Annotated in this window: 38 protein-coding genes and 14 pseudogenes; 7 read left to right on the plus strand and 45 right to left on the minus strand. The window is 61.5% G+C overall.

The window, feature by feature from the left end:
- From tnpC to NKJ72_RS28355, 4 genes are all read right to left on the minus strand, one after another.
- Positions 1-1,393: IS66 family transposase (gene tnpC / locus NKJ72_RS28340; protein WP_352480390.1), on the minus strand; the 1,393-nt coding region annotated here is incomplete at its 3' end.
- Between the two features lie 69 nt (positions 1,394-1,462).
- Entirely contained in the window at positions 1,463-1,819 is a 357-nt protein-coding gene (gene tnpB / locus NKJ72_RS28345) for an IS66 family insertion sequence element accessory protein TnpB (protein WP_023800865.1), read from the minus strand.
- A complete protein-coding gene (gene tnpA, locus NKJ72_RS28350) occupies positions 1,816-2,250 on the minus strand; it encodes an IS66-like element accessory protein TnpA (RefSeq protein ID WP_352480391.1) in 435 nt (144 codons plus the stop codon). Before tnpA ends, tnpB begins: the two co-directional genes overlap by 4 nt.
- 804 nt (positions 2,251-3,054) lie before the next feature.
- Positions 3,055-3,792: a methyltransferase domain-containing protein gene (locus NKJ72_RS28355; protein WP_352480392.1), complete on the minus strand. Its 738-nt coding sequence runs from the start codon at positions 3,790-3,792 to the stop codon at positions 3,055-3,057.
- Between the two features lie 1,626 nt (positions 3,793-5,418).
- Between NKJ72_RS28355 and NKJ72_RS28360 the strand changes: the two are divergent.
- The 3 genes and pseudogenes from NKJ72_RS28360 to NKJ72_RS28370 all read left to right on the plus strand — a co-directional run.
- A pseudogene (locus tag NKJ72_RS28360) lies at positions 5,419-5,724 on the plus strand (malate synthase G); the annotation flags it as partial.
- Between the two features lie 194 nt (positions 5,725-5,918).
- A pseudogene (locus tag NKJ72_RS28365) lies at positions 5,919-6,011 on the plus strand (transposase); the annotation flags it as partial.
- A gap of 379 nt (positions 6,012-6,390) precedes the next feature.
- Positions 6,391-7,629: an ATP-grasp domain-containing protein gene (locus NKJ72_RS28370; RefSeq protein WP_352480393.1), complete on the plus strand. Its 1,239-nt coding sequence runs from the start codon at positions 6,391-6,393 to the stop codon at positions 7,627-7,629.
- A gap of 298 nt (positions 7,630-7,927) precedes the next feature.
- Here NKJ72_RS28370 and NKJ72_RS28375 read toward each other — a convergent pair.
- From NKJ72_RS28375 to NKJ72_RS28565, 39 genes and pseudogenes are all read right to left on the minus strand, one after another.
- Positions 7,928-8,361, minus strand: a pseudogene (locus NKJ72_RS28375) (transposase); the annotation flags it as partial.
- A 449-nt stretch (positions 8,362-8,810) separates the two neighbouring features.
- A complete protein-coding gene (locus tag NKJ72_RS28380) occupies positions 8,811-11,513 on the minus strand; it encodes a lyase family protein (RefSeq protein ID WP_352480394.1) in 2,703 nt (900 codons plus the stop codon).
- Positions 11,510-12,568 (minus strand): cysteine synthase family protein, encoded by a 1,059-nt coding sequence (locus NKJ72_RS28385; RefSeq protein WP_352480395.1) that lies wholly within the window; start codon positions 12,566-12,568, stop codon positions 11,510-11,512. The genes NKJ72_RS28380 and NKJ72_RS28385 overlap by 4 nt, the downstream gene beginning before the upstream one ends.
- Before the next feature lie 9 nt (positions 12,569-12,577).
- Positions 12,578-13,579, minus strand: coding sequence for a GHMP family kinase ATP-binding protein (locus NKJ72_RS28390; protein ID WP_352480396.1), 1,002 nt, complete (start codon positions 13,577-13,579; stop codon positions 12,578-12,580).
- Between the two features lie 747 nt (positions 13,580-14,326).
- Positions 14,327-14,565, minus strand: a pseudogene (locus NKJ72_RS28395) (nitrogen fixation protein FixI); the annotation flags it as partial.
- Positions 14,538-15,304 (minus strand): annotated as a pseudogene (gene queC / locus NKJ72_RS28400) (7-cyano-7-deazaguanine synthase QueC). The pseudogenes NKJ72_RS28395 and queC, both read right to left, overlap by 28 nt.
- A 4-nt stretch (positions 15,305-15,308) precedes the next feature.
- Positions 15,309-15,657, minus strand: a pseudogene (queD, locus tag NKJ72_RS28405) (6-carboxytetrahydropterin synthase QueD).
- Positions 15,654-16,300, minus strand: a pseudogene (gene queE, locus NKJ72_RS28410) (7-carboxy-7-deazaguanine synthase). The pseudogenes queD and queE overlap by 4 nt, the downstream one beginning before the upstream one ends.
- Before the next feature lie 178 nt (positions 16,301-16,478).
- Positions 16,479-17,513: pseudogene (locus tag NKJ72_RS28415) on the minus strand (1-aminocyclopropane-1-carboxylate deaminase).
- Positions 17,514-17,812: 299 nt separating this feature from the next.
- Positions 17,813-18,136: an exopolysaccharide production repressor protein gene (locus tag NKJ72_RS28420; RefSeq protein ID WP_352480397.1), complete on the minus strand. Its 324-nt coding sequence runs from the start codon at positions 18,134-18,136 to the stop codon at positions 17,813-17,815.
- A 29-nt stretch (positions 18,137-18,165) separates the two neighbouring features.
- Positions 18,166-18,483, minus strand: coding sequence for a ferredoxin III, nif-specific (gene fdxB / locus NKJ72_RS28425; RefSeq protein WP_352480398.1), 318 nt, complete (start codon positions 18,481-18,483; stop codon positions 18,166-18,168).
- Positions 18,480-18,683, minus strand: a complete 204-nt coding sequence (locus NKJ72_RS28430) for a CCE_0567 family metalloprotein (RefSeq protein WP_352480399.1) — start codon at positions 18,681-18,683, stop codon at positions 18,480-18,482. The genes fdxB and NKJ72_RS28430 overlap by 4 nt, the downstream gene beginning before the upstream one ends.
- Positions 18,684-18,708: 25 nt before the next feature.
- Positions 18,709-19,165 (minus strand): annotated as a pseudogene (locus NKJ72_RS28435) (NifX-associated nitrogen fixation protein).
- Between the two features lie 345 nt (positions 19,166-19,510).
- Positions 19,511-19,969, minus strand: coding sequence for a hypothetical protein (locus NKJ72_RS31055; RefSeq protein ID WP_502901910.1), 459 nt, complete (start codon positions 19,967-19,969; stop codon positions 19,511-19,513).
- Positions 19,969-20,679 carry a TlpA disulfide reductase family protein gene (locus tag NKJ72_RS31060; protein WP_502901911.1) on the minus strand — a complete coding sequence of 237 codons (711 nt, stop codon included), beginning with the start codon at positions 20,677-20,679 and terminating at the stop codon, positions 19,969-19,971. Before NKJ72_RS31060 ends, NKJ72_RS31055 begins: the two co-directional genes overlap by 1 nt.
- A 324-nt stretch (positions 20,680-21,003) precedes the next feature.
- A complete protein-coding gene (locus NKJ72_RS28450) occupies positions 21,004-21,375 on the minus strand; it encodes a FixH family protein (RefSeq protein WP_502901912.1) in 372 nt (123 codons plus the stop codon).
- A gap of 697 nt (positions 21,376-22,072) precedes the next feature.
- The gene (locus tag NKJ72_RS28455) at positions 22,073-22,897 is read right to left on the minus strand and encodes a universal stress protein (protein WP_352480401.1); all 825 of its coding nucleotides are present in this window, start codon (positions 22,895-22,897) and stop codon (positions 22,073-22,075) included.
- 107 nt (positions 22,898-23,004) lie between these two features.
- Positions 23,005-23,781 (minus strand): response regulator transcription factor, encoded by a 777-nt coding sequence (locus tag NKJ72_RS28460; protein WP_352480402.1) that lies wholly within the window; start codon positions 23,779-23,781, stop codon positions 23,005-23,007.
- Positions 23,782-23,808: 27 nt separating this feature from the next.
- Positions 23,809-24,288 carry a NifX-associated nitrogen fixation protein gene (locus tag NKJ72_RS28465; RefSeq protein ID WP_352480403.1) on the minus strand — a complete coding sequence of 160 codons (480 nt, stop codon included), beginning with the start codon at positions 24,286-24,288 and terminating at the stop codon, positions 23,809-23,811.
- A 17-nt stretch (positions 24,289-24,305) separates the two neighbouring features.
- Positions 24,306-24,803: a nitrogen fixation protein NifX gene (gene nifX, locus NKJ72_RS28470; RefSeq protein ID WP_352480404.1), complete on the minus strand. Its 498-nt coding sequence runs from the start codon at positions 24,801-24,803 to the stop codon at positions 24,306-24,308.
- Positions 24,769-26,151 carry a nitrogenase iron-molybdenum cofactor biosynthesis protein NifN gene (nifN, locus tag NKJ72_RS28475; protein WP_352480405.1) on the minus strand — a complete coding sequence of 461 codons (1,383 nt, stop codon included), beginning with the start codon at positions 26,149-26,151 and terminating at the stop codon, positions 24,769-24,771. The genes nifX and nifN overlap by 35 nt, the downstream gene beginning before the upstream one ends.
- Before the next feature lie 9 nt (positions 26,152-26,160).
- Positions 26,161-27,651 carry a nitrogenase iron-molybdenum cofactor biosynthesis protein NifE gene (gene nifE / locus NKJ72_RS28480; RefSeq protein WP_352480406.1) on the minus strand — a complete coding sequence of 497 codons (1,491 nt, stop codon included), beginning with the start codon at positions 27,649-27,651 and terminating at the stop codon, positions 26,161-26,163.
- Positions 27,652-27,714: 63 nt separating this feature from the next.
- Positions 27,715-29,256, minus strand: coding sequence for a nitrogenase molybdenum-iron protein subunit beta (nifK, locus tag NKJ72_RS28485; RefSeq protein WP_352480407.1), 1,542 nt, complete (start codon positions 29,254-29,256; stop codon positions 27,715-27,717).
- 127 nt (positions 29,257-29,383) lie between these two features.
- Positions 29,384-30,886 (minus strand): nitrogenase molybdenum-iron protein alpha chain, encoded by a 1,503-nt coding sequence (gene nifD, locus NKJ72_RS28490; protein WP_352480408.1) that lies wholly within the window; start codon positions 30,884-30,886, stop codon positions 29,384-29,386.
- A 98-nt stretch (positions 30,887-30,984) separates the two neighbouring features.
- Entirely contained in the window at positions 30,985-31,878 is an 894-nt protein-coding gene (gene nifH, locus NKJ72_RS28495) for a nitrogenase iron protein (RefSeq protein ID WP_352480409.1), read from the minus strand.
- Positions 31,879-32,365: 487 nt separating this feature from the next.
- Positions 32,366-32,539: pseudogene (locus tag NKJ72_RS28500) on the minus strand (type II toxin-antitoxin system HipA family toxin); the annotation flags it as partial.
- Between the two features lie 2 nt (positions 32,540-32,541).
- Positions 32,542-32,790 (minus strand): annotated as a pseudogene (locus tag NKJ72_RS28505) (transposase); the annotation flags it as partial.
- Between the two features lie 98 nt (positions 32,791-32,888).
- Entirely contained in the window at positions 32,889-34,055 is a 1,167-nt protein-coding gene (locus tag NKJ72_RS28510) for an NAD(P)/FAD-dependent oxidoreductase (protein ID WP_352480411.1), read from the minus strand.
- Positions 34,056-34,108: 53 nt separating this feature from the next.
- A complete protein-coding gene (gene fni, locus NKJ72_RS28515; RefSeq protein ID WP_352480412.1) occupies positions 34,109-35,158 on the minus strand; it encodes a type 2 isopentenyl-diphosphate Delta-isomerase in 1,050 nt (349 codons plus the stop codon).
- A gap of 85 nt (positions 35,159-35,243) precedes the next feature.
- Positions 35,244-36,146: a terpene synthase family protein gene (locus tag NKJ72_RS28520; RefSeq protein ID WP_352480413.1), complete on the minus strand. Its 903-nt coding sequence runs from the start codon at positions 36,144-36,146 to the stop codon at positions 35,244-35,246.
- Positions 36,143-37,693, minus strand: coding sequence for a hypothetical protein (locus NKJ72_RS28525; RefSeq protein WP_352480414.1), 1,551 nt, complete (start codon positions 37,691-37,693; stop codon positions 36,143-36,145). The genes NKJ72_RS28520 and NKJ72_RS28525 overlap by 4 nt, the downstream gene beginning before the upstream one ends.
- Positions 37,694-37,840: 147 nt before the next feature.
- On the minus strand, positions 37,841-38,833 hold the full coding sequence (locus NKJ72_RS28530; RefSeq protein ID WP_352480426.1) for a polyprenyl synthetase family protein: 993 nt from the start codon (positions 38,831-38,833) through the stop codon (positions 37,841-37,843).
- 154 nt (positions 38,834-38,987) lie between these two features.
- Complete coding sequence (locus NKJ72_RS28535; RefSeq protein WP_352480415.1) at positions 38,988-40,331, minus strand: cytochrome P450; 1,344 nt, start codon at positions 40,329-40,331, stop codon at positions 38,988-38,990.
- Positions 40,331-41,176: an SDR family oxidoreductase gene (locus NKJ72_RS28540; RefSeq protein ID WP_352480416.1), complete on the minus strand. Its 846-nt coding sequence runs from the start codon at positions 41,174-41,176 to the stop codon at positions 40,331-40,333. The genes NKJ72_RS28535 and NKJ72_RS28540 overlap by 1 nt, the downstream gene beginning before the upstream one ends.
- Positions 41,163-41,471: pseudogene (locus NKJ72_RS28545) on the minus strand (ferredoxin). The gene NKJ72_RS28540 and the pseudogene NKJ72_RS28545 overlap by 14 nt, the downstream one beginning before the upstream one ends.
- 1 nt (position 41,472) lies before the next feature.
- Entirely contained in the window at positions 41,473-42,762 is a 1,290-nt protein-coding gene (locus NKJ72_RS28550; RefSeq protein ID WP_352480418.1) for a cytochrome P450, read from the minus strand.
- A gap of 92 nt (positions 42,763-42,854) precedes the next feature.
- Positions 42,855-44,057 (minus strand): cytochrome P450, encoded by a 1,203-nt coding sequence (locus NKJ72_RS28555; RefSeq protein ID WP_352480419.1) that lies wholly within the window; start codon positions 44,055-44,057, stop codon positions 42,855-42,857.
- Positions 44,058-44,213: 156 nt separating this feature from the next.
- Positions 44,214-44,401, minus strand: a pseudogene (nifH, locus tag NKJ72_RS28560) (nitrogenase reductase); the annotation flags it as partial.
- A 431-nt stretch (positions 44,402-44,832) separates the two neighbouring features.
- Positions 44,833-44,997 (minus strand): hypothetical protein, encoded by a 165-nt coding sequence (locus NKJ72_RS28565; RefSeq protein ID WP_352480421.1) that lies wholly within the window; start codon positions 44,995-44,997, stop codon positions 44,833-44,835.
- Between the two features lie 733 nt (positions 44,998-45,730).
- On the opposite strand from NKJ72_RS28565, the gene NKJ72_RS28570 reads away from it, so the two are divergent.
- The 3 genes from NKJ72_RS28570 to NKJ72_RS28580 all read left to right on the plus strand — a co-directional run bounded on the left by NKJ72_RS28570 (position 45,731) and on the right by NKJ72_RS28580 (position 49,044).
- Entirely contained in the window at positions 45,731-46,264 is a 534-nt protein-coding gene (locus NKJ72_RS28570; RefSeq protein ID WP_352466644.1) for a peroxiredoxin, read from the plus strand.
- A gap of 69 nt (positions 46,265-46,333) precedes the next feature.
- Complete coding sequence (rpoN, locus tag NKJ72_RS28575) at positions 46,334-47,770, plus strand: RNA polymerase factor sigma-54 (protein ID WP_352480422.1); 1,437 nt, start codon at positions 46,334-46,336, stop codon at positions 47,768-47,770.
- 56 nt (positions 47,771-47,826) lie between these two features.
- Positions 47,827-49,044: an MFS transporter gene (locus tag NKJ72_RS28580; RefSeq protein WP_352480423.1), complete on the plus strand. Its 1,218-nt coding sequence runs from the start codon at positions 47,827-47,829 to the stop codon at positions 49,042-49,044.
- A 124-nt stretch (positions 49,045-49,168) separates the two neighbouring features.
- Here the strand turns inward: NKJ72_RS28580 and NKJ72_RS28585 are convergent.
- Positions 49,169-49,426 (minus strand): annotated as a pseudogene (locus NKJ72_RS28585) (ABC transporter permease subunit); the annotation flags it as partial.
- A 163-nt stretch (positions 49,427-49,589) separates the two neighbouring features.
- Between NKJ72_RS28585 and NKJ72_RS28590 the strand changes: the two are divergent.
- Entirely contained in the window at positions 49,590-49,823 is a 234-nt protein-coding gene (locus tag NKJ72_RS28590; protein ID WP_352480424.1) for a DUF6429 family protein, read from the plus strand.
- Here NKJ72_RS28590 and NKJ72_RS28595 read toward each other — a convergent pair.
- On the minus strand, positions 49,804-50,111 hold a 308-nt coding region (locus tag NKJ72_RS28595), incomplete at its 5' end, for a transposase domain-containing protein (RefSeq protein WP_352480425.1). The two genes, NKJ72_RS28590 and NKJ72_RS28595, sit on opposite strands and share 20 nt — an antisense overlap.

Here is a 50,111-nt window from a genome sequence, read left to right on the forward strand (position 1 = left end):
TACTCCGCGTCGCATCAACGACGACAATCAGGAATCGCTGTTTTCCGCCATTTGAAGAGGGGGTGCATAATGAATCAGTCTTCGCGATCGGGCGGATTGAACGCTCGACGGTATTGCTGTCGATCTCGATGCGGCCGTCTTCGAGGAAGCGCGAGAGGCCTTCCCAGCGCGAGAGCGTGTAGCGGATCGCCTCGGCGAGCTTTGTCTTCTGGCTGATCAGGCCGAGCTTTTCGCGCAGCCAGGGTTCGAGATCGGCGACAATAGCGCGGCTATTTTCCTGACGCATCGCGCAACGCTCGTCGGCCGATCGGCCACGGATGCCGTCCTCGATTTTATAGAGCTCGGCAATCCGTCTCAGCGCCTCGCTGGCGATCGGCGCGGGACCGGCTGCTGCCAGTTCATAGAAGCGTCGGCGCACGTGTGCCCAGCAGAAGGCGAGCGTCACCCCACTCTTTTCGGCCAGCACGCGATAGCCGCCATAGCCGTCGACCTGCAGGATTCCGCCAAATCCTGCGAGATGGGCGATCGGACGCTCGGCCTTTCGGTCCGGCGCGTAGATATAGGCGACGCCCGGCGGGTCGCTCCCCTCCCATGGTCGGTCATCGCGGGCATAGGCCCAGAGCTGCCCAGTCTTGGTCTTGCCGCGGCCAGGATCGAGCACCGGCGCCGTGGTTTCGTCAGCAAAGAGCTTCGGCGAAGCCTTCAGCTTGCCAAGCAGCCGCTCATGCACCGGACGCAGGTGCCAGGCGGCCCGGCCGACCCAGTCGGCGAGCGTGGAGCGATCGAGATTGATGCCCTGTCGGGCGTAGATCTGCGCCTGACGATAGAGCGGCAGATGATCGGCATATTTTGAGACCAGGACCTGGGCGACCGTTGCCTCGGTCGGAAGACCACCCTCGATCAGCCGTGCGGGCGCCGGAGCTTGAACGACCAGGTCCTCACAGGCGCGGCAGGCATATTTGGGCCGGCGCACGACGATCACACGCAGCTGCGCCGGAACGATGTCGAGCCGCTCGCTCACGTCCTCACCGATCCGATGCAAGCCATTGCGGCAGCCCGGACAGGCATGATCCTCGATGTCGACGACCATTTCCACCCGCGGCAGATGGGGTGGCAACGCGCCGCGGTTCGTCCGGCGCTTCCTAGCGCGCTCCAGACGCTCTGCGGGAGATGCTTGTTCATTCTCTTCCTCGTCGGCGGCCTCGATCTGCTCGGCCTCTTCGAGCCCCAGCAGCAACTGATCCTCGGGAAGCGTCTCAGCTCTTCGGCCGAAGCGGTGACGCTGCAATTCCTTGATGATCTGGATTAGGCGGGCGTTCTCGACGTCGCGCGCCAGGACCATCGCCTTCAGCGCGTCCGGATCGTCGGGAAGCTGGTCAGCCGCCATCGCCATGACCGGATCAGACCATATTCGCCGACATCCCGCGACAGCGGAATCCAGGCTGATTCACTTCGTCGCGGGTCAGCCCGCCTGAACCGGAACGCGGGTCCGGCGCGCCTCGTGGACCCGCCGCCAGTCGAGACCTTCCAATAGCGCCGAGAGCTGCGCGGCCGTCAGCCGCATCATGCCGTCATGCACCTTCGGCCAGCGGAACTCCCCATCCTCCAAACGCTTGGCATAGAGGCAGACCCCGGTGCCATCCCAGAAGATCAGCTTGATCCGGTCAGTCCGCTTCGCCCGGAAGACGTAGACGGCCCCGCTGAACGGATCGGCCCCCATCGTCTCTCGCACCAGCGCCGCCAGCCCCTCCGCACCCTTGCGGAAGTCGACTGGCTTTGTCGCCACCATGACCTTGACCGCACCCGTCGGCCCGATCACGTCGTTGCCTTAAGCGCGCGGATTACCGCAGCCACCGTCTTCGCATCCGCACCCCGGCCAACGCGCATGGCGATGCCGTCGATCTCAAGCTCGATCACGCCGGCGTCTCGGGTGGCTTTCCGTTTCCGCTGCTTCGATGGACGCCTAGCTACAGGTTCCGGCGCCGCCACAACCGCCGGCACGAAGGCAGGAGAATCTTGCTGCACCGAAGCAGCCTGTTTGCGCGCTTCCCGGCGCCAGGCGAAGACCTGCTGCGGCCTGAGGCCATAGCGGCGGGCGACCTCGGAAATGATTGCGTTCGGCTCCAGCGTCTCCGCGATGATCCGTGCTTTGTCATCCACCGACCACTGACGCCGGCCGCCAGCACCGTTGATCACCTCGAAACGTCGAGGTTGCCGCTCCGGGTCAAGCGTAAAGTCAAGTCCAGACACAAGTCGATCTCCGATCCCAATGCAGAACCGGCAACCTCACAGATCGCGACCACTCCCGAAAGGTGGTCCCGAAACACCGCTTACGCTTCTGGTGGCTTTCATTGTCGTACAAATCTCACTCCATTACCTTCCAACTTTCCACAAATGCTCGTTCGACCGTCACTTCGCTTTTCGATGCGTCAGTGGTCGGATTATGCGGCCGAGTGGCATGATCCGAGGAGAATTTGGACAGCACGGTTGGTCCGGCATTTCTGTGGCTGGAGTGCGCACATGACAGACCACGACGCGCCCGTCTGCCATCGGCACCAAAGGCGGCACTTCGATATGCCAGCGGGCACGCAGGTGGAATGCACACTCGCTCGGCGGACTGATCGGACTTGGCCCCTCGTCCTCGACTTGGCACCTCGTCCTCGGTGGGCACCTGCGGCCGAGCCCGCGCGCATGGGATCCGGCACAGGTGCCGCCGTGGTCAGCGCGCGTGTGGGCCGGCTTGGCGAACAGCGCCTCACATGTAACCAATCCACGATCCGCCCAGATACATGACCGCTACGAGATGGCCGATAGACGGCGCCCAGAGTACGTGAGATGAAGACGAAGGCGATCTCATCTGCTCCTGGAGATCCATGAGTAGGTTCAGGATCTGTGTCTGCACGGAAACGTCAATGGCCGAGACTGCCCTCGTCGGCGGTGATGCGCGACGGGTTGAGTGCCAGCCACCGCGCGATCCCGAGACGCTGCCGTTGGCCCCAACCTTTCGAAGAAGACCCGCAGCGAGCGCTTGGCGCTATCGCGGGCTAGGCGCGCTCACCGGTCGGTTCGGCGGTAAACCGAGATATGTCGTTTGGACGTTTCGTTGAACGCACTTCTAGCCCAATCTCCCCAACGCTCCGCGAGCTCTAGCCCTACGCATTCGGCCATAGTATCGAGTTCTTGGTGATAAACGTAACGAGTGCGATATGGTAACCGTCTGACCGATGTATCAGAAAACCAGAGGACGGCTGAAACCAAGGTCTGGTTTAGTGGATCGTGGACTTCCGTATCGACTATCGTATTTTCATGATCCATGAGCAGCGTAGTAGTTTTCTGGCCGCTGGCAAAACCATCCAGGGCCGGCACACCAACTTCTATCACCAAAATCCCATCATGGCCTAGCGCCTCCGCGGCAGACCGGAGGCAAGCTATTTGAGCTTCGCGCGTGAAGAGCAGCATGAACGTATTATAAACGCAATACACCAGATTGTAGCGTTGCTCCGCTCTGAAATTGGCAATATCCCCCTTCCACGCCTTGATCAGATCAGTGCGCTTGGCGAGAAGTTTCAACATGCTGTCCGAATTGTCGATACCTTCGACCCTGACGCCGCGCTCGTTCAACGGCACTGCCAATCGTCCGTCGCCAATACCAAGTTCAAGAGCACTGCCTCCGCTAGAATATCGCTCAAGAAAGGCGACTGTCTCGTCTGCCTCAGCGACTTTACCTCGAATTCTGGTAAATTTTTCATAAACCGGAGCCCAATTCTCGCCATATACGAAGCCATCAGGCATTTATGTTCTCCTGGATGTTAATTAGTTCATCTTTTACTTGTTGATACATTCGACTTTCAACAACACCCTGTTACCGACTTCATCAAGGCGGGCGATAGATAATAAGGGCGATTGAGCCGCGGAGATAATGAGCGCAGCGGAAGCTAGCTAATTCCCGTAAGGGCAGTTCCTCTCTCTGCCAGGTGATTGGGCTTGCAATTGCATTGAGTGGAAAGAACTTGGCACCATGACTTCGCTTTCCAGAAACCGCGACATGACTAACCGCCGACGCATCTAGCAACGTGAGCAAGGTTTTGCAGGAGAGCGGGTTGCCATGCCTGAAAGTGCATTTCCAGTGACCCCACACTCGTGCCGGCCAATACAGAAGATTCCAACTAGAGAATGTCTCCCGGATCGACCCGTTCCACCGCCAGCAAGTGATCGAAAGATACCGCGCCGGCCAAACCTTGAGCGAACCATCGTTGCGGACATCGAAGGGCTCCGTCGGTGGGTGAACTTTGCATTTCAAAGCGCAAGGGCTATGCCAACTCAAAAAGCGGTTTGATCTATTGCGCTTAGCTTTTCGCCTCCGATTGCATTTGTTTGCTTCGCTACGTTTTGTCGGGCCTCCGACAATGGTCAAAACGAATTGGCTCGCTAAGGTACGGCATCTCAGATGCGAATACTGAAAAGAATAGCTGAAGGAGGTGTCCGCCGCATTCTAGGACGACTGGCCGGGCCGATCGGCGTAACGGCCGGCTCCCGCAGTTGCTGAATGCGCTCTGCCCGGTTCCACCTTCCCTATCGCGAAAGCCGTTGCGCTGGGCCATCCGCAGCAGATTCTTCTCGCCAGGGCGATGGCGACGCCACTTCCACCTCTCACTCCCCGGCAAACCGATCGTCTCGGGTAAAAGATCGAAGTCGGTAACCTCTCCTTCCCGGTTTCTTGGTCATATGGCTGATGCCGCTATCCCGCGTCCAGCGGACTTGTTGCTGTCTGCATCCAACGCCCTCGAACTCGTTTAGCTTCGGCGTCAGTCCCAGGATCGGCCCACCGCGTTGGAGTTTGAGTATCAATTGTCGACAGCCCAGATACTCGTCATAATGCTGATCGGCTAGCCAACGCGGTGCTCGCAGCTCCCGGCCAGCAGCCGCTTGAAACCTGGACAGTCGACGCCTGAGTCCGAACGGCCCGATCGTTATTGAAGACGGTCACATCCGTTCAGCCAAGGGCGCGGGCGCGGCGGGCGAAGCAACCTTGCGCAGCCCGGCTCTTCTGATTATGGCAAGCTGAGTCGACGATGCTTGCGGATGTAGACGAAGGCGCCGAGCGCCGGATGCTCAGGTGTGATCTCAATCATGGGCCTCCTTCCGGCTCCTCAGTGTTTCGCCATGCCGTTACACTGGCATCAAAACCGTCCTCCATTCGTGCTCGGCGCTAAGCGCCTGCTGTTTTCTACCATCCGAGCGATGCCTCTACGGCGAAGGGGATTCCTTCGGGCCGGTGCATTTTGGGCTTCACCTTGCAAGCGATCTGCATTGACTCGTTATGTGAAAGCGAATCATGGCGGCCTGTGTAGGTGAAGTCGGATAGGCGCTGCGCTTGGGCGCGTTGTTTACGGCTCGCATCCCTTGACGCTATCCGGTACCATCGAGATAGACATCATGGACGAGGAGCGGTGCACCACCGTCACCCTAAAGAGACGATGCGTGTCGCGAGAGAGCGCGTGGTGTTCATCAACAATGGCTTCCTCGAACGGACCGGCGACGAGACTCACACCTCGATGGAAGCCGGCCCAATGGTCCGCAAGGGCCACATCGACCTAAAATAGATCCAGGCCTACGAGAATGGAGCGTCGACATCGGGCTCGCCTGTGACCTGTAAGGCCGCGCGCAATTCGGCACGCGCTGCGTGCAAAGCTCGACCTGGTGGCCGTCAGCTTGGAGCAGAAGCATTGGGCCACTGGATCAGGTCGTACAAGGTCGCAGGGGCGGCCAGCTACTAACGCGAGCTCGCAGCTCATTGAATACATCGGCGTGCCCGCACTTGGCGTGCTCCCGGTGCCCCTGTCCCGGATGATCGCACCATACGCCGGATCTCGCATCTCCAGCGGGGGATCAGACGGCACCGTTATGATCATACCGGTTCCAACATGCTCGAACGGCTCAACGAGGAAATCCGCCGGCGCACCGAGGTCATCGGCATCTTCCCCAGGCCGCAGAGCTGTCTACGGCTGGTTTGAGCACTGGCGGAGATCCACGAGAACTGGCTCAGGCGACACGCTAACTCAATATGGATTATCTGCTCGAAGACAAGAAGGAGAGTCTGAGGGCATTTGGCCGCCTAAGACGCGGCCGCAATGTCCGCCGCTCCGCTAACACCGGGACTGCGCGGCGGACACGTAAGTAAACGTCACCGCTGAATGCCACGTCATTTTTGCAGAGCTTGAAGCACACAACTGGCAACAGATCCTTCAAACAAATTCACAGAAACTTTGCGGCCGCACGCCGCCGACAGTGGTATTTAACCGCAAAGTCTAAGGCCAGGCACAGCTGAAAAGCTGATGCCAAGTTCGCTTGGACCACTGCATTGCACGCAACCCTTGGAGTTACAAGCACATGGCAAGAAGAGCATTTGTCCTGATTGAAGGTCACCCAAGAGGTAACGGTGTGCGATACGTTCAAGCGGCCAAGCGCCTTGGGCTTCATCCAATTACCCTGGCAGCCGATCCAGCTTGCTACGACTATCTTACAGCCGAAAGAAGTGATGCAATTCGTGTCGATACATCCAATCTTGATGCGCTCATCCGCGAATGTTCCCGGTTACATGCGACTTACGACATTGCCGGCATCACTGGTTTTACAGACGTCGACGAATCGGTCTATATTACTGTTGGTAAGCTTTGCCGGCATTTCGATCTACCAGGACCGAGGCCCGCATCGATTGAACGATGTTGCGACAAATTCTCTCAACGTCTCGCCCTTCTGAAGGCCGGCGTTCCAGTACCTGCATATCGCGTGGCATCGAATGCAACGGATGTAGAAAACGCTGCCGCGGAGATCGGCCTGCCAGTGGTTGTTAAGCCAGCGATAGGCAGCGGCAGCATGGGTGTTCGATTGTGCCGCAACGTCGATGAGTTGGCCGAACATACGACCTATCTTTTTGGCGGAAAGCACATATGGCGGTCTTCGCCGAGGATACTGGTCGAGGAATTCGCACAAGGCCCCTTTTATAGCGTAGAGATAATGGGGGATGAGGTTATTGGGATTGTCGCCGTTGACTTCGCCCCCCCGCCGCATTTCGTCTTCCGCGAGAGCATCTTTCCGGCCCCGCTGGGCGATGACGAGCATGAGCGTATCGCTGATGTTTCGCTGAGCTGCCTGCAAGCTCTCGGCCTTGGCTGGGGGCCAACAAACATAGAACTCCGGTGGACGAAGCGTGGCCCAGTCGTCATCGAAGTCAATCCGCGTCTTGCTGGCGCGCTCGAGCCTCAACTTGTCCACCTGGCGTCTGGTATCGACCTCATCACGGAGCATATCAAGCTTGTCATCGGCGAGAAATGTGATTTACGCAGAAGGCATTCGCAAACTGCGGCCGCGCGGTTCCTAGTTTCTGATCGCGATGGCACCCTTGATTGGATTCGTGGCGATAGTCGGGCGGCGGCTGTACCAGGTGTTGCCGAAGTCAAGTTATATCGCGAATCCAAGACCCCGATCATCAGGAAAGGCGATTACAGAGACTGGATCGGACATGTCATTGCCGCTTCACCCAGCCATGCTCGGACCGAGGCGATCATTCAGCGTGCCGTCGACTCGATCGATTGGTTGATCACACCATTTCCGCCCCTTGGCGAATAAGATCAATCTGCAGCCCCCTCACCCTCTCCGTACCAGCGCATGTGACGCTAGGTAAGAGGTTTCGTCGTCGAACATTCTTGCAGTTGAGAGCATGAGAGAGGCGCAGATCGACTTTCCACGCCACTCATATGCGAGCGACAATCGTTTTCCGGTCGACCTGCGTATTCGGTCCGCACTTAGCCCACGATGGGCCGGGGCGCGAATTGAGGAGAAGCAAATGCCTGTCGCGATCGTGTCCCGCGGCGTGGGGTAGGCGGCGCATTGGTCGGCCTGCTCTCCGGCCTATAAGCCGGGCCGATCAGCGCGCCACGGCCGGCAGGCTGATTAGGGGATCATCGCTTGTCTGGCTGATCTTCCAGGGTTATGTATCTGGCCCGCTGCAACTGCCCATTTATCGTTCTGTTCGAGCAGGAATTGCGCCGAAAGGCGCACGGTCGCATCGTCGTTCGGGAAAATTCCGACGAGCTCGGCAGGTAGCACATCGGGCTCGGGGTCGTCATGATTGCCGCCAGCTTCGGCACCTTCGGCCGGATCTGGTCGGCGACGCAAGCCGTTGGGTGCGGGTGTCTTCCGGCGTCTCCTGGGCAAGCGCGGTGGCGATGAAAGCGGAGACGACACGGCGCCCCGCTCTTGCCGGCATGGGCCAACGTGGCGCATGAAGTGAACCCCGCATCTCTGCCGGGCCGCCGACAGAACCTTGGTGACGGTGGCCTTGAGGAGTTCGTGGGCATCGAGACGACAGGCTTGACTGCCGATCTCCTGCGGGAGATGCGCTTTGCCACCGAGCGGCCGATGGAAATGGAGGTGGACGCGGCTACCGGTGCCGCCCATGGCTCCTCCGGAAATGGGTTGGCGCCAACAACCAAACCCTACCGGAAGCGCCGATGACCACCGACACGCCGCTCACTCGCTGCAGCGCTACGAACGGCGTGCTCGCGAGCGGCTTCAACAACCGCCGAGCTACACCACCTGATGGGACACGACCGTTATGCCGTTATGCCCCTCCTGAGCTCGCTGGCAGCCGCTAGATGACTGTCTTACGCATTGCAACCGACGATCCCGCATCTGACGCGATCTTCGTTGGATCGCTGGATCGCTGTCCTTTATGTCATAACATCAGCCGCCCGCCCGACAAATGTTCTGATGCGAACTCGATTGAAAGGAGGTTTGCTATGCAACTTTCAGGTGGCTTGGTGCCGCTCGATGAGTTCTTTCACCCTCTGTTTGCGGTGCATCTCAGCGCGCGCCCGGCGTTCCCGTACTCCCGCGCATTTCAGCTGCATTTCCCGAAACAGAGTCTTCGCTACAGAGAGCTGGTCGGCAGTTGAGCTTTTTCCGGGCCCTCCTCCGAGCTGCAGAGCGTCTCTGCACTCTTCGAGACTCGGCGGTAATACGCCAGCGAGTTGGCTGGCCAGTTCGCTTCGGCGCTCCGCCACGCGGCTCCCCTGAGACACGCTCCCGGCGATCTCGCCAACTAGTGTGTGGGCTTTCCTGAAAGGAACGCCTCGCAACGCCATCCGTTCCGCGGCGACGGCCGTCATCGATGAGCCGTCTTCCAGATTTTCACGCATCGACCTCGCGTTGAAAGACATGAACGTCACGATGAGGGATGTGAGGGTTATGGCCCGCTTCAGGGCATCTTCCGCAAGGCCCAGAGGAGAGCAGCCGTAGTTGCTCGCTTCGATCGAGTTGCTGAAAGGCGATTTGTAGGTAGCTGTTGCCGCCGAAACGTATGCGCCGATCACGATGGTTGCCGATCCCTTGATGTGTTCAAGCAGAAAGGGGTTCTTCTTTTGGGGGAGCATGGAAGAGCCGCCGGCAAGATTGGAAGGAATGTCGACGAGGGCGAACTCCCGCGTTGTCCAAACTTGCAGGTCCTGGGCCACACGACTGAGCAGGATTGAAACGCCAGCGAAAACTGAAAGCCCTTGCAGGTGATGGTCGCGGCTCGCGACCGCATCAAGTGAGTTGAGTGACGGCAGTTCGAACCCCAGAAGACTTGCGGTTTTCAAGGGATCTATGGGAATACTGGTGCCCCCGCCCGCGCCCGCCCCCATCGGGCAATTCTTGATGTCTTCCAGCAGGCAATGGAGGCGCTGGCGCTCGCGCCCCAGAGCGAAGAAGACGCCAAGAAGGTAGTGCCCTGGCGACCCAGGGAGTGCGATCTGGTACTGACTGTACAGCGGAGCCACAAGTTTCGATGCCTCTTCCGTTCGCTGAAGCAGTGCATCCTGTAGAATTCCTATTTCCTGCGAGGTGGAACAGGCGGCGTCCCGAAGGGCCAGCAGAGAATTGGTCGCGTTCAAGTCGTTGCGGGATCTCGCAAGGTGCAGCCAGCCGGCCTTTTCCGGGCCAGCTCTGGCGGCAAGTTCCGCCTCATAGGCCAGATAGAGGCCACGTGGAGCATGGCGGCCCTCCAAACACTGGAAGCCCTCCTCCTGGAGGTCCAGGATATGCTTGAGGAGATCGGCAGCGGCTGCCTGGCTGACCAGGTCCTGATCCGACAGCATCACCAGATGTGCTTCGTCTATGGCCGCTTGGTATTGCAGAAGGCGACCGTCACGCGTGATTTCGATAGGGGGAGCGAGCAACTTCATCGCTTCGGGATGTAGAGTCCACCTGGCATCGGTTGACCCAGCGTGCTGCTTGCCGTCCGATTCACCAAGAGCCGTCTCAATGTCGATCACAAGGGAGGCGATCATCCTTTCAGCTGCCGCGGCAGCTGCATTGAGATCGTCAGCGACGCCTACGGCGTAAGCTACGCGGTCTCTGAAGTCGCCATTTATTTGAACTTCGTCTCCCTCAGACTTCAACAGACCCGCTTCGGGCACTGTCGGTCCTGGATTTCGAGAAAAGCTCAGGCGTTTGAGCTTCCCGGATTTGTGAGCAAGTCGGAAACGGATGGCTCCCGCTCTTCCGCCCGCGCGCGGAGGCGTGAACCCTTCTCCCGCGTAAAGTTTAATGACCATGTCCAGGATTGACGTTCCCAAGGCGTGCGACAGCATGACTGGGATCATTCCTCCAGCCAGTCTGGGATTGACCTCAATAATGACTGGGCCCGACTCCGCTATCACGAACTCTACATGAGCCGGTCCGAACTCCAGGCCGAGCGCAGATACCGCGCTCACGGCAAAAGAGGCCAATTCCTGGAGGGAGCGCTCCGGAAGCGGGGCCGGGAAGTCGTGCCCGACCTCAACGAAGCAGGGAGGTGCGCCCTTGTGCTTGGCAAGAATTCCAAGGCAATGCAGCGTCCCATCGTACGCAATTATCTCTGCAGAGTATTCCTTGCCCTCTATATATTGTTGGATGAGCACGTCAGGGCTGCGCAGACCTACCTGATCGAGCAATGCGCCCGTTGCACTCTCAAACGCCTTGATGGCGGCTGCCTCGCTATCGCATAATCTCACGCCGCTACTACCGCTTCCGGAGACCGGCTTCACGACCACTGGCAGAGTAGCTTGGGCAAGAATGTTCTCCACGTCTCTGACGGAAGTAGCCAGTCGAGTTTCAGGGATCGCGATTGATTGCCGCTGTAGCTCGGCCGCTTGTTTCCATTTGTTTCGGCAGGTAGCTATGGCCTCAGGATTCGCCGTTGGTAGCCCGATCGCCATCGCAGCACTTGAGGCTGCTTGCACGAAAAATTCCGACGACGAATATATTCCTGCCAGCCTTCTCAATTTGGCGGCGACCCCGACGAGTTCATCCGGACTACGCGTTTCAGCTTCGATAACGTGAGCGACGGTGTCTTTAAGAAACGCATAACGCGCAGGATTGCGCGTAGCGAGATACGGTTCAAAGCCCAGAGCTCTGGCCCGTTTCATCAATAGTTCGCCGGTGCCCGTCGTATTGCTTTCCACGAAAAGGAAGCTACCTCGGTTCATCATGATTCGTCCTCAGGCGCGTTTAGAAGAGCTTCCCGGCTTTTCCGATTCCAACGATATCGGTTCCATGGCGGGAGAGCGGTCGAGGGATGCTCTTCGCTGGACGGAGCGTCCGGAAGAACACCTTCATGTAGACATCCGTTCTGCTTGAGCCACTCGTGGTCATAAACAGCTTCGGCGTAGCGGTGGCCTTCATCAGGACATATGACGACCACGATTTCTCTTGGATACTGCCGAGCGTGCCAACGCCCCACGATGTAGCTCGCCCCGGAGGTCGGACCGGCGAAAACGGCGTGCCGCTCGTGGAGGGTATGCGTTGCAGCAAATGCGAGCGGAGCCGAGATGAGATGCACATCGTCGTACAGTTCATGCTTCACGTTCTTGGGCACAAGACTGTTCCCCAGCCCCCGCAGTTTCCGTTCGCCATCCGGTTGGCCGAAAATGACGCTATTGAACGTGTCCACTCCGATCAGGCGAGCGCCTGGGGCTTTTTGGCGGAGGCGCTCTATCGTTCCGCAAGTAGAGCCTCCTGACCCCACAGAACCGACCAAAGTAATGTCGGCGCCCAGCATCCCCGATATTTGATCGGCAAAAACCTTATAGGCTGCAGGGTTGTCGGGTGTTTCGTATTGTCGGGGCCAGAAACAGGAGTGACCCAAATGTCTCATCCTCGCGTGTAGTGCGTCCAGCCGGCTTCTTTGATAGCCACCCTGCCTGGCCTTTTCAGTTACTATGACGACTTCGGCTCCCAGGGAGCTCAACCTGTTTTCCAGACCTTTGTCCATCACTGGGTCTGTGAAGATTTCAAGCTGGAATCCACGTTCCCGGCAAACTACGGCCAAACCCAGTGCGAAGGTTCCGCTTGAGGTCTCGAGAACTTTCATGCCGTGCTTCAAAGTCCCTCGAGCCAGCGCTTGCTCAATGATGTACTTCGCAGGGAGAAGCTTCATGAATGCAAACTGCGCAAGATAAAGGTTTGTCTCACACCTAAGAATCGTTGGCAGAGCATAGGCATCAGAATACCCGGAGAATGGCAGGCGTTTGCGAACAGCGTCCATATTGTTACCTCATCGGCGGCCAGACATGGTCCGGTATATTTTTGGCGAGTTGTCGAACGGCGATACATCGGCGAGCACGGACCGAAGCTGCCGTGGGAATTCAGCCGCCATTCGATCAAGCAGGATTCCGATCATTGTGCCGCTGTGCGCGACTATGACCCCGAGAGAGCCAGCGGCCTCGGATATTTGCAACATCGAGTTCAGATGCTTCTTTGGAGTCTGCTCCTGATGCAGGAGAGCGCTCGCTGTGGCTATTTTCCCAATCGTAGCCGTATCACCTCGCGCAATTGCTATCTGTGCGCGGTCCAGGAGTTCTTGATATTCTGCTCTTCGACTGGCGGAGATTTCACCTCGCCGTTGGTCATAATCGAGGGTTTCGACCGTCCCTCCTTCGTCGATACCAACGATTGCAAGTGGGGGCATTTGGCCAAGGAAAGAGAGAAGGCTACATGATCGCTGTTGGTATGCGACCACACCGGGGTACATCACCCCGTCAGATGGCTCAATGTCCGCCATTAGCTTCTCGATCAACGACGTCCGGATTGTACGCTTGAAGCACCCTGCGATTGACCGTGCAGTCGCGACAAGATCGGCAGACGAACTCGCGAGTCCTTTGCCTTCGGGGAGCTCAGATTCCAAAAGGAGGATTCCTCCTGAGACGCCGAGCGCGATCACTAGATCCTCAGCCAGTCGTTTCGCTTTGACTTTATGTGACGGATAAACGGTTACCAATCGTGAGCCTGCAATTGGCATGAAGTGAGCTCGCGCAAAGAGCGCGATGGGCATCGTGACCAAAAAGTGAGGGTCGCAGGGAACGGAGGCGACCGGCAACTGGCCTTGCAGCAACTCGCCGAATGTGCCGCAACAAAGAGCGTCGCTAGAATGGATTCTTGGCTGGTGCCCATTCTCGGCGAAAATCTGGGCCGCATCTGCGCCATCGAACCTCTGGTGAGATATGTATGGCTTCCAAACTTCATCGGCGGCTGCTTCGAGAAGTTTTCTAGTCGACATGCTCACCCCCTTCCTTGAGGGCCGCTAGGAGGGGTAGAATTTTGGGTCACCATATCAGTTCCTCCTCAGGCTCATTGAAATGTGATTTGCTGCTATGAGGCGAGGCCCGGATTATCGGAACACGGCTCGGGTTTCAGTTGGGAATACTTTCAATGCGTCGCAGTTGCCCGCGACATGAATGCCGGTCGGCAGCTCTCGCCGCCTCGCACAAAAGGTTTCAAAAATCGCGCCAATTTGGCTGATCGAACCGAAGAAGAATTTTGTGATTGCTTTTCAGCTATTTAGCCTGAGGCAAAATACGAGATTGGCCAAACAGGCGCGTGTCGCAGACCCGACAAACCCGACCGGGATGTCCAATTGCGCTGCTCGAGACCGCTACGGCGTTTACATCGGAGGCCCGAAGACGCGGGGCTCATCTGTTCGCTCGGCCGCAACGGCACAGTCGTTGCGCCATCGCGGATCCCGCGGAGGCCGGGGCGACGTGGTGAAGACGAATATCTTGCCTCGTGCCCAGTGAGTGATGGACCGGAGAGAGACGATCAGGCGCGGTATCACTAAAGCGGGCAACGGTCGCATCCGGCACATGCTGGTCGAGAGCGCCTGGCTTCGGATCAGAATGTGCATTTTTTCGAAGTACGATTTTCATGACCGCCCCGCGGGAGCATCCATTTTCAGGTGCAGTCAACGTTTTTCAGGAAATTCGCCTTCCTGAACTGCGACCCCGGCCGGTTACAGCGCGCTGGTCGGCGCGATTGTGATCGCTTGGCACCAATCTCCCGCGACGACCACCCAGCCAAGAATGGCCGTAAGGTGGACGACCGGAGAATAAAGCGCGGCGCACGATCGGCGATCCGCCGACAGCGAGCGCGTCCGCCTTCGGCTGCCCCCTTCAGCCGAACCATTTCGGCCAGCACCGAATCCTTCGCTGCAGCAGTGGCCTCGATCGTCAGCCGTCCAGTCAGATTGAACGTGCCCGCACGCACGGCGGCACCAGCGCCGATAGGTTGCCGCGCGCGCCCGCCGGCGAGGAGCAGAAACGCTCCCATCCCTGAGCACGTAGTTCGCACGCTGGGCAGTTCGCGCAACCGAAACCCCAGGCATGGCGGTGCTTGCGGTCGCCGTTGTAGCAGGTGTGGGTTTCCTCGCAGATCAGGTGAACAAGTGCCTCGTTCCCCAGGCGCTCGGCCATCGCCCAAGTCTGCGCCTTGTCGATCCACATCAACGGAGTATGGAGGACAAAGCGTGTCTCCATCCCAAGATTCAGGGCGAGTTGCATCGCCTTGATGGTGTCGTCTCGGCAATCGGGGTAGCCGGAGTAATCCGTCTCGCAAACGCCAGCGACCAGATGCTTCGCGCTCCGACGATACGCAACGGCGGCCGCGAAGGCTAAGAAGAGAAGGTTGCGGCCAGGTACGAACGTATTGGGGAGTCCGTTCTCCTGCATCGCGATCTCGACGCCGCGGGTAAGCGCAGTTTCGCTCACCTGTCCTAGCACCGCTATGTCGATGAGGTGATCCTCGCCGAGTCGACTGCTCCAACCCGGAAATTCCCTCCGCATTCGAGCGAGCACTCGCGGCCGGACCTCAAGTTCGATCCGATGCCGCTGCCCGTAGTCAAGCCGATCGTCTCGACGCGCTCGAATCTATCGAGAGCCCAAGCCAAGCAGGTGGTTGAATCTTGGCCGCCGGAGAAGAGGACGAGCGCAGTCTCCGAATCCTGTTGCATCGTCTCACCCTTCATATTCAGCCCAGCATTGGGGGGTCTCGTAGACTGTCACCGACGCAATTTGCGGCAGGATCGGCTTGATTCGGTCCCAGACCTTGCAATATTTTCGGCCGTGGGATTTTCGAGGCCCTCGATCTCATTCAGGCAGTGTGGTCGAGGCGCTGCAAAAGGGGGCCGAAACTAGCCTCCACGTCGAAAAAATCGACAACAAAGCCCGTGCCCGGATTCACCGGCCCCTCAAGACGAAGTTCCACACGGTATGAGTGGCCATGCATTCGATGGCAGCGATGGGATTCGGCCACCCGGGGAAGACGGTGCGCTGCCTCGAACGTGAAAGCCTGTGTAATTTTCATGGTATCCCGAGAAACTTGTGGGTTTGAAGAGTGAGCCGCCAACGTGGGTTGGCAAGGCGATAAGCGACCGCGGCCGCCGTATTAGCCTCGCGCTCAGGCCCGTCCATCGGTTGGAGTAAAAGATGCTTAAAGGTGAGGCCTTCAAAAAGCTCGGGCTCCGCACCAAGCTGAGGATAGACAAGCTTAAGTTCGTCACCTGCCGCGACCACCAGCGGTGCGCCGGCCTTCGGACTGACGCATAGCCAATCGATGTCTGTCGGCGGATCAATGGTGCCGTTGGTCTCCACAGCAATTTCGAATGTCAAGTCGTGTAGAGCTTTTATGAGGTCTTCGTCTATCTACAGAAGCGGTTCCCCTCCAGTGAGGACGACAAGACGCTCCCCTGCCCCTGCCCCTGCCCCTGCCCCACGCCAGGCCTGCCCCACGGCAGATGCAAGCTCCCGCGCGTCGCAAACCGTTCACCGCCGGCGCCGTCCATACCAACAAAATCGGTATCGCAAAACTTGCAGATTGCCTTAGCGCGGTCAGCTTCACGCCCCGACCATAGGTTACATCCAGCGAAACGACAGAATACGGCAGCCCGACCAGCATTACGGCCTTCACCTTGAAGCGTGTAGAAGATCTCCTTGACCGCATACGACATGGATAAAATTGCCTCTGATTGAGCAAGTGACCGCTTCACCTCGCCGATCGAATCGAGCGTGAGTTGACGTATATCCGACGGCAGCTTCTGGAGTCCTTTCCATCGATCCACAAAAATCCACTCACCCGAACTTGGAGCGAATCGCCAGCCCGGTAGGGACGTTGCAATCTGTCGAGCGTCAGCCGTTGCGAAAGGTGTAGCTGTAGCCGTTGATCGCCGGCGCCCCGCCGAGATGCGCGTAAAGGACCCTCGATCCCTCTGGAAAGAAGCCTCGCTGGACAAGGTCGACCATCGCTTGCATCGATTTGCCTTCGTAGACGGGATCAGTAATCATACCCTCGAGCCGCGCGCACAGGCGGATGGCCGCCTTCGTTTCCTCGGACGGAATGCCATAACTCGGGTACGCGTACTCCTCCAACAACACCACGTCCTCCTCGACGATTTCCGTGCGAAGATCGACGAGCTTCGCAGTATTTTGGGCAATGGTTAGCACCTGTGCCTTGGTTTGGGCGGGGGTGGCGGAGGCATCGATACCGATCACGGTGCGCTGGCGGCCGTCCTTGGCGAATCCGACGAGCATGCCGGCGTTTTGTCGAGCCTGTAACCGTGCAAACCACGATGTAGTCGAAGGCAAAACCCAAGCTGCTTCTCCTGGGCCCGCACCTCCTCCGCGAAGCCCACATACCCGAGGCCGCCATATTTGTGTGGCTGGTATCGCATAGGGTCTGCCGCCCCTTGACTTGACCTCCTCGAGAGCCTGTTCCCAACTGGGGCGAATGCTGATATCGAAGCCCTCGTCGACCAGGCGCACCTCTGCTCCCATGATGCGGCTCAAGAGAATGTTGCCGACCCGGTCATAGACGGCATCCTCGTGTGGTACCCAGCTCTCCTGGACCAGGAGGCATTTCATACCGATCTTGGCGGCGACCGCGGCGACCATCCGCGTGTGGTTGGACTGCACGCCGCCGATGGAGACAAGCGTATCGGCATTTGACGCGATCGCATCGGGGATGATGTATTCGAGCTTGCGCAGCTTGTTTCCGCCAAATGCGAGACCGGAGTTGCAGTCCTCGCGCTTGGCGTAGATTTCCACCTTTCCCCCGAGATGTTCGCCGAGGCGGTCGACGGGCGTTGGTCCAAAGGTGAGCGGATAGCGTTCGAACTTTTCCAGCGTTTTCTCTCGGGCAACACGCGATGGAGCTGAATTAGCCATTCACGAGTCTTTCTAGAGGTGTCTTGATTTGACGTCATCTGCATTATCCGGCGCCAGAAGAGTCCCATTACTATTTCCATCGCTCGTTCGTCATTGAGAGTTGCAACCGCACGCCGGCGTACTGCGAGGGGCTGCCCATGGGTATGGCATCCAAGAACTGCATCTCCTGGTTAACTAGAATGACCGGATTGCGGTCACCATGGACTTCTCAAGCACAGTATTCCTCCTAATCGTCTCTGGTCGATGTTTAGGTTGGTCCAAAGTGGCGCCAACTTGAGCACTGACTTTGTCATGGGGCCTCAAGGCAGCAGCAGCGATATGGCCAGCATTTGATCGCGCTGGAGCAAATCTGCGGATTCATTCGTTGCCTGATCAAGGTCCGGCGGCTCGGATCCAACTTCCTTGCAACTGCCGAAATGCTCAGCCCTTTGCCCAGCTTCGCGAGCGAAACCCGACCGCCAGATCAGAAAGAGCACGCTACCGAAATACGCGAGCTGAAGGAGCAGCGAACAAGTCAGCGTCGTGACGACTACTGTGCCGATGGAATGAGAAGCGAAGTAGACAGACAGTGCGGTGCTGCACAGCACCAGCCCCAGGACGCGACAAAAGATTCTAAAGGGCAACGCCGTTCTCCTGGTTTTGTCTCCTCAGATCATGCTGCGACCTGGTCGGCCGCAACATGGGTCTGGCAGTTCTTCGGGCAGACGCGGGCGCAGGCTCGGCAGCCAATGCAGCGGCCGGCATGATCGACGACCATGATCATGCGATTGAGCTCGCCATCGAAATCGCCATCCTCGTCGTCGCAGGCGCCGAGGATTTCACCCGCGTCATCGACGCCGTAAAGATGCATGACCTCGCGCGAGCAGACTTTGAAACAGCGGCCGCAGCCGATGCAGGTCGTTCCGTCTATAGCGGTGAGATATTCCGGCACCCATCCGGAGCCGTCGCGGGTGGTGAATGTGCTCGTCATCGTAACTTCTTCATTGCAGCGAGCGCTCTCTTGGCACCATCCAACTCGGCAAAAACGGCGGACGTTTCCTTGGCAACGTCCTCTATCTCCGTCCATTTTCCCGGGAGATCCTCTGCAAGGTCGCGCAATTTCATCTTGGCGACTGCTGCGCGCAGCTGAAGCTTTCGGACTTTCTTCCCCATTTCATCTAGCTTTGACATAAACCCTTCCTCGAAATCGGTTTCATCACGCCGGCGCCACACCGGGACCGGCTTCAGTGGCTGCGGCCGCATCGTCGATCAGTTTCGCACCGGCCTCAGCCAGTTTCCGGAGCATCTCGAAGCCGAACCGATGAATGTCTTGCCAGAACGACCAACTGCCCGGCCGGGGGGCCCCAAGTCCTCGTGAATTTCATCTCCATCATTGCCGATGTCATCAGGCCGGAGCGCTCCTCGATCGCGAGCCCGACGGCGGTTTAGAACATGTCGAGCCTCCACAGCACGTCAGGATCGGGATCGTCGATGACAGGCATCCCAGGGCGCTGTTTTCTGGTGACGATGAACTCGGCCAGCAGCGTGGCGTCCGATTTGCCTTCCCACGAGCCGCAGGAGTCTAGAGCACGGATCAGCCGCACGAGGCATCTGACAAAAGGCGCGGCAAGCGCCGCCTCGTCCTCGGCAGGGCTGATCGCGGTATCAGACATTTCGCCTTCTCCTCAATTTCAGTCCTCTTCCTCGAAGCACGCTGCCTCGAAGCACGCTGCCTGTTTTCGGGGACGCCTACTTCGGGCACCCTTGCGCAGCCGACGCCGGGGGCGGCCCATTCCACGCAATTGATGTCCCCGTGGCCGACCTTGAACACCTCCTCGACTGCGAGGTCTTCCACGCGAACTCGCGTCGAACATCACTTCCGCCGCAATGCGGCCACAGATCATGAAGATTCGAGCCTCGATCCTGCTGCAAACAATCGACCAAGTGCTGCATGGACCCTCCTTGCTGCGGCCACACCAGGGAAATGGACGAATTGGCCAGTAATCCATTTCGACCAATTAACCCTTTTTGTTTTTTCTCCTCGGCCGACCGCGCTTTGGCACCTTCCGGAAATTGTTTTGCGGAGCCGCACAGAGAGCGCCGTAACAAACCTTCACACCCCTGTAGGTGGCGAGGGCCTGCAGCAAATCCGGTAGAAGGTGCTCTTTCAATTCGTCCGGGACAGGCTCCGGACCGTCCAGCGACTGCAGTGCCAGTTCGACCAACTCGATCGCGCGATCGTTGTTGCCGTTCTCGTAATAGTACCGGGCGACCGCGGGATAAGACCGGAACTTAGGGCTGTCGCCTTGTGGGGGATTCAGTGCCAGAATGTGTTCGGACAGCTCCTTGCCCATCGCGAAGCGCTCAGCGGGGGGAAAGCGCGAATGGTCATTGGCCGGATGGAAAAGCTGGTCTAGCGCCGAAACCATCCAGTCCTGGGAGTTTTTGTCGATCGCGTCGCGGATCAATTGGCGCATCACGGGCAAGCCAGTCCACATGTCGTGTATTTTGTGAAGCACCAGATGCGCATGAGCAGGCGGAAATTGATGTCGTCCGGCATCAAGGCGATGCCCTCTTCGATCGCCCAGAGCGCCGTCTTCCAATCTTCTAACTTCACCGCCGCCCAGAATCTGTCATCGATCGGCTTCTTCAACGCTTGTTCACGCGCTATGGATTCGCTTTTGGCGATCTGCTCCGTATCGGCGGCTTTCGCTTTATCGCTGGTGCGCCAGCTGCCGTTGAGCACTTTCGGCAAAATCTCATCGAGTTGCCCCGGATGACCAATAAAGGCGATGTGGCCGTCTCGGTCGACCACGAACGAAGTCGGAATCCCGGCGGAAAAGCTGGGTTCCCTCCAAAGCCTGTTCATTTTGCCTGTGAAGTCGAACGCGATCCGATAATTCAGATTCGAGCACTTTTCGGTCAACCACGCGTCCAACTTGGTGCGAGCCTCAACGGCCGTTGGAGCGTCTTCATTAGCCGCGACTCCGACGACCTCAAGTCCGCTGTCCCTGTATTTTTCCTGGAGCCGCATCAGCTGGAGCATCTCCGCCACACATAGTTCGCACCAAGTTGCCCAAAATTCGACGATATACACTTTGCCGGGCTGGAGGTTCGTAAGGGGCTCGCCAGGCAGCCAGTTCTCCACTTTGATCGAAGGAACCGGTGACTTCATCTGCAATACCATGTTGCTCTCCAAAGCTATTGCCAAAGGTTGCGCGACTTTATGCGCGAGCTTGTTTCCCTCTTAGAGAGGGGACACGGGTTCAAGGAGAGGAGAGCATCGCTCGTCTCGCGCGTTTGCGTGCAGCCGGCATTCCCTCAGTGTTGCCGCGTCTCAATTCGCAAAGGCCGTGCCAGCGCGCTCAGCGCGCAGTAACGTCATGATTTCGCGTTCAAAAGCCTCGATCTGCCAAGATGGCCGGTTGTATTGAACCCGACATGTTTTCTGCCGCTGTCAGTTTTTCGACAAGCATCACCGCTTCGCGCCGAAAAGCGTGGCCCCGACGACTCAATACGCATTCGGGCCGAGGGACGAGGCCGTGTACATCATGACTGCGTTGGCGGCCGCCAGGCCCGTCATCATCGTCCGCTTCACGCCACTGGCTTGAGCGTCTTGCCGTTCCGGTACCTCAGGCGGTAGCGGATCTCGCCATTTGCGATTGCAAAGCTGCTCCATCCGAGCGCGGCCTGTGGCCCCCTCGCCCGCCTTGCGATTGAACTGGCTGGCTGGGAAATTTTTCACGACGAAGCCGGTCCAGCTTCGGCTCGCCAATACCGCCATCGTCAGCTCGACGATTATGATCGTGGCGAAAAAGGTCAGGATGAGTGCCGGCATGTGCCGGTCCGTGCACTCTGCGGGATTCCTGCTTTGTGCCGATATTGGGTGTTCCCTGTGCTCAGGCGCTACAGGGGTCGCCTAGTGCGAATGTGAGCGTTGTCGGAATTTTGACCAGCCTCAAGGCCGCTCGGTCGCCACGCGATGGGCCGGGCAGACAGAAAACGCTGAAGATGCGGCCGCCCTCGCCGCTGACCCGGCTACCATCCCAGCCGATGACAACGTGACTGATGTCATCGTTCGCGCCGAGGCCGGCAAGAGCCCGACCATCCGACTCGAAGGTCGGTGCCTTGGCCGCTGCACGGTCGTTGCGGTGTTCAGCTCCCGGCCAGTGGTGAGGGAAATCGTGATAACGCCAATACGATGCGGCTACGGTCCGAACGCGGCCTGCCGCGCTGAAACGACTCTCTTTCTCGACCTGACGCCGACCCAAGTATCGGTGTTTTGAGCGCATTGAGGACGCCTGGGCCCCTGCCCGGCTGTTGGTCTGCGCGTTACGGATCGTCTCGGCGAGCAGAACGCCCGAGCCCGCGTAAGAGACGTCCGGAAGGTTCTCGGCGAGGGCGCGTGCAGATTGGCTCCGAGGAACTTCGCGAAACCTGCTCGTTTGCCGCGACCTTTCTCCGACTTCGCATCACGGTAGGTGACAGGAAGTAGAGCCTCGAATAGCATCGGTGCTACTTCAGAACCCGTCAGCGAGCCAAAAACAGCGGCAATGGCGGCTTGCCAACTATCCATCTTGTCACGCTACCAAAGAGACGCTCGCGCAGCCGGCGGCTGCCATGGCACCCATGACAATCATGTTGGCAGACGTGTCGATTGCGTGCTGCGCGAGCACCGTGGCCACCGGTTTGCCGGCGCTCGGCAGCCGGTCGACCAACACCCGAGCACCATGCCGAGTGAGATAGGCAGCGATGTCGGCTCCTGGCTCGGCGCCGCTTCCGGTGCAGGTCGCCTCAGGATCGACGAGGGCGACACGAACTTCCTCAGCACCGGCTAGCAGATCCAGCGCTTCCCGAACCGAACGGGACGCCTGGACTCGCGAATCCCAGCCGACCAGCACGCGCCGTGGAGACATAATCGCCTTAGCGCCCTCCGGCACGACAAGCACCGGCTTTCCCGTATCGAACAAGCTGCCGTTGATAACAAGAGGTCCGAGACGAGTGTCTTTGAGAAATGCGGGGCCGATGATTGTCAGGTCGGTGCAGAGCGCCCGCTGTCGCACCGCGTCACCGACGCCAGCCTTGCGGCAGTGTTCGGTATCGACATCATAGCAGCGCCACGTGGCTCTCAGCAGTTTTTGAATTTCCCTGGATGTCTTTTCCAGATTGGCCATGTCCCGTGAAAATCTCTCGATTTGCTTAGACCGTTGTTCCATTGCGGCACTGTCGTGTGCGCGATGTTTAGACCACTCGGGGATGCCAGCGCCCAGCGGCGTAAGAAGCGGAGGCGACATAATCAATACGGAAAGATGCGCGCCGACCTCGGCACACAAGCGAGCAGCTATTGTGACGTCCTGATCGGAGTGGTCAGCTCCCGTCACACTGAGTATTTTCTTGAAGGCCATCTGACTGCTTCTCTTTAGAGTATGTTGTAGCTGTAGGCGCGTTTCGAAGCCGCAAGACTTGCCCTCAGCATGACGGAAATGGGGAGTGGCACTATTTCCGTTCACTTTCAGTCGTCCGGCTCCTCTAGCGAGTAGCCGGCCGACCTGACGGTACGAATGACGCTGGAGGGGGAGGCCGCCTTCAGAGCCCTCCTGAGCCGGCTGATATGGACATCCACGGTGCGTACACCGACATGGATATTGGCCGGCCAGGCCGCGCTGATCAGCTCGTCTCTGGTGAAGACCTTGCCGGGAGTCTCAAGCAAAAGCCGCAGCAGGTTGAACTCGATCGGCCCAAGGTGGACTTCGTGGCCATTACCCCGAACGCGGTGGGCATCGAGCCTTATCTCAAGGTCGCCACAGGAGATCCAGCCGCCGTTTTCAATCCCGTTGGAACCCGGCTTTGGCAGCGCCAGCTTCATCCGTAGACAGTCAAGCAGCTTGGCCGGCGCGAAGGGCCGCACAAAGCTCTCGTCAATGCCTGCCTTCCAGAGATCGAGGTGCTGGTTCTCGGCGCCGGGCGCGATCAGGGCAATAACGGGCAGGCCGCCGGTCCGGGGCTCCCCCTTGAGCCGGGCGCAGATTGTGGAGCCTGTCGCGCTTGTTGGCTGGCAGTCCAGCACCACGGCCTTCGGCGCCCGTTCACTGGCCAATGCAAGCGCCTCCTCCACGCCGCCGGCCAGTTGAATCGTGAAGCCATCCACCTCCAGAATGTGGCTGTGGACCAGATAGAACTCCGGATCCTGCGAACAGATCAGGACCAGTGGCTTCATCAGCGCTGCCCCAAGAACCACATCGGCCTCGATTGAGAGGGCTGGCCATCGCATGTCCTCAAGGCCTGACACGATCCCGTTGATCGAAAATCGGTTCCATCACGCCCGCGCCACCTCGGGATGAGCCTCAATGGCTGCGGTCGCATCGCCGGCCAGTTTGGTACCGGCCGCGGCGAGTTTCCGGAACGTCTCGAAGCCGAACCGGTGGACGTCGCGCAGGGTCTTCGACAGAACGACCAACCGCCCGGCCGTGAAAAGCACGCGCCCGAAGCCCTCATGGCTCATCTCCATCATCGGCGATGCCATCAGGCCGGAGCGCTCCTCGATCGCAAGCCCGACGGCGGTGTAAAACATCTCGAGCCTCCACAGCACGTCCGGATCGGGATCGCCGATGATCGGGATCGAACGGCGCTGTTCCCTGGTGATGATGAAGTCGCCCAGCAGCTCGGCGTCCGATTTGCCTTCCCAAGACCCGTGGGAATCATGAGCCCGGACCAGCCGCACGAGACATTTGACGAACGGGGTGGCAAGGGCCTCCTCGTCTTCGGCGACAGCAGGGCTAACCACGGCGTCAGACATTTCGCCCACTCCTCATTTCAGTCCTCGTCCTCGAAGGACGGTTTCTGTTCGGCGACACCTGCCTGCGCCAGCACCTTGCGCAACCAAGGGGGAGGACACGTCCTGAGCATCATCTGCGTGCGCAACAGCACCTCTTGGATGCTTTGGGGGTGCGGCACTTTGATCGGATGAATTTTTGCCGAAACAACTTTGGCTGCCGAAGGCCCCCCGATAGCCAGACAAAACAGGAGATGACAGCCCTTCAGCGCCTCCACCTTCGGGGTGATGCGGTCGTCGCCCTCAGTCCGATGCTTCCCGCTCTCGTCGGAAACGTCATCGAAGGCCACGGCTTCCACGAGATTCCACTCCTCGCGCATCACGTCGTAGACAGCAAAGCGCCTGGCCGACCCGAAATGGGCGTTGAGGTTCTTCATGTCCTGCGTGGCGATCGCCACGCGCAATGCGCCGTCTTGGCGTTCCGGCGTCTGTGTGTGAACCTCGTCAGTGACGAGCGAGAGGCGACGAACGGAGCTCATCTGGCATTTCTCGCTTACGGAGTGAATCAAGCGCCTCGGGCGTCGGCGCATGCCGGTTGGCTTCAAAAATGTTGGCGACCTCGAAGATCAGGTCGCGGGTCCCCTGATAGAGGATTGTGAGCTTGTGCTGGCTGCCGAGCCGGTCGAAGATCGGGAAGCCGACCCGCATGAGCGGAATGCCGAGGCGCTGCGCCGCCTGGCGGCCGTGGGAATGGGCGACGAGAAGATCAGCGCCGGCGCCAAGAGCTTCCAAATCGCCGAGATCGCCGATTTGAACCGACTGCGCCGGTACTTCCTCCAAAATTTTCGACATATCGGTCGTGGTGACCGCCGCCGCGATTTCGGAGCCCATGCCGATGAAGAAGCTCGCGAGTTGGTAGAGTTGGTCGGGTTCAGCAGCGATCGCAATTTTCTTGCCTCCAAAGTGGAAATGTCCGTCGAGCAACGCGTCCTGCAACTGCGCCCGGCGACGGCGTACCCCAGCCGGCGCGCGCGCGCCCGAAACCGCGGACAGCAGCGAGACGAACCGGTCGGCATCCTTCAATCCAGTCAGCGACCGGAACAGCACGTATGGCACGCCGGTCAACCTCTGCAGCAGCTCGGCCGGGCGGCGCATATGCTCACCGATGACGATGCATTGCTCGGCCGTGCCAAGCTCGCGGATATCCTCGACACTGGTGCCGCCATAGGTGGTGGTGACCCAGCGGTTGGGCACCGTACCGTCGAGCGAGCCGGAGACGTCCGGCAGAATCACCGGCTTGAGTCCAAAGCTTTCAACCATCTCACGCAAATGCTCGATATCAGCCACAGTGAGGTTCCAGCCAGGCAGGATCACGATCTTCTTCGACTGCCGCGCCTGCTCGCCGGGCCGCGTAATCCTTTCGATCATCGCTGTGACAGCCTTGGCCCAGCCCTCTTCGATCGCGCCATCGAAATCCGGTGTGTTGGCCAGCACGACCTCCGTACCTGCGAGTTCTTCCGTGCGCTTCAGCCTGATATTGGCGATATCTCCTGCGCAGTCTTCGCCCCGGGTTTCCACCAGCGCCGTCGTGCAGACCCCGATCAGCGTTGGCTTTGTGCGGGCCTTGAGGTTGAGGATCGCCTCTTCCAGATGGTCTGCCCCGCCGAGGATCGTCGCCACCTCGTCCATCGCCGTTGTCTGCAGGGGGATGGCTTCCTTGAAATGCCGCACGAACAGCACGAGCGCAAAGCTGGTGCACCCCTGGCTGCCGTGGAACAACGGCATCGCGCCGTCGACGCCAAGAAAGGCCAAGGCGGCACCCAGCGGCTGCGATGACTTCAGCGGATTGACCGCCGCCGCTTTGGTCTGGGGAAGGATGCGGACCATCGGCTTTCCTCAACACTCGCCGAAATCGTCGGCCGTCGTGCCGGCGAGTTCCTGGACAGCATGCAAGGTCACGGCCTCGCTTTTCGTGCTCGGCAGTTCCTCCCTCACCGCAGGCTGGCAATCCCATGGTGCCGGTTCCCGCACCTGGCGCCAGATCGGGTTACGAATGGCGAGGTCGATCTGGCGTACGAGTTCCACCATGCCGTCATAGCCGGCGTAAGGATGTTGGCGCTCCTGGTTGATATCGAGCCAGGGTGTCTTGGCCTTCAGCGCTATGAACTGCGTGCGCCCGCCCGATAGCATGATATCGGCCTTGTGTTCTGAGAGCATGGCGTAAAGCTCGCGCGGCGTCATCTGCTCGAACATGTGGTTGTCGTCCTTGAGGATCTGCTTGATGCGCTCCTTGTCTCCGACGGTCGACTTCTTGACAGAGGTGCCGACGATCTCGATGCCGATCTCCATCAGCGCATGGACGACCGACCAGGACTTCACACCGCCGGTGTTGAGCAGCACGCGCTTGCCTTGGAGCCTCGGCCGGTAGGCCGCGAGCTTCTTCCATGCGATCGCCTCCTCATCTGCAATCAATGCCTCGGTGCGGCCGAGGATCTCCGGATCAGCACCCTTCTTCACGAGCAGCTGAGAGATCTGTCGGAGCGCTTCCGAGGTGTCGGTGATGCCGTAGAAGGAGCCCTCGAAGAACGGAATATCCCAGCGCTGCTCCATCTTGCGGGCGAGATTGATGAGCGCGGTCGAGCACACCATCATAGCCGCCCGGGCGCGGTGCGCGGAGGCAATGTCGAGGTAGCGCGCGTCGCCCGGAATGCAGGCGCGCACCCGGATGCCCAGCCGATCCAGCAGCGGCTTCACCAGCCAGAATTCGCCCGAGAGGTTGAATTCGCCAAGGATATTGATGTCGTAAGGGCCGGCATCGTCGGGCTCCGCCGTGCCGATGACATGATCGAGCAACGCCTCGCCGGCAAGCTTGTTGCCGAGATTCTTGGAGCCGACGAAGCCCGGCGCATTGACCGGCACCACCGGCAGGTCGAACTTTTCCGCCGCGCGCTTGCAGACGGCCTCGATGTCGTCGCCGATCAGCGCCGTCACGCAGGTCGGATACACGAAGATAGCCGGCGGCCCATACGCTTCCTTGATCTCGCGGATCGCTTTGAAGAGCTTCCGCTCGCCCTGCCCCATCACAACGTCGAGTTCGGTGAGGTCGGTCGTGAAGCTCGTGCGCCACAGCGTTGGCCCGGACGAAGCCGCACCGCGGTTGTCCCAGGAATTGCCCTCGCAGGCGAGCGGCGCATGGATCAAATGCGCAACGTCGGTGATCGGCTGCAGCACGATCTTGGCGCCATCGAAGGCACAGCCGCCGGCCGCCGCCCCGGGGGTCAGTGGCTTCGAACAGCCCTTTTTGCGCGCCTTGGCATCCTTGCCGCGGTTCTGCTCGCAGGCGGGCTCGTTGAAGACATCCTGGATTTTGGCTCTGAGCGAGGACATTGCGTCGGTCTCCAAAGTCCCTCGGGAAGACGACCGGCCTCACCGAAGAGGCGGCCGCCACGCTTAGCGGGTGAGGTCATACGAATAGTCCGTCACGCCCGTCTCGCTTGTCTCGCGATCGAGCTTGTCGAAGATCTTGTCGAGGATCGTCGTCAGGACGCGCAACCCGCCTTGGTAGCCCATAAGCGCAAACCGATGGTGATGGTGGCGGTCGAAGATCGGAAACGTCAGCCGGATCAGCGGCGTGCCGGTGTCGCGCTCCAGATACTTGCCATAGGAGTTGCCGATCAGCAGGTCCACCGGCTCGGTGAAGAGCAGGGAGCGCATCGCCCAGAGGTCCTTGCCCGCCCAGACTTGAGCATCCTTGCCGAAGGGCGATGATGCAAGCAGTTCCTTCAACTCCGCTTCCCATGCCGAGGTGCCGTTGGTGGCGAGGCAATGGGTCGGCTCGCCGCCCGTCTCCATGATGAAGCGGGCCATGGCGTAGACAAAGTCCGGATCGCCGTAGATGGCGTATTTCTTACCGTGCAACCAGGATTGGCTGTCCGCCATGGCGTCAACAAGTCGGCCGCGCTCGAGGCGGATTGCCTCGGGGATTTGCTTGTCGGAAATCGCGGAGACCTCCATCAGGAAGTCGTCGGTCGCTTGGACTCCGATCGGGTAATGGAACGAGGCAGTCGCCTGCCCTACCCCCTCGCAATACTCCAGTGTTTTTCGGGTGTTGTAATGTTGTAGCGAAAGTGTCGCCTCGGCGTTGAGTGCCTTTCTCGCGTCCTCGATCTTCGTGCCGCCGTCGTACATGCGGTATTCGCCGTCCGACGGCGTGTCGAACTGGTCAGAGGCGTCTTGGATGAAGGTATAGGACACGCCTATTAGATCGAGCAGGCGCTTGAGTTCCCGGTTGTTGCCAACACAGAAGCCGTCGAAACCCGGAATGATGTTGATGGTTCCCTCGGCTTCCGTGCGCTCCTCGCCTTTCCAGAAATGCTCCAAAATGCCCTTGACCGTAACGTCATAGCCGTCGACATGGCTACCGACGAAGGCCGGCGTGTGGGCGAAGGGCACGTCGAAGTCGCGCGGAACCGAGCCTTGGTCCTTGGCGTTCTCGATGAAGCTGTGCAGGTCGTCGCCAATGACCTCGGCCATACAAGTGGTCGAGACGGCGATCATCTTCGGGTCGTAAAGTTGGTACGTGTTGGCGAGCCCGTCGACCATGTTCTTCAGGCCACCGAACACTGCCGCGTCCTCGGTCATCGAGGAGGAAACTGCCGAAGCAGGCTCCTTGAAATGGCGCGACAGGTGCGATCGGTAATAGGCCACGCAGCCCTGGCTGCCGTGGACGAAGGACATGGTTCGCTCGAAGCCCGCGGCCGCGAACACCGCGCCAAGCGGCTGGCAGGCCTTGGCGGGGTTCACGACAAGCGCTTCGCGAGCGAGGTTCTTTTCGCGGTATTCCCACGTCTTGGTGAATTCGCGTTGGTCGGTAACGACCTGGTCCGGGTGCGGACATTCGAAATTCAGCCTCTTCTCGGCGAGCATCTGCCTGTATTCCGGCTCGCGGAACAGGGGCGCGTGGTCGAGAACTTTTTCAGCCGACTGCGGCATGGGTGGTTACCTCTTCTCCATCTGGCCCGCCATACGGCGGCACAGGGACGTCGAAACGTTTCATGTCTCCCGCGGACAAAGGGCCACAGGCGTTTAACGGCCTCCCGGCTTACGGGAGGCCAGGTTTTCATTCGGCTGCGATCGCCGTCGACGGCTCGGCTTTTTTCTTCCAGGGGGCGTCGTAGAGGTTCCAGACCGGGTTGTTGATGGCCAGATCCATGTCGCGGGCGAAGATGGCGAAGCCGTCGTAGCCGTGATACGGGCCGGAATAATCCCAGGAATGCATTTGGCGGAACGGTATGCCCATCTTCTGGACCGGGTACTTCTCTTTGATGCCGGAGCCCACGAGATCAGGACGGATCCCCTCGATGAACTTCTCCAACTCGTAACCAGTCACGTCGTCATAGATCAGCGTGCCCTTCTTCACGTAGTGGCCGGTGCGCTGATAATCGTCGTTATGGCCAAATTCGTAGCCAGTGCCGACAATAACCATGCCCAGGTCCTCATATGCCGTGACAACGTGACGGGGGCGCAGCCCGCCGACATAGAGCATCACCGTCCTGCCTTCGAGGCGCGGCCGGTACTTGGCTATGACCGCATCGACCAGGGGCCGGTATTTGGCGATGACCGCCTCGGCCTTGGCCTCGATTTCCGGTCCGAAATGCTTGGCTATCTTGCGCAGAGAGGCTTCAGTCTGGGAGGGGCCGAAGAAATTATACTCCATCCAGTCGATGCCATACTTTTCCTCCATATGCCGGCAGATGTAGTTCATCGACCTGTAGCAATGGATGAGATTGAGCTTGGCCTTTGGCGCTCGCTCTATTTCGGCCAGCGTAGCGTCGCCCGACCAGTTGCCGACCACGCGCAGGCCCATCTCCTCGAGCAGGATGCGCGAAGCCCAGGCGTCGCCGCCGATATTGTAGTCGCCGATCACATTGACATCGTACGGGCTGGCCTCGAACTCGACGTCCTTCTTCTCGAACACCCAGTCGCGGATCGCGTCGTTGGCGATGTGGTGGCCGAGTGATTGCGAGACGCCGCGGAAGCCCTCGCAGCGCACCGGCACGATCGTCTTTTCGTGCTCCTTGGCCTTGTTGCGGGACACCGCTTCGGTGTCGTCCCCAATCAGGCCGATCGGACATTCGGATTGCACGCTCATGCCTTTGTTCAGCGGAAACAGTTCCTCGATCTCGTCGATGATCCGTTCCAGCTTCTTGTCGCCGCCGAAAACAATGTCCTTCTCCTGGAAATCGGAGGTGAACTGCATCGTGACGAACGTGTCGATGCCCGTCGTGCCGACGTAGTAGTTGCGACGTTGAGACCAGGAGTATTGCCCGCAGCCGACCGGGCCGTGCGAGATATGGACCATATCCTTGACTGGACCCCACACCACGCCTTTCGAGCCGGCATAGGCGCAGCCGCGAATCGTCATCACGCCGGGGATGGACTTGATGTTCGATTTTACCTCGCATTCGGAAAGGACCTCGCTTTCCTCGCCAGCCTCGTCGCCGCTCTTTGCGACGCTGAGGTGCTTCTTGCGGCGCTTCGCCGCCTTGTCAGGATATTGCGACAGCACCTCCTCGATAAGCTTCGCATGGAGGGTGCCGTCATTCTCGTATTCCAGGCTCATGGGACCCCTTTCAAGGTTCAGGGTGACGCCTCACCAACGAGGCGCCGTTCTTTGAAAGGCGCGCCAGGTCAGGCCGCGCCCCCAGTCAGTAGCGGTCGTTACAGTGCGGCCGCCTTCGTCGCTTCCTTGACCTGAAGCTCGGCAAGCATCTGCTCGTCGGTCTTCATGATGCCGAAGTCGAGCAGCATGTCCTCGAGCTCCTCCATGGTGATCGGGGTCGGGATGGTGCCCTGGCCCGAATTGTTATGGATCTTCTCGGCCAGCGCCCTGTATTCTCCGGCCTGCTTGGAGTCTGGCGCATACTGGATCACAGACATCTTCCTGAGCTCGGCGTGCTGGACGATGTTGTCGCGCGGCACGAAGTGGATGAGCTTGGAATTGAGCCTGGAAGCCAGCGCTTCGGCGAGGTCGAGCTCGCGGTCGGTTTGGCGCTCGTTGCAGATCAGGCCGCCGAGCCGCACGCCACCCGAATGGGCGTATTTCAGGATGCCCTTGGCGATGTTGTTGGCGGCATAGAGCGCCATCATCTCGCCGGACATGACAATGTAGATTTCCTGGGCCTTGTTCTCGCGGATCGGCATCGCGAAACCGCCGCACACCACATCCCCGAGCACGTCGTAGGAGACATAGTCGACATCGTCGTAGGCACCGTTCTCCTCGAGGAAGTTGATCGAGGTGATCACGCCGCGGCCTGCGCAGCCGACACCCGGTTCAGGGCCGCCCGACTCCACGCATTTGATGCCTTTGTAGCCGACCTTGAGCACGTCCGCGAGTTCCAGGTCTTCCACCGAACCTTCCTCTGCGGCGAGGTGCAGGACCGTATCCTGCGCCTTCGCGTTCAGGATCAGGCGGGTGGAGTCGGCTTTGGGGTCGCAGCCGACGATGAGGATTCTCTGCCCAAGGTCGACAAGGGCGGCGAGCGTATTTTGGGAGGTGGTGGACTTGCCGATGCCGCCCTTGCCGTAAAAGGCGATCTGACGCAAACCTGACATGTAGCTTTCCTTCCTTCGTTCCATTCATCGCGGCTGCCGCGACATGAATGCCGGTCGGGCAGCTGTCGCCGCCTCGCACCCAAGGATCTCAAGACTCGTGCCAATTTGGCTGATCGAACCGAAGAATAATTTCATGGTTGCTTTTCAGGGGTTTAGCTTGAGGGCCAAAGAAAGGATCGTCGGAACAGACCGTGTAGCGGACCCGACAATGGCGACACAAAGCGTCGGATCGCGATCCTCAGTCACCGCATTTGTTCGAACCGCATCGTTGTGTTGAGGTGGGCGAACAGCATCTCGACCCTCTAGCGTTAATTGCGGGATGCTGCGAATTCTTCTGTTCCGGCGAGCTGACGTGCTTGGTCTCGCGTGTCCTCATCGACACTGCGCGGAATCTTGCGCACCACGCTGGCTACCATCGATCCACGGCCATCCATCCGGGGCCACGGGCGGATAATTCCGCCATATCACCAACCCAAGGGGACTCGGCTCACTTATCCGCGCAGGAGTTCAGTATCGGCGTCATCGCCTTCACATGTTCGTCGATCCGCTCAAGCACTTTCGCCGCGACAACGTCGCGCTCAGGCAGATGCCACCAGTGCTCGTTGACGAGTTCGACGGTCTCGACCACTGCCTTCAGGACTGCCCGCTCCGGAAGCCTTGCTTCTTCATGCGCTTATAACTCATCGCCTTGTGTTTCGACGCGTTCGCCTTGATCTTCTTGCCATCCAGCGCGACATGGCCGAGTTTGACCAATCCTGCCGTCTCACACAGCTTCAGAACCTGCACGAACAGCGCCTCGAGCGCCTTCAAATGCCGCTTGCGGAAGTCCCTGATCGTCCGGAAATACGGCGGATCGAGCGCCACGATCATCACAAAATCATTCCGTTCGCGGCAGGCCCTGGTCGGCTGTTTTCGCCAGCTTTGGGCCATCGACCGCCTGTCGCGTTCCTTCGCGCCCCTCTGTCCCTCCAGCATCAAAAGGACCGTCGCGGCGCACCCGCCCTTCCTGCTCAAATTACATTCAATTCCCGAAACGGCCGCCCGTCGGCGATCCGGCTGTACCCGAACGCCGAGCAATCCACCGTGCGATAGCCGCCATGCACGATCAGTTCGGCCAGCGCCTTGCAGACCGCCGGAGCCTGCTGCAAGCCGTGGCCGGAAAAACCGTTGGCGAAGAGGAAATTGCCGACCTCCGGGTGCGGGCCGATCACCGCATTCTGGTCGAGCGTGTTGTAGTCGTAATGGCCGACCCAGGCGCCCGTCGGCTTGATCGCCTCGAAGGCCGGAATGCGGGTCGCCAGCACCGGCCAGATCACCTCTTCGAACAGCGGCCAGTCGGGGTCGAAGTCGGCGGGGTCGGCCGGTCCTTCGCCCTCTTCCGGCTCGGCGCCGCCGGTGATGTAGACCGAGCCCTCCGGCCGGACATAGATGCCGCTCGGGTCGACCAGCAGCGGCATGTCGTCATATTTTTCGCGCGCCTCGAAGACGAAGACATTGCGCTTGCGCGGCTCCACCGGCAGCGCCAGCCCGGCCATTGCTGCCACCTTGCCGGCATTCGGCCCGGCGGCGTTAACGACGGTGCCGGCCTCGAGCCGCTCGCCATTGTCGAGGGTCACATCGGCGACGCGCTTCCCCTGCCGCTCGATACCGTTCACCGACGCTGTGATGAAATCGATGTTCTTGCTTCGCAGTGCCTTGCGGAACAGCATCAGCATCGCATGCGCGTCGAACCAGCCTTCGCCGCTGCGGCCATAGGCGCCGGCGGAAATGCCCTCGACCGACAGCCACGGAAAGCGGCGGACGAGCGCCTCGGCATCCTCGAGCACGATGTCGGCGCCCTCGGCCATCTGCGCTTCGTGGTTGGCCCGCAGGATCGGCAGCCCGTTTTCGCCGGCAAGGATGAGATAACCGCCTTCGCGAAAGCCAATATCGGCGTCCGCGCCAAACTCTTCCTTGAGCCGCCGGAACAGTTTCAGCGTGAACTGCGACAGCCGGATGTTTTCCGGGATCGAGAATTGCTGGCGGATGGAGGCGCAGGACAGCGTGGTCGCGGCGCGGGAAAATTGCGGGTCGCGCTCGACAAGCGCGATCGAGCCCGAAAACCCTTCCTCGCGCAGGTAATAGGCAACCGACGAGCCGACGATGGCTCCACCGATGATGACGATGTCGTAATGCACTTTTTCGCTTCTCCAGTTCTAAGGCCCGCCGCCACGTGCGGGCGATGCCGACATCAACCGGCGGGCAGATGTGCCGAGGGCAACAAGCGCGCCTGACGCAACGCCGCCAGATCAGCCGAGCCGGTGCAGAAGCAGGCGACGGCCAACTGGCGGATGACGATCTCGAAATGCGCGACAACCGCCTCGGTGGAGACCGTCGCCGCGGGCAGCACGCCGGCCGCCTGCCCGGCGATGTCCGCGCCCAGGCGGATGGCCTTGGCCACGTCGACACCGTCGCGGATCCCGCCCGACGCGATCAGCTTAACCGTTGGCAGCGCCCGACGTACCGCCTGCACGCTGGCCGGGGTCGGAATCCCCCAATCGGCGAACGCCATAGCCACTGCACGGTCGGCGGTATCGCGGGCGCGCTCGCCCTCCACCGCGGCCCAACTGGTGCCGCCGGCGCCGGCGACATCGATCACCGTCACGCCCGCTTCGACGAGCGCACAGGCCACCGAGGCGGACAGGCCCGACCCCACTTCCTTGGCCACGATCGGCACGCCCACGCTGCGCGCGGCGCGAGCGATCTGTGCCAGGACGCCGCGCCATTCGCGGTCGCCCTCCGGCTGTACCGCTTCCTGCAGCGGATTGAGATGGACGATGAGTCCATCGGCCTCCAGCGCATCCACCGCCCGGCGCGCCGAGTCCAGGCCGTCGGCCTCGCGCAGTTGCGCGGCGCCGATATTGGCCAGCAAGGGAATGTCTGGGGCCAGGCGGCGCAGCGCGCGCGTCAGCCCCTGGGAGTTGCGGGATTGCAGGCTCACGCGCTGCGAACCGACACACATGGCGATCCCCAAGGCTTGCGCTGCCTCGCTCAGATGCCGGTTGATGGGCTCGGCGCGTGGCATGCCGCCGGTCATTGAGCTGATCAGCAGCGGCGCGCGCATGGTCTTGCCCAGCAGCGAGGCGCGCAGGTCGATCTGCGTCAGGTCCAACTCGGGCAATGCGCAGTGTTCGAAACGGATGTACTCCCAGCCGGCGGAGACCGTGGCCGGCGCCGTTCGCCGATCCAGCACGATGTCCAGATGGTCGTCCTTGCGCCGGCTCAGGGCGGTGTCGCTCATGCTCGCTCCATCCGTCGCATCGGGCGGCGGCGTTGCGTCGGATCGGACCGACGGCAGCGCGCGCATGCCGCCGCCTCCCGTGCGTTCAGGCCGGCGCACGCTGGCCTCCCCCCGCAGCGTCGCTGCGGTAGCGGCTGGTCGAGGTCTGGTAGTACTGCGCGCGGATGGCCGCCATGGCCTCGATCAACGGTCCCCACGGCGCGGGAAAGCGTTCTTCCGCCATCATCCGGTGCAGCATGCGCACATGGCCGGCCAGCTCGTCGTTGAGGAACTCCTCCACGGGCATAGCCGGATAGCGCTGCAGCAGCAGGATTGCCGCGTTGTCGGTCTCGCCGGCCGACCTGTCCTTGTCGCGTCCATGCAGATCGTTCTGCAGGCGCCCTATCGCGGAGATGAGCCGCAGGACCTGGCGAAACGCCGGACGTGCGCGCAAGGTCGCCATGTCCAGCCCCCACAGCAATGACAGGCAACAGAACACGTTCGTGTAGGCGATCGAATCGATGCCGTTGTGCAGGTACTCGGCGTAGGACCAGCGTTCCGCCCCTGCCGCCTGCGCGTGTCCGGCGCGCAGCGCCGCGCAGTAGCACCGGGTATCGTCGAGAAGCTGAGCATAGTCGCGACGATCGTAGGCGAGCGCGGCCAGCGAAGCGCGCAGCACAGCGCAGCCCTCGAATCCGGGGAGCGCGCACGGCACGCCCTGCCCCAGCGCCTGCTCCACCGCGGCGAGCTGCTCCGGCGCGATCAGGCCAAGGTCGTTGCAATCGTCGAGCCAGAACAGCAGCGCCAGTTCGCGATAGAACGCCACGATCAGCGTTTCGTCCTGCGGATCGCGGGCGGTGCGGGCGCTGGTGTCGCGCAGGCTCGGGTGGATGCGCTGCAGGATATACTGGCCGCCCCTGACCGCTTCCACGGCATGCTCGTCGGCGAACCCGGTCAGGGAACGACCCCACTCCAGCACCTGCTGCAGCGCGCGTTCGGTCGGGATCATGGCGCCGCTCCTGCTCCCTCGGCCAGGACGCGCCGCCCCCAACGAAGCGCCAGCCACAACCCGGCGAGTTCGGCCACGCGCACCACCCGGGTGGGGCAATACAGTTCCTTGCCGATCCACAGCGGCGTCTGCGGCAGTGCATGCGCCGCGTGGCGGGCGAGCATCCACTTCAGCGCACGCGCCACCGCCTGCGCGATGCGCCGGCGCCCTGTCGGCTCTTCGCTCCCGTCCATCACGTGCAATGCGAACAGCGCATAGGCGGTTTCCTCGAATGTGGACGCGCGACCGGCGCCCCAGCCGCCATCGTCGCGCTGCGCCCGCAGCAGCGCCGCGAGCGCGCGCTCGTCGCGCCACTGGGGCTTGCCCTGCGCCAGCGCAGCGACCGCATGCGCGGTGGGATACAGCCACGAAACGTGCCATTTTTCGTTGTCCCATAGACCGTGCGGGTTGCGATTGGCCTCGACGTAGGCGCTGGTGCCGTCGGCGGGCTTTCCCAACATTCGCAACGCATGCAGGGCATGGATGTTGGTCGACACCGAGGCATTGCGCTCGCCGGGGAAGGTGACGAACAGCTCGCCGATTTCGAAATGGCGCAACGCATCGACTGCCGGGTCGCGGCCTGCAAGGCGCAGGACGCACAACGCAACGGCGGTGTCGTCCGCATCGGCCGCGAAGTGCAAGGCCGGGCCCAGACCGCGCACGCCCAGGCGGGCGTCGAGCTGCGCGACGATCACGCGCACCGCCTCGGCGAGCGCGGGATGCGCGAACAGCCCGGCCAGATGCAGAGTGTACAGCGACCAGCATGGCTCGAACACATTGATCGGCCAGACGTTGGGAACGACACCTTCGATGCCGCTGCGCGTCGCCCGCGATGCCGCCTGCAGATACGCGTCGGCGCGCCCGACCTGCGGCGTGCTCCCCTGTGTCACGGCGTGCGCACGCCACGCGGCGGTGGCCGCCGGACTGATGCCGATGCTGCCGTCGTCATCCGGGCATGCGGTGGTCGGCGACGTCCCCCAGGCTTCCCATGAGTGCAGCAACGGATGTCCGCTCGGCAACGTCGCCACCGCCCCCAGCTTGACCAGGCGCGCTTGCCGCAACGGCAACAGCGCCGGGTGGCGCGGAAACGCCACGCCGCCCAGCAAGGATGCGGCCTCGCCGCACAACTGCGGCAGGATCAGCTCCGCGCCGATCGGCGCGTCTTCCGGCACCGCATGCGCGTAGGGATCGGGCTGGCGCTCGAGGAACCGGGTTGCAGCCTGGACTGCGTCGGCAGCGCCGGGAAGAGGATCGACACGCTGCAATGCCAGCAACGCCGCCCACGTGGGCGCATGGCGGAACAGCGGGAAGTCCGCGCTTCCCCATCCGCCATCGGCCTGTTGCTGCGCGATGAGCCACGCGTATGCGTCCTGCCGACCGGTGACGTTGCCGTGGAACTGCAGAGCTCGCGCCGTGTCGTAGACGGACGGACCGACGCTGCCGCCGTCGCTCATCTCGCTCAGCAGGTGGCGCAATTCGGAAAGGATTTGTTCGGACAGCGCGTTCACGCGGGATGTTCCTTCTGCAGACGGTTGACGAGGACCAGGATCGGGCAACCGCTGCGATCGGCGCCGCGGACTCGGACAAAGAGCAGCATGCACCGCCCGCCGGCCGATCGCAGCAGCACAGGGGCGAGTGCATCTGGACGGACGCGCTCATGCGTATGGCGCGGACAGATACACGTTGGCCCGCTGCAGCATCTGCGCCAACCGTTCCGCACGCGGCCCCAGCGGGGCGATGGCCTCCCCGGCGTCGCGCAACAAATCCAGCGCGAACTGGCGCGCTGCCTGCAGGCCCATCATCGACGCGCAGGTCGGCTTCTGCGCCGCCGCGTCCTTGCCGGGGGTCTTGCCCAGCGTCGCGGTATCCGCTGTCGCGTCGAGAATGTCGTCGACCACCTGCAACGCCAGGCCGAAACAGGCGGTGTAGCGATCGAGCGCACAGTACAGCGCAGCGTGCGCGGCATCCTCCGCGATGGCGCATAGCGCGCCCATGCGAACGGACGCGCGCACTAGCGCTCCGCTCTTCATCCGGTGCATCGCCACGATCCTGTCCAGCTCGACGTGCTTTCCAACCAGCGACAGATCCATGGCCTGCCCGCCTGCGGCACCCTCGGCGGACACCGCCTGCGCCAGTTCGCGCACGAGCGCGATACGGTTGTCGCCCGGCGCATCCAGGCTCGCCAGGGTCAGGAAGGCGTGCGCCTGCAGCGCATCACCGACCAGGATCGCAGTGGCTTCGCCGAACTTTACGTGCACGGTCGGAAGGCCGCGGCGAAGCACGTCGTCGTCCATCGCGGGCAGGTCGTCGTGAACCAGGGTACAGGCGTGCATCATCTCGATGGCGGCGCCGACGTCGTCGAGCATGTGCGCCGGCGTGTCGGCCAGTGCGCCGGCCGCCAGACACAGCAAGGCGCGGGTGCGCTTCCCGCCATGCAAGGTGGCGTACCGCATCGCCGCCATCAGCTCGGTCTCACCGTCGTCTTCGGCGCAGAGAAGACGCGCCAGCGCCTGTTCGACCCGCTTTGCGCTGTCCTGCATCCAGATCTCCGGCAGCAGCCTGCCGGAAGCGCCGCGCGCCTGCGCGCCCAATCCGCCGAGCGCGGAAACGCCAGTTCCGTGGTCGTGTAGCGTGGAACCGGTCTGCATGTTGTTCATGTCCTTGTACCTGACAGGAGACGGCCACGGCGAGCGCCAAGCCGCCGCGGTGTTGCCGGCGTCGCACCGAGCGCGTGCGCTGAGTCCAGCAATGCCGCGCCTCGCCGGCGCCGCTGCCTCGCCACACGGGGCATGCGATGCCAGCTCATGAGAAGCCTATGCGGATTGCCATGGACGGATGTGCAGTCGGGTAATAGCGCCGGCCTTTTTCGACGCCGCTCAGCAACCGCGGCCGCACCCCGGCCTTGTGCATGGTCAGCGCCAAGGCGATGCAGAACTGCACCATTTCCAGCCATACCAGGTGGTAGCCGATGCAGACGTGTGGGCCGGTACCGAACTGCAGCATGTCCACCGGCCGGATCGGCTCCGTGCGTTGCAGCCACCGCGCCAGGCGGAACTGATCAGGCGCCTCGTGCAGCAGCGCCGAGGTCGAGAAATGCAGCAGCGGGATGCACAGATGGGTGCCCGCGGGAATGCGCCGTCGGCCGAGTTGCAATTCCTGCAGGGCGCGACGCGGCAGGAGCGTGGTCGCCGGATGCAGGCGCAGCGTCTCGCGGAACAGCGCCTCGGCGACCGGACACTCCGCCAGGTCCGCGTGCCGGGTCGGCACCGCGCCCACGCGTTGCGCCTCCTCGACGATGGCGTCCCACAGCACAGGCTGCCGCGCCAGCTCGATCACCATCCAGGCCATCGTCGAGGCAGTGGTGTCGTGACCGGCAAGCAGCAGCAAGCGGATATTGGCCACCAGGACGTCATCGGAGAGCGCATCGTCGCTGCGGTCGAAGGCGCTCACCATGTCGTTGATCAACCCGGTGCGCGCGGCATGCGCGCGCGCGTCGCGGACGAACTGGCGCAACTGCGCGTCGATCCAGTCGCGGGCGGCGCGGCCGCGCCGCAAGGGCAGTCCGGGCAGGTCGACCGGGGGTGCGACGATCAACTGCAGCAGTTGCCGGTACTTGCGATGCCATCCCGGCAGGTCCTGCGCGGGGATTCCCATGAGGCTGAAGATGAGCTTGAGCATCAGGTCGCCGGTTTCGCGCAGGATGGTTACGTCGCCGCGGTCGCGCCACGCCTGCACCCGCGCCCAGATGACGGGCGCGAACAGGTCGCCGATGCCGGCCTGGGTCAGCCCCTTGGGCAGGAACGCCGCCTTGATCGCATCCCGCGCCTGCCGGTGCGCGCCGCCGTCCTGGGCAACCAACGTTCCGCCAAGCAATTCGGGCGCGATCTCTTCGATCAGCGCCGAGGACACGTCCTTGTGCCGGAGCAGTGCGAACGCATCCGGATGCACGCAGGTCATCAGATGTCCGGCAGGGCCGAAATCCAGCCAGAAGTGGCTGCCCAGCGTCCGTTCCGCGCGCCGCAGCAGGCGCGGCAGGTCGCAGACGATGGCGGGAAGATGCCCGACCAGGGGGAAAGCGCCGGGCATGACCGGGATGTCGTATCGCAGCCGGTGCCGACGGTTGAGCGGGTTGAGCAGCATGTCCATCAGCAGCGCGCCGCCGCGGCCGCTTCGGCGGTGTCGCCGGCAGGCCGCGCGGCGCAGCTGTTGCCACCGTCGGCGTACGTCGGCACATGCGCCAGCATGCCGCCGTCGATGCACACGACCTGGCCAGTGATGAACGCAGCATCGTCGGAGAGCAGGAACGCCACGAGCGCGGCCACGTCCTCGGGACGGCCGACGCGCTGCAGAAGCTGGTGCCGGCGCAGATGCCGTTGCATGCACTCGTCCAGCTTGGCGAGGAGACGCTCGGTCATGACGAGACCCGGCGCAACAGCGTTGCAGCGGATCTGCGCATGACCGTACTGGGTGGCGAGCGAGGCCGAGAGCATGTTCATCGCCGCCTTCGACGCGGCGTAGGACGTCTGCGCCGTGTCACCGCTGAGTCCCTGGCACGACGACATGTTGACGATCGCGCCACCGCCGCGGGCGATCATCCGTGGGATGGCCTGCCGGCAGCAGAGCAGCGTGCCGCGCAGATTGGTCGCCATCGTCTGATCCCAGACCGCCAGGTCCAGGTCGAGGATCGCGCGGTCGCGTGAGGTCAGATGCATGGCGCTCGCATTGTTCACTAGCAGGTCGACCCCACCGAAGTGCCGCTCCGCCGTCTCGAACAGCGCTGCCACCGCCTGCGGATCGGCGATATCCATGGCCAGGGGCAGCGCGTGGCCTGCTTCGGCCGCGATCTGCGCGGTGCAGGCGATGGCCGCCGAGCCATCAATGTCGGCCACCGCCACTCTGCCGCCCCCGCGCGCGATGGCGAGGGCGCATGCCTTGCCGATGCCCGCGCCAGCGCCGGTCACCACGGCAACCTTGCCCTCAAACCGTCCCATCGTGTCCTCCCTGATTATGTTGGTCTTTCGCGGCATGCCGCCCGACCTCGCCGGAGAGGGCGCAGGATCGGCGCCTGGCGCGCTCGCCATCGCCAGCGTCGCTTTCGATGACCCGAATGGCGGCGACCGGGCACTGGCTGGCCGCGAGCCGCACGGCGGCGTGCAGCGCCTGCGGGACCGTCGCCACGCACACTTCGGCCACGCCGTCCGGTTCGCGCTGGCGAAAGGTGCCCGGCAGCGTCAGCACGCACTGCCCGGTGGTTCCGCACAGATCCTGGTCGACCACGACGCGCATCTCAGCCCCCCTGCGCATGCAGCCGCACCGGCAGCGCGCGGAACGTCCTAAGGAACGCGGAGGGCTCCGGGGTCGGCTGCTCGGCCAATGCCAGCGTGGGGAAGCGCGCCTGGATTCGCGGCAGGCTCTCGGCCAACTGCACCCGGGCCAGTTGCGCACCGAGGCAGAAGTGGATGCCGTGGCCGAAGCTCAGCATGATCTTCCCGTCGGTCGACATGCCAGGACTGGTGCCGTAGAACCGCGCGGGATCGAAGCGGTCGGGATCGGCGAAGGCGTCCGGGTCGCGATTGCCGGCCGCGATCAGCACGCGCACGTCCGCGTTCTTCGGGATCACCACGCCGCCCAGTTCGATGTCGCGCTGGGCGATACGCGGAATGGAGCTGAACATGGCGGGCGCGTCGCAGCGCAGGACTTCTTCGACGAATGCCTTCACCCCCACGGCATCTCCCTGCAGCCAGTGCCGCTGTTCGGGATACGCCAGCATCGCCAGGACCGCATGGTCAATGGCCGCAGCAGTGGTGGCGAAGCCGCCCAGCAGCATGCCCCACAGCATGCTGATCAACTCCGCATCCGACAGCATGTCGGCATCGTCGTCGTGTGCGCCGACCAGCATTGACACGATGTCGTGGCGGGAATCGGTGCGCTTGCGCTGTATGAGATCGCCGAAGTAGGCCTGCACCCTGGCGCTGGCCGCGTCCGCCGCTGCGAGCTGGGGATCGCTGGCGTGCGGGCTCAGGCCTTCCAGAATGGCGCTGATGCCGGCGACGAGCCCGAACATGTCGTCCTGGGGCATGCCGAACAGTTCGCCGAAAACCAGCATGGGCAAGGCCAGCGCGAATTCCCGATGCAGGTCCACCGCCTCCCCGCGCTCCAGCGCGGGCGCCATGCCGTCCAGGCGCGCTGCGACGATGCGAGCGATGGTCGGCCTCAGGTTGTCGATCTGGCCCATGGTGAAATCGCGCGAGATCAGCCGGCGCAGACGTGTATGCGTCGGTGGTTCCTTCATCGCTAGCGTGGACGCCAGCAGATTGAGAGACAGGCTGGTCGCCGCACGCGGGAAATAGCGCGCCAGTTCGCCTGGCGTCGGCCCCCGAAAAGCATCGCCCGTGGCCTTGAGCGCCCAGTAGATGTCGGCGTGGCGGCTCAACAGAAAGAGGCCCGACGCCGCGCGATGTACCGGATCGTGCTCGCGCAACCACCGCATGAATGGGTACGGGTCCTGAATGCACGCTGGCGACGCCAGTTCGGCGAAGGCATCCCGGCATGCTGCCGTGGTTTCTTGCACGTCCATCTTGGTCACCTGTTGGCTGGCTGATCTGATCGGCGCGCGGCAGGCGCGCCGGCAATTTGGAGAACATCGCGATTCCTGGTGGCGTGCGCGCATCACCAGAGCACCGGGAACTCCTCGAACCCGCCAGTGATGATCTCCTTGCGCAACTTCAGTTCTTCGGGCGCCACGGCCAGGCGCAGCGCGGGAAAGCGCTGGAAGATCGAACCGAACACCGCCTTGAGTTCCAGCCTGGCCAGCGCCAAGCCGATGCAGTTGTGCGGCCCGTAGGAGAACGCCAGGTGCGGGTTTTCGTCGCGTCCGATGTCGAAGATTTCCGGGTCGTCGAAATGGCGCACATCGAACGACGTCGCCGGCAGGCCGACAAGCACCTTGCTCTCCGCAGGAATATCCACGCCCGCGATGGTCACGTCGGTCCTCGGATAGCGCATGATGCCGTCCCAGCCCGCGCCCGGCGGGTACATGCGCAGGATTTCCTCCACCGCCTTGTCCACCAGGGATGGATCGCCGACCAGGCGTTCGCGCTGTTGCGGATGGCGGAACATGGCCAGCAGGCCGAATTCGATCTGCGCGACGGTGCTCTCGTGCCCCGCCACCAGCATGCCCGTCGCCAGGCCGATCGCCTCTTCCTCGGTCGCCTTGCCCTGGTCGACCGCCGCGAGCAGATCCGTCAGCAGGTTGTCGCCAGGATCCTGGCGCTTGTCCCGCATCTTGCCGCGAATGTAGGCGCGCAGTTCTTCCCAGGCCAAGCGCGACGCGCTGCGCGGGCCGCTTTCATGCTGGTGCGTCATCACCTCGTCGGACAGCCCGGCGAAAAAGGCGTGATCCTCGTAGAGCACGCCCATCAGCGCGCTGATGACCATGGCCGGAAGTGGAAAGGAGAGGTGGCGCCGCAGGTCGGCGGGCTGGGGCTGGGCCGCCAGTGTCTCGAACAACTGCGCGGCGATCACCTCGACTTGCTGCGCGAGCAGCTTCACCCTGCGGTTGCTGAAGGCCGGCGCCACGATCGTGCGTAACCGGGCATGCTCGCCCCCCTCGTGCGAGACCAACCACCCCGGCGATCCGAGAATCACCGAATCCGGGGTGAATGTCGCCGGCGGCATTCCCGAGGGCCGGAACGCCGCGTCGGACAGCACCGCCTTGGCTTCATCGTAGCCTGTCACCCACCAGCCTTCGTGCCCGGACGGGAAGCGCACGCGGTGGATCGGACCGTTGGCGCGTTGCGCCAACATCTCGGGCGAGGGCTCGATGTGATCGACGCGCCACATCGGCAGCGTCGGCAAGGGTTGTTCGGACATGGTGGCACTTGATCTCTAAGCGATGGAAGGGCGGGAGGTGACCGGCAGGCGCTGCGGGCAGCGAATGGCTTAGGAAGGCATGTAGACGACGTCCTCCGCAGCGTAGCCCGATTCGATTATCAAGGTCGGCCAACGTGTAACTGCCTAGGCATACCGCGCGGCACGCAGAACGTTATCCTGCGCCTTCGAGTTCAGGATAAGGCGAGTGTGGCGGGCCTTTGAGTCGCAGCCGGCCATCAAGATTTCCTGCGCAAGGGTCGACAAGGGCGGCGAGCCTGTTTGGTAGGGGGCGGTTTCGCCGAGGCCCCCTTCCCATAGAATGCTATCTGATGCGGATTTGACATTTTGCTTTTCTTTCTTCGTTCCATCGATCGCGGTGCCATCCACGAAAGGAAGGTCGGTCGGCGGCTCCCGGCCCGCAACGAAGGAGCTTCAAAACTCGTGCCAATTTGGCCGACCCAGCAGAAGAAAAAAATTGTGAGTGCTTTCATCGGGTTAGCCTGAGGCCGGACAAGAGCTCGGCGAAATAGGCCGGTGTCGCGGGCCAACAAAGGCGACAGAACAGTGTCGGATAGTACGCCTCGGGGACCTTTCGGTCGGGCTTGCGACATTCTGGTCCAGTTTCGAACATAAGAGGGTGGCAAATAGACACGATTGGGGAATTCGATCCTGACGGAGTCAGGCGCTTGCCGAAGCGCGCGCTCATGGTTGCTGCGACAGGCGCATGTTCGCGCAAGCCGAGCCTTCGCACGCAAGAACACGTTTGCGGCAGACGCTACGAAATCGCTGCAGTGCCCGCCGGTGTGAGGTAGGGCATCGGCTCGGCTTTCGGTTCGTCTTTGTCCAGCCGGTGCGGAAGCGCCGCATATCCGCACCATACAGCACCCTTGTCGAGCGTGCTGACGAGGCGCTTATAGGGCGCGCCCGGTCTTGAAGACACGGTCCTCCCAAGAAAGAATCGCTCCAAAAGCATCTCTATTTGAAATGGCACGCCGCTTGCTGCTCCTGGTCAGAGCCCATCAAAACACGATGAAAGCGACTTGCGCCATGCCCGACACGCGAAGCTCTAGACCGTGGCCTGAGGAGACGGTGCCCGCTCCTGCTGAACATCGGCACATCATCTCCTCCGGAGGTCCCTCCTCGGCAGCCGCTTTGCGCATGGCTGGTCCGATGCCCGCACGCCAACACGTGTCGCTCGCGCAATTGCCGTTTACCGGTTCTGATCAGCATGTGAGTGCCCGAGAGCCCCATCAAAGGGTCACCCAAGCCAAGGTCAGCGGGCCACTGGCAAACATCGACAATAAGCTGAACCAGTTCAGTGACGCGGATCTCTTGCGTGAAGTCACATTTGAGGCCTCCACACGCTTCCGATATTGGCTACTTCGGGCCCGCTGTCACTTTTTCCCGGGCACGAGCGCGAGTGATGGATCCCGCTTCCGGCGCCATAGCCGTGGAAAGATTGCCCCAGCGGCTCGACAGCCTCCACTTGCTCAGATCGATGGCGTTCGGGTGACCAAGACCAGCAGCCAAGACGTTCCCCCACATCGGGATGGAAAAAGGAGGGTGCGAGCCGCGAGGGCCTCATTTCATGCCCGGCATACGAGCCTTTGCTCGGTATTGCGCCAGCCTCTGCCAGAATCCGGCGCGCCAGTTTTTTCCTGAGGAGCAAGTTGATGACCGTTCAAAAGAAGGTTCCCTTCGTCACCTTTCTCACGCGTGTTCGCGATGAGTCAGTCCAGGGCCCAAATCCATATCGCTGGGAAGAAAAGACATCTGACGACTACTTTGCCGGCAAGCGCGTCATCCTGTTCTCGCTGCCTGGCGCCTTCACTCCGACCTGCTCGACCTACCAACTGCCCAATTTCGAAGAGCTCTATGATGAGTTTGAGAAGGAGGGAATTGACGCGATTTACTGCGTCTCCGTCAACGATGCCTTCGTCATGAATGCGTGGGGGAAGTCCTTGGGCCTGCAGAAGGTCGAGCTCATTCCCGATGGCTCAGGCGAGTTCACACGCAAGATGGGCATGCTGGTGGCCAAGGACAATCTCGGCTTCGGGATGCGCTCCTGGCGCTACGCCGCCCTGATCAACAATGGCGTGGTGGAGCAGTGGTTCGAGGAGGAAGGTTTCTCCGACAACTGCGAGGCCGACCCCTATGGCGTCTCATCCCCGCAAAACGTTCTCGAAACGCTGAAAGCCGCCGCATGACCTAGAAAACGTCTCACTGGTGCCATTGCCCGCCCCAAGAGGCTCCTCGACAGGATTATCGCGCTCACCATGCAATCCTCAGCAAGCCTGCTTCAGCGCCAGAAGCAATCCATGGTCGCATCGCCTCAACTCATTGAGTCGATTCGCTTGCTGCAACTGGCGCATACTGAACTGCATCAGTTCGTGGAGCGGGAAATCGAGAAGAATCCGCTCTTGGAATCTGCGTCAAACGATGGCGGGCCTTTTGGCGATGTTTCGATTTCGGGAGCGGATCAGCCTGTCGGCCCACGCGCAAACGCCGTTGACGGACCGACCGGGGCCGGGTCGCCTGAACGGCTCGGGCAATGGAAATCACTTCGCAACACGACCAACAACCCGCCGGGTAATGGCCCTTCCCTCGACGAGTTTGCCACCCTCCCCGAAACATTGCACGACCATGTCGCTCGTCAGATCGCCCTCACCGCGTTCACACCACAGGAGCGGCTGATCGCTGGCCAGCTTGCCGCCGATCTGGAAGACACTGGCTATCTTCGGGCAAACCTTTTGGAGCTGGCCGAGAGCCTGAATGTCCGGGAGGCTGATGTGGAACGGGTTCTCGGAGCCTTGCAGCACTTTGATCCACCGGGAATTTTTGCGCGAACTCTCGGAGAATGCCTCGAAATCCAGTTGCGCCAGCGAGACCGGTTCGACCCGGCAATGGCAGCTTTGGTTGCCAATCTTGAAATGCTTGCGCGACGTGATTTTCAGGCACTGAAGCAGCATTGCGGCGTCGATGAAGACGACCTTCTCGACATGATGCATGAGATTCGGGCGCTCGATCCCAAGCCTGGAAATCGATTCCAATCCGGTGCTTCTGAATCAATCATACCCGACGTCTGGGTCACGCCCTCGCCGGAAGGCGGGTGGCAGATCGAACTTGATCCGGCCACACTGCCCAAGCTGCTGATCAACCAAACCTACTATGCCGAAGTCTCGCGTCAAACTGTCCAAAATTCGAAAGATCAAGCATTTCTCAACGAATGCTTGCAAAACGCGAACTGGCTAATCCGCAGCCTCGATCAGCGCGCCAAGACGATTGTTAAGGTTGCGGCTGAAATCGTGCGCCAGCAGGATGCCTTTTTGGAACATGGCGTCGCCCACCTGCGGCCTCTCAATCTCAGAACCGTCGCTGACGCGATCGGCGTGCACGAGTCGACGGTAAGCCGGGTGACATCGAACAAGTACATGCTTACCCCGCGCGGAGTCTTTGAACTGAAGTATTTTTTCACCGTCGCGATCGCGTCCTGCCAAGGCGGCGATGCGCACTCCGCCGAAGCTGTCCGCCATCGGATCAAAGCGATGATTGCCGCAGAATCTCACGGCGACGTGCTTTCCGACGATGACATCGCTGTCCGGCTGAAGGAAACCGGCATCGATGTTGCGCGGCGCACCGTCACAAAATATCGCGAAGCAATGAACATCCCCTCCTCCGTGCAACGCCGCCGCGAAATGCGCTTGTGTCTTTAATGTGGTCAAGGCAGCCAACCTCATGTTGCAGTGCATCCAAAGTGGAGACTTCGTTCATGACCCGATCCGCGGCAGGCGTCATGGACGCTGTTCTGCACGACCCAGAAAAGCCCGACCAACCGTCTGGTCCCGCATGGGGTGCGGTCATTTCGCTTTCCTTGGGCACCTTCGGGCTGGTGACGGCAGAGTTTCTGCCTGTCAGCCTCCTCACGCCCCTCGCCCATGATCTCGGTGTCACCGAGGGTGCGGCTGGACAGGCGATGACGGCGACCGCTATCGTCGGGGCGATCTCGGCGCCGACGCTGGCCATCATCACAAAGCGCCTGGACCGCAGGATCGTCATGTGGGCGATGACGCTGCTGCTGATCCTGTCGGACGTTCTGGCGGCCGGCGCGTGGTCGCTGGCAGTACTCCTGACGGCACGCGTCGTGCTCGGCGTAGCGCTCGGAGGCTTCTGGTCGATGTCGGCAGCACTGGCGATGCGGCTCGTTCCAAGCCACCTCCTGCCGCGCGCCATGTCGATCATCCTCACCGGCGTTTCCGTCGCTACCGTTTGCGCAGCTCCAATCGGCGCTTATGTCGGCGATATCTGGGGATGGCGAAGCGCCTTCATGGTCGCCGCAGTCGTCGGCGCCGCTACACTGCTGGTGCAACTCATAACCATTCCGAGGCTGCCTCCGGTTGGAGTGGCTAGCTTCCGCAGCCCGCTGGATGTGGCCAAGATTCCGACGATCAAGGTCGCGCTTTTGGTCGTCCTGCTGGTCGCTTCCGGCCACTTCGCCGGCTTCACCTATATCCGCCCCTTCCTCGAGAAGGTTCCCGCGCTGGATGTCGAGACGATCTCGCTTGTGTTGCTTGCTTTTGGCATCGGCGGATTTTTGGGCAATTTGGCCGGCGGGCTGCTGGCCGAGTACAGTCTCAAGGCAGTCGCGGCCCTTGCACCGCTGCTCATAGCGATAGCCGCTGTTTCGCTGCTGACGGCGGGAGCATCGGCCTCGGCCTCGGCGGTTGCGGTTGCCGCGTGGGGCTTTGCCTTCGGCGCAGTGCCGGTGGGATTGCAAACGTGGATGGTGTGGCGCGCCGCTCCCGAGCAGGCCGAAAGCGCCGGTGTGCTGATGGTCGTAGCGTTCCAAGTGGCAATCGCAGGCGGCGCGATTTTCGGCGGACTATTGGTGGACAATGCCGGGATTACCAGTGCCATTGCCTACAGTGCTGTTGCCACGTTCCTCGCTGCCCTGACAGTGTTCCTGCTCGGCCCGAAGCGCGAAACCTAGAGCAGCGCAGCGGGACGAGAGATGCAATCGCATGCACGGCGCGGCGCGATCCTCCGCATGATTACGCATGGTCAACGCAAGCGCCTCGCCGGCTTCACCTCCGGGCTATGGCGACCTTCGCCGCCAGACACGCGAACCTCGCTGGCAGCGGTTTCCACTTGGCGACGATGAGCGCTGCCAGCGCGTTGCTGGCGGTCATATCCTTGACGACAAGCCGGCATTCTGGGCGAGCGACAGCTACGCGCCGGCCTTGCCCGTCAGAACGCCGGTGAAGATGCCGCACGATAGCGCAGCCAGGTCGCGAAATGCCAGTGGTGTCAACGGCGGCCGGATTATCGTCGACCGCGCGAAGCCCTAGGCCGACGCGGGTGCTAAACAGCACCAATCAGGGAGATGGCATCATCAGGACGCGACATAGACCAGCAGTGAATGGCCGGTAGATCAGCTCGGGATAGACCAGCCGGAGCACCGGCACGCCGCGCACCCCTTCGGTAACCATCCGGTCTGGGCCGCGGCAGACGCGTGATCTGTGCTAGACTGGGCGGATGGAGATCGACACGGACAAGATCGATGATGCGGTCTTGGCGCTGCTTTGTCTGACGCTGCACAATGAACGATGCGCCTGGAAGAGCTTTGATTGGGATGTGACGGATCGGCTGCATCGGAAGGGGCTGATTGCAGACCCTGTGAACAAGGCGAAGTGCTTGGTCCTGACGGACGAAGGTCTTCAGCGGTCGGAGGAACTGTTCCGCGCGCTGTTCACGCGGCCGAGGCCATAAGGATCTGGCGGGGCTGCCAATTCCACGGAAGCAGTTCATGAAGCCGGTTCTGCGGCGTATCGGCGACGCGGGTGAGGACGTCGGCCAGCCAGGCCTGCGGATCGACGTCGTTGAGCTTCGCCGTCATGATCAGCGTCGCCATGGCCGCCGCCCGGGCAGCGCCGCGTTCGGAGCCGGCAAACAGCCAGGATTTGCGGCCCAGGGCGAAGACTGATTCATTATGCACCCCCTCTTCAAATGGCGGAAAACAGCGATTCCTGATTGTCGTCGTTGATGCGACGCGGAGTA

It is taken from the genome of Mesorhizobium sp. M0045, from assembly GCF_040323385.1.
GTDB lineage: Bacteria > Pseudomonadota > Alphaproteobacteria > Rhizobiales > Rhizobiaceae > Mesorhizobium.

Coding starts and splice junctions, on each gene's coding strand:
- NKJ72_RS28555 (WP_352480419.1), bottom strand. CDS start 44,057: ATGTCCGAACAACCCTTGCCGACGCTGCCGATGTGGCGCGTCGATCAC.
- NKJ72_RS28540 (WP_352480416.1), bottom strand. CDS start 41,176: ATGGGACGGTTTGAGGGCAAGGTTGCCGTGGTGACCGGCGCTGGCGCG.
- NKJ72_RS28455 (WP_352480401.1), bottom strand. CDS start 22,897: ATGGCCTTCAAGAAAATACTCAGTGTGACGGGAGCTGACCACTCCGAT.
- nifE (WP_352480406.1), bottom strand. CDS start 27,651: ATGTCCTCGCTCAGAGCCAAAATCCAGGATGTCTTCAACGAGCCCGCC.
- NKJ72_RS28390 (WP_352480396.1), bottom strand. CDS start 13,579: ATGTCGACTAGAAAACTTCTCGAAGCAGCCGCCGATGAAGTTTGGAAG.
- NKJ72_RS28355 (WP_352480392.1), bottom strand. CDS start 3,792: ATGCCTGATGGCTTCGTATATGGCGAGAATTGGGCTCCGGTTTATGAA.
- nifK (WP_352480407.1), bottom strand. CDS start 29,256: ATGCCGCAGTCGGCTGAAAAAGTTCTCGACCACGCGCCCCTGTTCCGC.
- NKJ72_RS28580 (WP_352480423.1), top strand. CDS start 47,827: ATGACCCGATCCGCGGCAGGCGTCATGGACGCTGTTCTGCACGACCCA.
- NKJ72_RS31060 (WP_502901911.1), bottom strand. CDS start 20,679: ATGGTATTGCAGATGAAGTCACCGGTTCCTTCGATCAAAGTGGAGAAC.
- NKJ72_RS28385 (WP_352480395.1), bottom strand. CDS start 12,568: ATGGACGCTGTTCGCAAACGCCTGCCATTCTCCGGGTATTCTGATGCC.
- NKJ72_RS28550 (WP_352480418.1), bottom strand. CDS start 42,762: ATGGACGTGCAAGAAACCACGGCAGCATGCCGGGATGCCTTCGCCGAA.
- NKJ72_RS31055 (WP_502901910.1), bottom strand. CDS start 19,969: ATGCGCCAATTGATCCGCGACGCGATCGACAAAAACTCCCAGGACTGG.
- rpoN (WP_352480422.1), top strand. CDS start 46,334: ATGCAATCCTCAGCAAGCCTGCTTCAGCGCCAGAAGCAATCCATGGTC.
- nifX (WP_352480404.1), bottom strand. CDS start 24,803: ATGAGCTCCGTTCGTCGCCTCTCGCTCGTCACTGACGAGGTTCACACA.
- nifN (WP_352480405.1), bottom strand. CDS start 26,151: ATGGTCCGCATCCTTCCCCAGACCAAAGCGGCGGCGGTCAATCCGCTG.
- NKJ72_RS28380 (WP_352480394.1), bottom strand. CDS start 11,513: ATGATGAACCGAGGTAGCTTCCTTTTCGTGGAAAGCAATACGACGGGC.
- nifH (WP_352480409.1), bottom strand. CDS start 31,878: ATGTCAGGTTTGCGTCAGATCGCCTTTTACGGCAAGGGCGGCATCGGC.
- NKJ72_RS28430 (WP_352480399.1), bottom strand. CDS start 18,683: ATGTCAAAGCTAGATGAAATGGGGAAGAAAGTCCGAAAGCTTCAGCTG.
- NKJ72_RS28535 (WP_352480415.1), bottom strand. CDS start 40,331: ATGGACATGCTGCTCAACCCGCTCAACCGTCGGCACCGGCTGCGATAC.
- NKJ72_RS28570 (WP_352466644.1), top strand. CDS start 45,731: ATGACCGTTCAAAAGAAGGTTCCCTTCGTCACCTTTCTCACGCGTGTT.
- nifD (WP_352480408.1), bottom strand. CDS start 30,886: ATGAGCCTGGAATACGAGAATGACGGCACCCTCCATGCGAAGCTTATC.
- NKJ72_RS28370 (WP_352480393.1), top strand. CDS start 6,391: ATGGCAAGAAGAGCATTTGTCCTGATTGAAGGTCACCCAAGAGGTAAC.
- NKJ72_RS28530 (WP_352480426.1), bottom strand. CDS start 38,833: ATGCAGACCGGTTCCACGCTACACGACCACGGAACTGGCGTTTCCGCG.
- NKJ72_RS28465 (WP_352480403.1), bottom strand. CDS start 24,288: ATGTCTGACGCCGTGGTTAGCCCTGCTGTCGCCGAAGACGAGGAGGCC.
- fni (WP_352480412.1), bottom strand. CDS start 35,158: ATGAGCGACACCGCCCTGAGCCGGCGCAAGGACGACCATCTGGACATC.
- fdxB (WP_352480398.1), bottom strand. CDS start 18,483: ATGACGAGCACATTCACCACCCGCGACGGCTCCGGATGGGTGCCGGAA.
- NKJ72_RS28590 (WP_352480424.1), top strand. CDS start 49,590: ATGGAGATCGACACGGACAAGATCGATGATGCGGTCTTGGCGCTGCTT.
- NKJ72_RS28520 (WP_352480413.1), bottom strand. CDS start 36,146: ATGATCCCGACCGAACGCGCGCTGCAGCAGGTGCTGGAGTGGGGTCGT.